We start from the raw sequence: 57,671 nt of genomic DNA, 5'->3' as shown, positions 1-57,671 counted from the left end.
TGATATTTTTGACTCTGCTAATTCCTTAAGTGCAGCTGTTTTCTCAGTTCTTGCTCTTTCCTCACGAGCATCCCCAGACGTATCTCTAGGCTGCCCCATATTGAACAAATAATCATCCAACAACTGTCTCCAATCTGCCTGAATATCTATTCTATCGCCCTTGAGTTTCTTTCTTATTTTTCTCTCAATCTCATGGTCAAACTCTTCATAACGAGTTAGCTTATAATACTTGCTTCCATCTGTCTGTGTTTTGGCAATGATTGCATCTGTAATTTCATCCTCAATTACCGCTATATGGTCAGCAGTAACTCCACACTCTGGTTGCAAAGGTATCTCCTGCATTTTGTCAATCAAATGATTAACCGGCAGAATTGTATTCCCCAAATCTGCTGCCTGTTCCAAAGCATATACAGCCAAAGCCCTTACTCGTCTAACATCATTATCGGACTTAAGTGCAGTTGGTGCTTCAAGAGGATATTGCTCTCTTACAGATTCAACCGGAAATACCGCACGGTCTATTCTCTTTACCGAAATAGCCAATTCATCTCTTTTAAGTCTTGTGCATTCATACAAAATGTATGGATTTTTGATAATGTCTGCATCAGAAAACTTAATATCTTCTTTTAATCGCAAATTTTCCTGATATAAAGTTTCCGCCTGTGTAATAGACAAATCAAACCTTGAGAGCAACTTAAATAATGTTTTTCTTTCTTCAGGCATTTTAGCCCACACTTTACTAGTAAACTCGTCAATGCCATCTGCCAAAGTCTTACTTAAATACTTTGCTGGATTCTCAAAAACAGCATCTAATGTATCCCAAATATCATCCTCTTCACCAAGCTTGTCATAGACTTCTTTCGCAACAAGAATTCCATGTGGAACCTTAATTGCACACAGCATAGAACCTAGTCCGGGAAATGCACCTCTTTCATCCCAGACTTCATTTAGTCTTTCATCTAACCACTGAAGGACATTTGAATAATCTTCATCCAAAATTTCATTAATAATTCTGAAAGACTTTATACATGACAATAATACTTCAATCACTGCATCATAACTAACATGCTCCGTAGCGTAAGAGAATTCTGCAAATGCATCATCTGGAGCAAAAACAAATATCGACTTAACGTCAAATTCCGGATGATCAGCTGCATACTCCATTACCTTTTCATAAGGAATCAAAAAGCCATCTTGATGGTCTTCCCTTATTGAATGACTTATATGAGTTTCCCATAGCATTGAACGTAAAGAACCTGCGTTTGTATGCTTATGCTCTTTTACTTTAGAAATATTCTTTACATGACCAATACCAATAATTACTCTACCTGCATCTTCGACAAAAGGAACCTGCTTTGCATAAACAAGGCAAAGTGACTTATCAACCACAACATCTTTATAGAAATAGTTAAACACCGCCTCTTGACTTTCACCGAACTGAAGCCAATTCTTTCCTCTTGGCCATTCGCGTTCAGCATCTTCATCTATCTCAAGATTGTATTTCACATTCAAGTCGTGCATCGAGCTTTTTAACAGCCATCCAAAAGGTCTCGCACATAACGAGAACGGAGGATAAACATTTTCTGTAGGTAAAAAATGCTGATACTCTTCATATCCATAATCAACATAAGGATGCTTAACAACAGATACAAACTGTGTTGGAGACATAAATGCTGCTCCTTCACTAAGACAAGGTACATCATCTTCATGTCCTGATAAACACTTGCCGCATATACCGACTTCAATATCTTCTTTTTTTCCTTCTAGTATTCCATTCAGTTTTAAACATGCTGTATTACCACATGGATCCTGACATACTGTACCATCCCATCCATGGTCATGCCATGGAACACGTATTGATAAATGTTGAACCATTATATCACTCTCTCTTCCACACCAAATACTGTCTTTTCTATCGTTTCATGCGTTGTATCCATTTCTCTTTTCTCAATACGGAACATTTTTCCACCAAATGGAGAAAAGTCATCTCGCATAGGTTGTCCTACCAAGATATCTCTATCAGCAAGGAATAAAACTCTCTTAACCTTTTTTGATTTCAAGAGTCTCCATATTATCTGAAATGCAACTAAGGTTTTTCCTGTTCCTGTTGCAAGTACAACTAGCATTCGCTTATCACCACGAGCAATTGCTGCCAATACTCTGTTAATAGCAATCCACTGATAATAGCGTGGCTCATGGTCTCCTTCGTGATAATAATATGGAACAGAGAGCATAGTTTCTTCTTCATCAGTGAATCCACTCTCTTTTCTATATTTCTTCCATAACTCATCTGGTGAAGGGAAATCATCCAATGCAATATCTGTAGTCTCTTCTCCAGTGATTCTATCATGCATAGTAAAAGAATCACCATTTGAAGCAAACGCAAAAGGAACCTCCATAGCAATAGCATATTTTATAGCCTGTGGAAGTCCACCTAATGGCGAATGATTATTGTCTTTTGCTTCAACAATTGCTATTGGAAAATTGTTACTCATGTCCCCATAGTAAAGCAAATAATCCGCCTTATTAGCCTCACCACGAACTGCTTTCTTTCCATCAATGGTAATACGACCACTTGTAAAATAGTACTCCATACGAATGCTTGTCTTCGACCATTTTTCAAGTATAGCTGGGGTGATATAGTTTAATTTGATTTCTTCTTCAGTCATCTGACTTTTATCTATCATTGATTGTCACCCTCCTTTTCTTCCACATACTCCATGATGTCGCCAAAATCAGAATGTAATACATGACATATCCTGCCAAGGACATCTAGTGAAACTTCTTCATTCTTTCGAATACGTGTCATTGTATTTGGTGCTATATCAGCCGCCTTTCTAAGTTCAACCATAGTCACATTCTTATCTTCAAGAACCTTATATAATCTGTTATATGATACAGCCATCTCTTAAAACCTCTCACAATAAAACGATACAATTCGTTACATTACAACACTGTAATAATCATATCATCAAAAGCAAAAATTCGCAACATATTGCGACCCATATGCTGCGAATTCAAAACATCATATTATGTAATTACAGAGCCTTTTTGCCTTTTGCCATTTCGAACATAGACCTTCTCATATTATCTCGCCATTCTTTATTTGCGATGCACATTCCACCATAACAATGGTCTCGAAACATGCAAGTTTCACATATAATCTGGTCTATACTTTGCATTAACAACTCATCATCAGATGGGAGTTCATACGACTCTATTTTCTTGATGTTGTCCGGATTTCGAAGTCCAAAATCTATCATCTTACCATTGCTAGTCTTTAGATACCTGTAAACTTCTGCAAAGAAGCTAAAGCAATCTCCAACTTGGCAATCTCCAAACCCTTCCTTCGACATCCATACATGGTCTTCTTTGCCATCAAAGCATTCTCCATCCATAAACATACCGCAGACATATATTCGCTTGAAACAAATATTATCTTTATTGATTTTCTCAACCTGTCCAGCAAATTCTAAAGCTGTTTCAAAATAGCACATTTCAAACCAACCTCGCACATTTTTACCAGACCTCATAAGAATATCGAGATACTCATCATAGGTTAGTTTGTCTCCACCTACTACATCCCCCATAGAATCGGGATCAAAATCAATAGTCCCATACTCTGATTGCACACAGGTTTTTGTGCCATAAAACTCTTTCTTAAGTTTCTGCCACTTTGAATCTTTTTGTTTGTTACTCATTCTTCTACCTCCAAAAATTAGTAAGTGCTACCACTTGGCAGCCTAACATGCTAATCATGGTAGATATAAAATGCTAACATTCTTATCTACTCAACCACTAATAACACTCTTGTCTACACAACCTATTCCAAGCAATCTCATCAGCAGGCGTTTTACTATTTTTCTACGCTCATCTAAGCCATCACTCTCAGCAAGTCAAAATCTTCCGAAACCCTTTATTTCAAGCCTTTTCGAGCATATCTACAATTTCTATTTCTGTACTTTACTTAACAAACAGACACTCTCCACATGCACCGTATGAGCGAATTGGTCTACAGGCTGAACACGAGCTATCTCGTAACCGTTAGCAGCAAGATATTTCAGGTCGCGTGCAAGTGTTGCCGAGTCACAGCTCACATACACAATCCGCTTAGGATTCATTTTTACAATCGTATCAAGAAGTGTCTCATCGCAGCCCTTTCTAGGCGGATCAACAACCACAACATCAGGATTTATCCTCATTACAGACTCAAAGGAGGCAGAATCGGACAATCCAGAACTTTCTTTTGAATCAACCGGCTCATTTTCCGCTTTTTTCATATCTTCATCATAAATACGCGGCACAACCTCTTCTGCCTTGCCGACAAAAAATTCAGCATTATTAAGAGAATTGCGGAGTGCGTTATTTTTTGCATCCTCTATCGCCTGTGGAACAATCTCGACACCGTATACCTTTCGTGCCTTTGTTGCCATAAGAAGCGATATTGTTCCTATTCCGCAATACAAATCCCAGACCGTCTCATTTCCCGTAAGTTCTGCATATTCAAGAGCTTTACTATAAAGCTTTTCCGTCTGCACAGGATTGACCTGAAAAAATGAGAGCGGTGAAATTCTGAACATAATCCCGCAGATACTGTCCTCGATATAGGAATTCCCCCATATTACTGAACATTCACTGCCAAGAATAACATTAGTTCTTTCCTTATTAATGTTAATCATAATTGATGACATTCCGCTGATATCTTTTAAACAATCTACCAGCTTGTCAGCATGCGGAAGCGTTTTACCGTTTATAATAAGACAGACCATAATCTGACCGGTATGTTTTCCTGTTCTTATCAGAATATGACGGATAAGCCCCTTGTGGGACTGCTCATCATAAACGCTTATATTGTTTTCATTGATAAATGTACGGATTTTCTCAAGAATCTGTGCATTTTCAGGTGCACCGATTGCACACTTCGTATAATCTACAATACTGTGTGTTCTTCCTGCGTAAAAACCTATTACAACTTTTCCGTCCTTATTTCTTCCGACCGGATACTGTGCTTTGTTGCGGTAATTAAACGGATTCTCCATTCCTATTACAGGAAGAACTTCACAATCTGTTATTCCACCGATTCTTGCCAGATTGTCACGGACAAGCTTCTGTTTATATTTAAGCTGTGCTGAGTACGACATCTGCTGAATCTGACATCCGCCACACTGCCTTGCAACAGGGCATACAGGTTCTACCCTGTCTTTAGAAGGTGTTATTATCTCCATGAGCCTTGCATATCCGTATGTCTTTTTTGCCTTAATAACTTTGGCTTTTATAATATCACCTATAACCGCATCTTTTACAAAAAGTGTATAACCATCGGCTTTGCCTATTCCCGCACCGTCTGTTCCTATATCTTCTATTTCAATCGTAACCTGATCGTCTTTTTTTAACATAAATTCTCCTATAAGATGAATTCTTATCTACACAATTGTTCTCTTGATATTAGCATCAATCCATCTGTTGTATCCAAGCCAGTCATTTGTATCTTTCGCCTCAAGTGCCTCACGCATTGTCTCCATTTTTGCATCACAGTCATCTGCAAATGCAAGAGCAAGTGCCTCCGCTATTGCCGGTTTTTTCGGCGAACCATACTCTAGTTCACGATGATGTGCAAGTATACAATGACCTATTTCCGCTTTCAATGTTTCAGGAAATCCTTCTATCTGATTCATTTTCTGAGTAACCATCTCGTATCCCATTACAATATGTCCGAGGAAATTCCCCTCATCCGTATAATCATTTTTAGGAAATTCTGCAAGTTCCCTTACCTTACCGCAGTCGTGAAGCATTCCACAGGCAACCAGCAGATCCCTGTTAAGAAAATCATAATTTGATGCAATTTTATCACACATTCTTGTCACACTAAGGCTGTGCTCAAGAAGTCCGCCTGCAAATCCGTGATGAACAGACTTTCCGGCTGCAACTGACTTGAATTTTCTGATAAAGTCCGCATCATCCACAAAAAATGCTTTTAAGAGTGATGAAATATATGTATTTTTAATACTTCCCGCAAACTGAAGAAGCTCTTTATACATATCATCAATATTAAAACGGCTGCTTGGAATATAATCAGATTCAATATATTCACCCTCGTCAGCCTTTCTGATTCTGTCAATCTTTAACTGTAATGCTCCATTGAAACTTGTAACCTGTCCTGTAACCGCAACATAATCAAGTGCATCGAAGTCACTTATTCCGCCTGAATTAGGGTCCCAGATTTTAGAATCAAGCTGACCTGTCTTATCCATAAGCATAACATTTTCATACTCTTTACCCGCTTTTGTTGTCGCAGTCGATTTTGACTTGCAAAGATATACCTCACTTATTCTTTCACCATCTTTTAAAGTCTCAATATAACGCATTTTCTTTTACCTATTCCTTCTTTAAAATATTTACTCATTATTTTCACAAAAATCCACCGGAACATACCGTTATCTCACAGAAAGCACAACGGAAAAATTAAGTTCCCTGTACTCATCGCGTCCGGCTCTTTTGACTGTCAGTGTGATATTCTCACCATTCACACACCGATATAGTTTCTCACTAAATGACTGAATTGTCAAAACACTATTTCCATTCAAAGCAGTAATAATATCACCGCATTGAAGTCCTGCCTCAAAAGCCGGCGAGTCCATAATCACATCTGTAATATAGACTCCCAGCGGAAGCTTATATCTTTCAGCTGTAACTGATGTCACATTAGTGCTTTTTATTCCAAGATATATAATCTCAGGGCTTGCTGAAAGTGTCTCAATAAGAGGTTTTAAATCAGATAATCCAACCGCCTGAAATTTCATCATATCACCTGATGGTCTTGCAATTCCTACAACATTGCCGCCTTTGTTAAATATATAACAATAGTCGCCATATGATGGAATAATATCAATACTCATCATCTCAAATGTATTATCGACACTGCTCTCATCTGTAATCTGTGTAATATTTCCAAATTTTGTCTGTCCTGTACTTCCATTTATGCGTCCTATTGCAATAACAGGGTCATTTTCCTTCATCTTATACGAATTGCCAAGCACAGCCACCTGTATATCAGCATCTGAAGCTGCTTTAATTGAATCTTTCTGTACTGACAACAATGAAACTTTACTGTATGAATCACTGCCGATAAGCTTTGCCTCTCCATATGCACCGCCATTAAATCCTGCTTTGACAGCCATATCATAATTATTCAAAACACATGAATCAGCTATTATAATATATGCATTATTTATATCACCTATTATAAGACCTACTGAATCATTCATTCCTGTATTCTGGCTGCCATCATTTTCAAATATCACCATGCACTTTGATGCTTCTTCATTAATCTGTGCCGTCGATTTTATCTCCAGTCTGTCAGTATCTGCCTGATCCTGGCGTACATTGTTAAGACTGCCGTCAACGGAATCATCTATATATTGGTCTTTTTTTAACTCAAGTGAAACAGCTGGCTCATTGTTTCCATTTACCTTTTTATCAAAATATGGATACAATAATACAATTACGGCACATGCAATTACTCCGAATATAACTGCACCGCCAAGAAACTTCAAAAAACTGAACAGCTTTTTATACTTAACTTTAGGATTAATAATTATTCTTTCCGTATATAAAGGAAACTCTTCCTGTGCTTCCTTCTCATCTCTTCCATTATAATCCATACGAAACAAAACTCCGTTCTAAAGTATTTTCCTAACTATGAGAAACACGCTCACAATTCCAAACTTATTTTATTATAATAAATAAATATGAACATTCTATGACATACTTGTAAATTAATATTACCAGAGTACCTGACACAACAATGCTTATAGCTTTTTTTAGCTGAATGATGTAAAATAATTATATTAAACAGATTTTGAATGGAGAATTTAAATAATGGATTACAAGTCACTTAAAACACTTGAATATCATAAAATTATAGAAAAATTATCATCTTATGCCGGCAGTGAAGCTGCCAGAAAAATGTGTGCTGATTTAAAGCCCATGACTGATATTAACTCAATTAACGACGCACTTACACAGACAAGCGATGCACTCTCCAGAATATATGCAAAAGGCAGTGTATCATTTTCGGGAGTTACTAATATTATTGACAGCATTAAGCGTCTTGAGGTCGGAAGCACGTTAAATACACACGAACTTCTGAATATAAGTGCAGTTCTTACTACTGCCGCAGCTGCAAAATCGCATTACGAGGAAACTAACGATTCACTCACAGATTATTTCAACTCACTTGAACCTCTTACACCACTCAATACACAGATTAAAAACTGTATTATTTCCGAGGAAGAAATAAGCGATGACGCAAGCGGCACTCTGCGTGACATCCGCCGCCAGATGCGTATTTCGGCAGACCGTATTCACACTGAACTTAATAAAATTCTCAATTCACCGTCAACAAGATCGTGTCTGCAGGATTATGTCATAACCATGCGTCAGGGCAGATATTGCCTTCCCGTAAAGGCCGAATACAAATCACAGATTGCCGGAATGATTCATGACCAGTCTGCAACCGGCTCAACAATTTTTATTGAACCGGCAGCTGTCGTTAAGTTAAATAATGACATTCGTGAGCTTGAACTTAAAGAACAGGCCGAAATCGAGCGTATTCTTGCAGCACTCAGTGCTGAAGCATCCGCATATACAGATGAATTGCAATCGGATTACACTATCCTTGTCACACTTGACTTTATATTTGCAAAAGCACAGCTGTCTAAGTTTTACAAATGCAGCTGTCCTATAATGAACACTGATAAATACATTAATATCAAAAAAGGCAGACACCCTCTTATTCCGGCAAAAACTGTCGTTCCAATTGACATTTATCTGGGAAAAGATTTTAACCTGCTTATCGTAACAGGTCCTAACACAGGCGGTAAGACTGTTTCTTTAAAAACAGTCGGACTTCTCACTCTCATGGCACAATCAGGACTTCATATTCCTGCCATGGACCACTCACAGATTGCCGTATTTGATAATATTTTTGCAGATATTGGTGATGAACAAAGTATTGAACAGAGCCTTTCTACATTTTCATCACATATGACTAACACTGTAAGCATTTTAAAGGAAGCTGACGAAAACAGCCTTATACTTTTTGATGAAATTGGTGCCGGTACTGACCCGACAGAAGGTGCAGCACTCGCAATTGCAATTTTATCCGACCTTCACAACAAAGATATAACAACGATGGCTACTACACATTACAGTGAAATAAAGGTATTTGCACTTACAACGGAAGGCGTGGAAAATGCAAGCTGTGAATTCGATGTTGCAACGCTTTCACCTACTTACAGACTTTTAATTGGTGTTCCGGGAAAAAGTAATGCATTTGCAATTTCAAGAAAACTCGGTCTTCCATCTTATATAATTGATGATGCATCAAGCCGTATTGACGCAAACGATATTCACTTTGAAGATCTGCTCACAGACCTTGAAAACAGCCGTATAACAATAGAAAAAGAGCAGGCTGAGATAAAAGAATACAAAGACCAGATACGCAGACTCAAAGCAGAAGCTGCTGCCAAATCAAAGCGTCTCGATGAAAGAACAGATAAGATTATCCGTAAAGCCAATGAAGAAGCTGCAGAAATCCTGCGTGAAGCAAAAGAATATGCCGACGAGACAATAAAGACTATGAACAAACACGGCATGAGCGTAAAAGAGCTTGAAAAGCAAAGAAGTGCTGTCCGTGACAAAATGAATAAAAGACAGGAAAAACTCGCAGTTAAGACTACTGCACCAAAGTCGCACAAGCCTGTATCTGCCGCAGAATTAAAAGAGGGCATGCATGTACGCGTACTCAGCATGAATGTAATCGGCACAATTCTTTCTGCACCGAATCCAAAAGGTGAAGTAACAGTTGGTGTTGGAAGTCTTACAACCAAGACCAAAGTAAACAATCTGGAAATTGTAACAGGATACAAAGACCCCGAAGAAAAGACTACAATAAAAACAGGCGGCTCAAGCCGCATAAAGATGTCAAAATCAGCTTCAATCTCACCGGAAATCAACCTTTTAGGACTTACCGTTGACGAAGCTGTTGCAAAACTTGACAAATATCTTGATGATGCATACATTGCAAAAATCGCACAGGTACGTATTGTCCACGGAAAAGGAACAGGTGCATTAAGAAATGGTGTTGCAAGCTACTTAAAAGGTGTTCCATATGTAAAATCATTCCGTCTTGGCGAAGTCGGTGAAGGTGATGCCGGCGTTACAATCGTAGAATTCAAATAAAAAGCAAATAATAAAGGAGGCTTTAGCATGGCAGTTAAACAAAAAATACTCATTGTTGATGATGATGAAAATATTGCGGAACTTATATCTTTGTATCTTACAAAAGAATGTTTTGAGACAAAGATAGTATATGACGGCGAATCTGCACTGGAACAGGTTAATATATTCAAACCGGATCTGATACTTCTCGATCTTATGCTTCCCGGCATTGACGGTTATCAGGTATGCCGTGAAATCAGAAAAACAAACAATATTCCTATAATCATGCTCTCAGCAAAGGGTGAGACATTCGATAAAGTTCTCGGTCTTGAACTTGGTGCTGACGATTACATGATAAAACCATTTGAGACAAAAGAGCTTGTCGCACGTGTTAAAGCCGTACTCCGACGTTACCAGCAGCCGGCAGCCACATCCGTCCCAGAAAAGCCATCACAGGTTGTTGAATATCCTGACCTTACAATCAATCTTGGCAATTATTCTGTGCTTTATTATGGCAAAAACGTTGAAATGCCTCCAAAAGAACTTGAACTGCTCTACTTTCTCGCCTCATCTCCTAATCAGGTATTTACGAGAGAGCAGCTTCTTGACAATATATGGGGATATGAATATATCGGTGATACAAGAACAGTAGATGTACATATCAAGCGTATCCGTGAAAAAATCAAAGACCATGCACATTGGGCAATAGATACAGTATGGGGCATCGGCTACAAATTTGTTACAAAATAATGGAGTATATCATATGAAATTTAATCTATTAACCAAATATATTCTCATATATGTTTCCGTTGCAATTATAGGTTTTGTAGGTGTAACTGTCATATCATACAAAATAGATTACAATCGTGTATATTCAGAACAGACTGAAAACATGTACCGGCAGGCAGTATCAATAGCTGCCGAATTTGCCCCGGACTACTTCAGCAATGACAAATTGAAGATCATACAGCTTGAACTTCATACAATAACCGAACTTGACCATTCAAGAATCATGTTTGTTGACATGGATGGCAATGTAATACTTGACACACAATACAACAATATGAATGAAGAAGTTGACGAAAATGGTATCCTGTATACAATCAACAATTTTGATGTAAGTAAGCTTGGTACCAATCACTCAATGAATGGTAACTTCTATGGTGTATTTACAGAAAAAAATGTTTCCGTATTCGCACCTATTACAAATAAATTTGTCATGAAAGGCTATGTCGTTGTACATATGCCGGAATCTGTTATAACAGACCGTGTGTATACAACATTCAACACTAACTATATAACACTTCTCATAATACTTGTTTTAAACTCAGCTTTTATCATACTGTATATTATACATATACATAATCCTCTGAAAGACATTACCAATGCCATCAAAGAATATGGCCGCGGTAATCTTTCATATAAAGTTGCTGTCGGACATAATGACGAGATTGGACAGCTCTCTGCTTCGCTTAATTACATGGCAACACAGATTAATGAGATGGACCAGTTCCAGCAGAAGTTCCTTTCAAATATTTCACACGACTTCCGCTCACCGCTCACATCAATCAAGGGTTATCTCGAAGCGATTGCTGACGGAACTATTCCACCGGAAATGATTAATAAATATATCAATATTGTGCTGTTTGAAACTGACCGCCTTACAAAACTTACAAGTAATATCCTTACGTTAAACGAACTTGACCCCAAATCAGTTCGTCTCGACATAAGCAGCTTTGATATTAATGCTCTTATAAAACATACAATAGAAACATTTGAGGGAACCTGCAAAAAGAAAAAAATCCAGTTCCAGCTTACTTTTTCCGCAGAAAAAGAACTGGTCAGTGCTGATAAAGTAAAAATCGGACAGGTTATTTACAATCTTGTAGATAATTCTATCAAATTCAGTTCAGAAAACTCAAATATATTTATTTCAGTTAAAGAAAAAGGTGAAAAAGCCTATATTTCAGTAAAAGATTCCGGTGCCGGTATTTCCAAAGAAAATATTGACAGAATCTGGGACAGATTTTACAAGTCAGATTCATCCCGCGGACGTGATAAAAAAGGTTCTGGTCTTGGTCTGTCAATCGTAAAAGAGACACTTCTGGCACATAATGAAAATATTGACGTAATCAGTACAGTCGGCGTCGGAACAGAATTCATATTCTCACTGCCAATTGCAAAATCAGCTGAAAACACTTAAAAACAGTCTGAAACAACAAAAAGCAGTCAAAATCAGCCGTGGTTGTGATAACTAACACACTCCACGGCTGTAATTTTACTCATCATGCCACTCAAGTCGGTGCAGATGACCTTCCTGATTCATATGATCAAAATTATTCTGTCTTAAAGCCTCATACAAAACAATGGCAACAGAATTGGAAAGATTAAGTGAACGGATATCTCCAATCATTGGAATCCTTACACAGGTATCTTCATGATCCACAAGAATTTCCTCAGGAATTCCGGCACTTTCTTTACCAAACATTATATAGCAGTCCGGCTCATAAGAAACCTCGGTATATGTCTTATGTGCTTTTGTTGTAGCCATATAAATCTTAGCTCCCGGATTTCTCTCACAGAAATCATTAAAATCATCATAAACTGTCACATCAAGTTTATCCCAATAATCAAGACCGGCTCTTTTTACCATCTTATCATTGATACTGAATCCCAAAGGCTCTATAAGATGCAGCCTTGCACCTGCTGCAACGCATGTTCTTCCTATATTTCCTGTATTTGCAGGCATTTCAGGTTCGTGTAATACAATATTAAGCATTTATGTGCCTCTTTTCTATCAGGCCTTGACAGCAACGTCAAGTTCAATTGTTATATCGCCGCCGCTTAAAGGTACACATATATTCTGTGCAAATGACTGTGCAATGGTAAGATTACCACGACAGACCGTAGGCGGTGTAATATCTATAAGTATTCCTTTTGTTGAAAATATTGTCGCAGCATTACCCATAATCATATTACCAAGTTCACTGATTGCACTAATAGACATTTCATCAAGTTTTTCAACCGGCATCCCCATCATCATCTTAGATGCAATTTCAAGTGCCTTTGTATATGAAAGAACAATCATAACCTGACCACGCATCTCTCCCGTAATACCAATCATAATAATAACTGAATCATCCGCAAACGCTGTCTCCTTTACATAAGGTTTGCCAATCTTCATTTCAATCTGACATATATCTTTAATAATCCCCGTTGCCGCCATTAAGAACGGATTAATATAATCAACATTTATTCCAGTCATTGTTTTTTTCTCCTACAAGTTCTTTATAAAATTTTCTATCCTCTCAAGTCCTGCTTTCAGTTTCTCAACAGAATAAGCATACGAAATTCTGACAAAACCCTCACCCGAAGCTCCGAATGCAGTTCCCGGCACAACGGCAAGCTTCTGCTCAAACAACAGTCTGTTAGCAAACTCATCAGATGTCATGCCAAACTTTTTAATTGATGGAAATACGTAAAATGCACCATATGGCTCAAAACATTCTATTCCCATTTCCTTAAATGCATTAAGTAGAAATCTTCTTCTCTGGTCGTATGCCTCAACCATCTTTCCGACTTCATCATCACAGTTACGCATCGCTTCAACCGCAGCAAACTGGCTGTTTGTGGGAGCACACATTATCGCAAACTGATGAAGCTTTATCATCTGCGTCATAATATTTTTCGGTGCACAGGCATACCCAAGTCTCCATCCTGTCATTGCAAATGCTTTTGAAAATCCATTTATGACTACAGTTCTTTCCTTCATTCCCGGAAATGATGCTATAGAGCAATGCCTGCTGCCATATGTAAGTTCTGAATAAATCTCATCAGAAATAACATACAAATCATTGTCAATTATAACAGGTACAAGCTCTGCAAGCTCCTCCTTTGTCATAATAGCACCTGTCGGGTTATTAGGATATGCAAGTATAAGTATCTTAGTCTTATCTGTTATTGATGCTATAAGTTCTTCTTTTGTAAGCTTGAATTCATTCTCGGCTTTTAACTCAATAGCCACCGGCTTTGCATCTGCCATAACCGCACATGGGACATAAGATACATAACATGGCTGCGGAATCAGTACTTCATCCCCCGGATCAACCATGCAACGAAGTGCAACATCTATCGCTTCGCTTCCTCCTACTGTGACCATTATCTCATCTTCGGCACTATAATTCAAATTATATTTTCTTGCAATATAACGGCTTATCTCATCCCTTAACTCTTTTAAACCGGCATTTGACGTATAAAATGTGCGGCCTTTTTCAAGCGAATAAATGCCCTCTTCCCTTACACGATAAGGGGTGTCAAAATCAGGTTCCCCGACACCAAGCGATATTGCATCAGGCATTTCACTTACTATATCGAAAAATTTACGTATTCCAGAAGGCTCAATATCAACAATTTTTTTAGATAAAGCATCTCTCATGGTGTCACCAGCATCCTTTCGTCTTTCTCAGGTTCACCAAGAACTTTTCCATAATCTTTATATTTTTTCAATACAAAATGTGTTGAAGTGCTTAATACCGAATCAAGTGGTGCAAGCTTATTGGCGACAAACTGTGCTACAGATTTCATTGTCTTTCCCTCAATAATAACCGTAAAATCAAATCCGCCTGACATAAGATATACAGAAGTTATCTCATCATACTGGTATATTCTTTCAGCAATGCTGTCAAATCCAAGCCCTCTCTGTGGCGTAACCTTAACCTCAATAAGTGCCGTAACCTTTTCTTCACTCGTCTTATCCCAGTCAATTATCGTATTATATCCGCATATAATGTGCTCTTTTTCCATATCAGCGATTTCATTGGCTACCTCCGGCTCGCTTATCCCCAGCATAACAGCCATATCTTTTATATCTATTCTTGAATTTTTTTCAAGCATATTTAAAATCTTTTCTCTCATATCATAATCCTTTCACTGTACATGCAGTCTCATTCTGCTGTTGTTTCACTCTGCATCTCCTGCAGTCTGTAAATTTCGTCCTGTACCGGTTTATCAAGGAAACGAACCTCATCAAGATTATTGATTATCTTATCATTGCCATCCGTAACTTTTCCTATAACACATGCGTCAATTCCCTCTTCTGCAAGTGCTTTTATAATACGCTCCGAATCGGATGATGTTATCAAAAGACTTCCACAAGAATTTAATTCATATGGATTAATGTCAAATATTTCACATATCTCTATTATTTCCTGTCTGACAGCTATTGCCCTGAAATCCACCAGAAGTCCTGTTCCTGATGCTTCAGCCATATCCCATAACGCTGCATATACACCACCCTGTGACATATCGTGCAAAGATACAGCACCATTTTCTATCGCTATACAGGCTTCTTTTGCAATTGACAAATCACTTCTATTGCCATATGCACGTTTTACTACATCTTCAACATACTTTTCAAGTATTTTTTCTCTGTTATTATTTATAATATACTGTACTCCACCTATGCCGATACATTTTGTCATTATAATATCGTCTCCCGGCTTCGCCATATTGCTTCCGACAGCATGTGGTTCTTTCACATTTTCTGTAAATCCAACTGCTGTAACCGCTACAACAGCTCTTGTATTTCCTGCCTCAACCTGTGTATGTCCACCTGAAACAACAAGCCCAAGCTGTGCACAATCCGCAGAAATCTTTTGCATTATCTCTTTTAGACGTATCTCACGCATATCCTGTGCAAGATTGACGCAGCACTGGATATACTGCGGTCTTCCACCTCTTGCATAAATATTGTTAGATGCTGTATAGACAGGTTCAAATCCACTGTCTGATGCAATTACAATACCATTTTCAAGAACTGAAGCATCTGCACCAATTGACGGCTTGACAGCAAGGCTGTTCTTTGCAGGTTTTATATTTTTTAACACAGAACGACTGATAACTGAATTTGTTATTTTTCCTGTTTTCATATTCTCCTCCGGTTCGCATTTAATATTCTCTATATAACATATTGAAAAAAAAAGCGATTTAATATATCATTTCATTAATAAATTATTTAACGAAATGAAAGCAGTGCAGAGGCAACCATCGGTACAACCATCGCGACTACAAGAAAAATAATTATAACCGCTGTCAATATTTTCTTATTTTTTTTGTTATTAAAATTAATCATATTTCCTCTTTTCCGCACTGTTTTCCATAGATTGGAGATTCAAATGCATTTAATACTGCCCTATTTTATAATAATACTTATCTTAATGCAAATATATTTTAAAAGAAGCAACAACAAAACCGCTGGCTCAAATGAAGATTTTTTCAAACGTGAAAGTGAAGCCAACCAGAGCCGGAGACGCGATATTTCAAATCTTAATTACATTACAATACCTGATAATCTGCCATTTATAAAAACCGACATTGCCGAAATAAGCAATGCCGAACAGAATATTATGAATCTTAAAGATAAAAAAATCCTGAACCTTACCGGCAAGACTAACACAGATTTAAAACTGGAATACGGTGTTGCCAATCTTTCAGAACTTACAATATATGAAAATAATTTCCATACGCTGTGTCGTGAAATTATTAACCTTGCAAAAGCACTAATTGATAACGGATATGAAAAAGAGGCTGTCAGCTTCCTTGAATTCGGAATCCGCAGCCGCTCAGATTTATCTGCCAATTATGTAATGCTTGCAGAAATCTATTCTAAAAACGGCGAAAATGAAAAAATTAATCACCTTAAAAAATATGCAGAAACTCTTAATACTATAACAAAAGATTACATAATCAAAAAAATCGACGCATACCTTTTATAACAGATTATCTGCCATAGCAATTATTTTCCATAATTAGATATAATATTATCAATAAGCTTTGATGCACGGCTCTTCGTCAGTGCATCAATGTCTTCAACCGGCTCAAGCCCATGCTTTTCGGTAAGTGCTATAAGATATCTTCTTTGTGCCGCAGTAATCGGAGAATCCTTCTTTGCTGAATAATTAAGCTCTATAAGCTCATCAAATCCTGTATCATCAGGTTTAATTTGATGGAGCTTCTCATACAGTTTCATTGCACTCAATGCATCATCATATGCCCTGTGCGAATTTCCTGCATCAATCCCAAAATATCCACACAGATATTCAAGTGTTTTATGCGGTACTTCGGGAAGAAGCCTTCTTGACAGCTTCAACGTATCAATTCCACTCTTTTTAAAATCAAGTCCCGAATTAACAGCCGCCTTTTTAATAAAACTGTAATCAAATATTACATTATGTCCAAGGATTGGCATATCTTTTGTAAAATCAACTATGTCACTTATTATCTCTGTTATCGCCGGCTTTCCTTCAACCATATCATCTGTAATACCTGTTATCATGGTGATACGTTCGCTGATTTTTATTCCCGGATTAACAAGTGTTGAATAACTGTCAACAATTTCTCCATCGGATATTTTGGCCATTCCTATTTCTATTATCTTATCTTCTGCCGGATTAAGACCTGTCGTCTCAATATCAAGGGCAACAAATGTATTAATCATTGTATAATCCATTTCCAAATATATTACCAAGTATTGCAAGATATACTATATCCATCTCACTCCACTTGCTCATCTGCCTGTTTCTGTTAAATGAAACAATAACATCACTTTTATCACTGACATTAACTATAATCTGGACAGCCTGGTTAATTCCCATATTAATAAATGCCTTAACCGTATTTTTTGCACGTCTTTCAAAAAAATTGATATTATCGATAACTTCAATACCATCTTCCGTAAAATCAGCTATATATGCCTTATCGCTAAGATAATCATTATCTTCAACAATATCCTTGTCACCTATTATAATCTTTCTCTCCCAGGACTCTCCTGTATGGTGATACATAAATATGCTGTCTAATGCAAAAGCCCTCTTTATTTTACCAGCTGACTCCATAATACTGTCTTTTCCATTTTTTCTATAAGCATTAACTATATTATTAATAACCCCGATTTTTTTGTACTTGTAGAACATGAATGCCTCTGAATTGGGCATTCCTTTGCCCTTTACATAATCCTCATGCAAATCCGGGAGATATATTATATATCTGTCCCTGCCTTTCTCTTTTGCAAGATAAAGCATCTTATCAGCTATATTAAAAAGTTCTTCATATGTCTGTCCGTCACATGGATATGTAGACGAACCGATAGAACATGTGACATGCGGCTTATCAGGCTGGTTATTATACATAAATGAGACGTTATTGCGGATTGTACGAAGCACATTTCTTATCTCATCATTGCTCTCAAGCCCCTCAACAACGATAAACATCTCATCTCCGCCAATTCTTCCGGCTACACCCTTTCCTTCAACAGACTCTTTAATAACATCTGCAACATTGCATATTACCTCATCTCCAAACATATGACCGAACTCATCATTAATCGTCTTAAAATTATCGATATCTATAATTGCAATTGTAACAGGACCTTCCGGTTTTGATTCAATAAGCCTCTTTGTATATTCCGTAATCGCACGCTTATTAAGAATATCCGTTCCTACATCAAGTGAATCTGAATTAAGATATACATGCTCTTCATCATTGACAGGACTTATCTTTGACATTGTGGCAATTACATGCTTTTTGCCACTAAAATCTATGATAGTCTTACCTTTGACAAGACACCATTCCATCCCCTGTGAATTCTCAAATATCTTCATCTTAAATTCACGTTCAAATATCTCTGTTCCATTGGCAAAATCATCACAAAAAGAATCAAATATATTGCGTGTAACGCCATACACATTGCCATTGGCAAGCATTGTTCTACGCCAGTCAGCTAAGGTTCCCCGGTAAAAATCTACCTGCTGATGGCTCTCCATCATAAAAATTCTCAATCTGTCAGTGGATACGTCATATGAGAACATAAGATACTCCATAAGACTGAAATATTCCATATATGTGTTATCAGCCTTTGTATCTGTATGTTTAAAAAATACTCTTATATCAAAAATCGATATACTGCATATTCTGCTTTTACAAACATTATCCGCAGGTTCAGCTACATCTATAATATAAACAAACCATCTGTATCTTCCTGTATTATCTACCATTCTGAGTGCCGTAACAAATCCCGATTCACCCTGGGCATTCTTTACAGCTGCCTCAAGCTGGTTTATATCACTTGGATGTATGAGTCGTGCAAATGTAGTATTAACGAGAGTGTCTCCTAAAAAATCTTTAAGCTCATCATCTACTGACAAAATATTAAACTGTTCATCTATTATAGCTTTACCTTTAAAAAACACGTTATTATCCATTTTACCACCATTTCAAAAATCATTGTCTAATTATAATAATATAATTAATATTGATATACAAGTACCAATTTTTCTCTATATTAATTTAATAAATCTACATTTTTCCGTTTTATTTTTAATAATTTTAAAAGGTAAAAATTTAATTGCAATATTTTTTTATATAAAAACAAAGACACCCCACAAGAAATGTCTGAAAACACCATTGTAAGCTGCCATTTTAATAAAAACGAAATAAATAATCAGTTAAAAATGCCTAGAGCCGGAATCGAACCAGCGACACGAGGATTTTCAGTCCTCTGCTCTACCGACTGAGCTATCTAGGCTCAAATTTTCTATAAAATTATAGCATCAAAAAAGCAGAGTGTCAAGTACCACTCTGCTTTCTGCAATATTCTTCATATAAATCCGGTCTGTATTTTTTTGTTCTTTCAATTGACTTTTCGAGTCTCCATTTTTCAACATTTGCATGGTGTCCTGAAAGAAGAACATCCGGAACTTTTTTCCCTTCAAACACTTCCGGTCTTGTATACTGTGGATATTCAAGAAGTCCATTTTCAAAGCTCTCTGTCTCTGCCGATTCTGAATTATGAAGTACGCCCGGAACGAGTCTTGATACTGTATCTATAACAACCATAGCAGGAAGCTCGCCGCCTGTAAGCACATAATCACCTATCGATACGTAATCAGTCACGATTCTTTCCAACGCTCTCTCGTCTATGCCCTCATAATGTCCGCATAAAATAACCAGATCGTCTTCTTTGGCAAAATCCTGTGCCATTTTCTGGTTAAATGTATATCCCTGCGGCGTCATATAGACAACTCTGGGCTTTTTTCCTATCTTTTGTACAAGACTGTCATACGCGGCACACACAGGGGCAGCCTGCATGACAAGCCCTGCCCCTCCACCGTATGGATAATCATCAACCTTCATATGTTTATTATTGGCATAGTCCCTTATGTTTACCGCTTCTACACTAAGACAGCCATTTTTAATTGCCCTGCCGGTAATACTTGTATTAAGCCCGTCTATTATCATATCAGGAAACAGTGTCAATACATGAAAATTCATTACTCTCCTCCAGACGCCTCAGCAATTATTTGAATGCCTTGGCAATGTTATTTAAAAGGAATGGATAATATCCGCTATTAAGATTACATCCGTTACCTGTGCAGTCTCCTTTAAGATATCCGCTCTCATCCTTATATGAATTAGCAATATCAATATATGTCACATTCATTGAGGCTGCTTTACTCTCAAGCTGTGTATTTATCGTATCAAGCACACCCTGTTCTACACTTGAACGTCCTTCAAATGCATAAGTAACCGGAAGCACTGATACTACATAAATCTTTGCAGATGGACACTTTGACTTAACTGATGATACAACCTCGCTTATATTATCACCGATAGCTTCGCCGCTCATTGTTCCATAGTTCGCATCATTTAAACCAAGCATAATTACGACTTTCTTAGGATTTGCAGATGCTACAGAATCAATATAGTCAGCAGCTTTACGTGTTGTCATATTATCATCTGATACAACCTGTGAATCTGACAGATATCCATAATAGGACATACCACCTGCAATAAAATCACCGAGCACAACTGTGTCTGCATATGAATCCTTAGCTGTAAAATCTTCCTGACCAGCCGTGCCTTCAACTTTATATACATTACCAGAACTGCCCTGTGCAGCCTGTGTTGTCTGAGGCTGTGTCTGAGCCGGTGCTGCTGTAGTTGCCTGTGTTGTTGTCTCATTCGTGCTATCATTACTTGTAACATCAGCCTGCGTTGTCTGCTTTGTCACTGTTGGTTTAGTATCGTTTTTCTTTTTTCCTGAACAACCTTTAAATATAATTGCAAGAACAATAAGGACAATTACAATTACAACTCCTGTAATAAAATAATTGCGGTATTTGTTCCACATTCTCATTTTTCGGTTAAGTTTAATTTCGCTTTTTGTTTCGTCACCTGTATTCTTAGGCATAACAAAATCGCCCCTTTCTTCATTTTCTGTTATGAATTAAATCTGATTATTCAATTTTTTAAGAACAACTGCTGACTTTGCCCTGAGACCAATATCAAGCCAGCCGCCACTTAACGTATATCCGAGCCTTGCCGTACTGTAACCATTTTCATATGTCACAAATATCTGCTCAACATCGCTGTTATACGGAAGTCCTGCTTCCCACACAGGAACCTTTGTCCTGCGTTCTTCCGGTGAATTATTGATAATAACTATAACAGCATCATCACGGTTAAATCTTGCATATGAAATCAGATTATATTCTGATAAAAGCTGCTTATACGAACCGCTCATTAATACTTCGCACGATTTGTGCATCTTAATGACATCACGGTGGAAATCTATAAGCTCTTTATCTTCCCTGCCCCATGGATAAGTTCTTCTGTTGTCAGGGTCAGTCCAGCCACACACTCCGGCTTCATCTCCATAGTATATTGTCGGTGCTCCCGGCCATGTCATCTGTATAACTACAGCCTCCATAAAGACTGCTTTATCTATGTTTTCACCTGCTGCCTCAGGTCCTGCATTTGCAAGCCTTGCAACGCGGTGGTTTGTTCTTGTTAAAAATCTTGAATGATCATGATTTGACAGCTCATTCATTGAAATACTAACAGGCTGTCCACCCATTCTTGACATATTATGATGCATAGCACCAAAAAAATTATCTGCGTTGCCGAGCATATCCTCACGGTACTGGTCACTGTGTTTTTCCATTCCGGTAAGAAACCATGTGACAGGCTCCATAAATGCATCATAATTCATAACCGTGTCCCACTCTCCGCCTGAGAGCCAGTCATATGAATCGCCATAATGCTCCGCCAGAATAACAGCTTGTGGATTGGCATCCTTAACTGACTTTCTGAACTTTTTCCAGAATTCATGGTTATACTCGGGACTATATCCCAAATCTGCCGCCACGTCAAGTCTCCATCCGTCAACATTGTATGGTTCAGACACCCATTTCTTTCCAATGTCCAGAATATATTCTTCAAGTTTCTTTGAACCTTCATAATTAAGCTTAGGAAGTGTATCATGTCCCCACCAGCCGTCATATGAACCATTATCAGGCCACTGGTCACTGTAAAACTTAAAAAAGCTGTGATACGGGCTTTCAAAACGCTCATATGCTCCCGACTCATACTGATCGCGGCTTCTGCTGTAAATATGTTCCCTGTCCAGCCATTTATTAAAAGAACCGCAGTGGTTAAATACGCCATCTATAATAACTTTCATCCCACGCTTGTGAATCTCTTCAACAAGCTGTGCAAAATAAATATTGCTTGCCTCAAGATTGCGTCTGTTTGTAACTCTGTCAATATATCTTGTCGCATGAGTATTGTCATGGTCACCCGGTGCAAGAACTTCTCCTTCATCAGAAACTATCATTGCAATATGTGGATCTATATAATCATAATCCTGTATATCATATTTATGATTAGAAGGAGATACAAACAAAGGATTAAAGTAAATAACATCTACTCCGAGATTTTCAAGATAATCCAGCTTATCCCATACGCCTTGCAGATCTCCACCGTAGAATTCCCTGACACCCATAGGTTCAGGATACTTATACCAATCCTTTACTTCATTGACATGCTCTCCTATATAATTATATTCATCATCAAGTACATTGTTTTGTGGTCTTCCATTAGCAAATCTATCCACAAATATCTGGTACATGACAGCACCCTTAGCCCACGACGGAACCTTGTATCCCGGTATTATACGAAAATTATAATACTGGTTAAGCTCCCTTGATGCGCCAATCTGATTGTAATAACAGACTGCACCATGTGCTGTCTCAACTTTAAAATAATAAGACAGAATCTTTTCGCTTACTGTAACCGAAGCCTCGTAATAATCAAACAAATTATCCGAGTCCACACGTTCCATGCGGTATTCCCCATTATCAGTACAAAGATATGCCTTATTAACATTATATTTTCCTGTTCTGAGACGAAGAGCTACGCTGTCGCCCGGGTCACATTCCGGAGGATTTCTGTAATCCTTTGTTGCATCAGAAAATAAAGCCCTCATTTTTAAAACAGGACGTGCATTACACATATAAAGAAGTTTCTTCTCGTTTTTCTCTAAAGTTTCAGTTGACTTAACAAGTCTCATATTCAAACACTCCTTACTGTGAATGGTTCAATATAATTTTATAACGAAACGCCTTATAAAGCAAGTAAAAAGGACAGCCGGGGTAGGCTGTCCTTTTTGGAGAAGGTATTTCACTTATTATGGGGTGTAGCAAAAAATATAATGTATTGGGGGGTTTTTACATTAATTATAGTATCACATTGCCGTCCATAAGTGTTGCTAAACTTTCACGTAATATATTACGTTTTTTTGTGCATTTTATACAATCTGTCTATTCTACACTCTGTACAACTTCATTCTCTTTATTTTCTTCTTCAAAAAGAGCCTCAAATTCTTCTCTTGAAATCTTTTCTTTATCAAGGAGAAGTGATGCACTCTTATCAAGAATATCCCTGTTCTCAGAGATAATTGTCTTTGCCCGTGAATAGCACTCATCAATTATATTCTTAACTTCCGCATCTATCTGTCCAGCAATATTTTCACCATATGGTCTTGTATGTGCAAGGTCTCTTCCGATAAAGACCTCGTCATTGTCTGTGTCATAATTAATAAGTCCAAGTTTTGATGAAAATCCGTACTTTGTAACCATATCTCTTGCCGTCTGTGTTGCCTGTCGTATATCCTGTGAAGCACCTGTTGTAATATCATCAAATACAAGTTCCTCAGCAACACGTCCGCCGAGACTTACAATTATATTCTGAAGCATCTTGCCTCTTGTATTAAACATCTCGTCCTTTTCAGGAAGCGGCATTGTATATCCTGCTGCACCCATTCCTGTTGGAATTATTGATACCGAATGAACAGGTCCGACATCAGGAAGTACATGGAATAATATTGCATGTCCTGACTCATGGTATGCTGTAATCTTTTTCTCTTTTTCTGAAATAATCTTGCTTCTCTTTTCAACACCGATACCAACTTTAACAAATGCATAATTGACATCTTCATTTTTGATAAACTTGCGTCCGTGCTTGGCAGCATTGATTGCCGCCTCATTGAGAAGATTTTCAAGGTCTGCACCTGTAAATCCGGCTGTAGTTCTTGAAAGGCTGTCAAGATCAACATCATCACCAAGAGGCTTCTTTGCCGCATGGACATTAAGAATTGCAAGTCTTCCTGCAACATCAGGTCTTCCAACAACTACTTTTCTGTCAAATCTGCCAGGTCTTAAAATAGCTGGATCAAGAATATCAATTCTGTTTGTGGCTGCCATTACAATGATGCCCTGATTTACACCAAATCCATCCATCTCAACAAGCATCTGGTTAAGTGTCTGCTCACGTTCATCATGGCCGCCACCCATACCTGTTCCTCGTCTTCTAGCAACAGCATCAATCTCATCTATAAATACAATACAAGGTGCATTCTTTTTAGCTTCTTCAAAAAGGTCTCTTACTCTTGAAGCACCCACGCCGACAAACATTTCTACAAAGTCAGAACCTGATATACTAAAAAACGGTACTCCGGCTTCACCTGCAATTGCCTTTGCAAGAAGTGTTTTACCTGTTCCCGGAGGGCCTGTAAGAATTACACCCTTTGGAATTCTTGCACCGAGCATTGTATATTTCACCGGATTTTTAAGGAAATCTACAATCTCCGCAAGTTCTTCTTTTTCTTCATCAAGACCTGCAACATCATTAAATGTCACATGATTCTGGTCATTGGTCATAAGCTTCGCACGGCTCTTGCCAAAATTCATCATCTTGGCATTGCCTCCGCCTCCACCCTGCCTTGTCATCATTGCAAATAAAAATATTATAACAAACAGACTTATTCCGATAGGAAGCACCGTCGTTATCCACACGCTCTGTCTTGAAACGTCTCTCAGATCATAAGAAATATTTTTCTTTGTGAGCATGCTCTGTATATCATTGACATCAGACACATTGAGCATTTTTTGTTCTTTGCTGCCTGAAAATGATACATATAAAACACCTGTTGGAACTTCTGCATTCTGCTTTATTACAACGCTTGTAACGCTTCCGCTGTCAACGTCTTTAACAAATGCATCATACGTATAATCGCTTGTCTGACTGCCAAAGCGTGACATGAGCAGATACAGGACCGCAATAATCACAACCGCAACGGCATATATTCCAAAGCCGCTGGCCTTTCCCTTGTTATTCATATATTCCTCCTACAAATTTATTACTCCGACATATGGGAGATTTCTATAATTCTGGTCATAATCAAGACCATATCCAACAACGAATTTATCAGGAATATTAAACCCGTTATAATCAACTTTAACATCGACTTCTCTTCTTTCCGGCTTATCAAGAAGAGTACATACCTTTAACGACTTAGGATTTCTTTCCTGAAGCATAGGAACAAGTCGTGAAAGAGTATTGCCCGAATCAATGATATCTTCGACAATAATTACATTATCACCTTCAATAGGCTCATCAAGTTCCTTTTTAACTTTCAGCGTTCCACTTGAAACAGTCTGGCTTCCATAACTTGAAACCTGCATAAAATCAAGGATTACAGGCACTGTAATTCTCTTTGCAAGCTCACATGTAAAAAATACGCTTCCCTTGAGAATACATATTAACTTAACTGATTCTCCCTCATAATCTTTGCTTATCTGGGCTGCAAGCTCACGAACTCTCTTCTGTACCTCTTCTTCTGATATCAGAACACTAATATTGTGTTTTTCCATCGCAATTATTCCTCCTGAAAATTTAATGTCATTTCTAAAATATGTTTTGTTGTATCATCAATCAGATACGACTGACAACGCCTGATTCCGGCAGCCCACAAAACTTCCGAATTCTGTGCCACAATAAGCACTTTATCCCTGTTTTGCGGTTCGACTTTTCGGTCTATCAGCTCATTTTTCAATTTTTTTCTACCGCCATCAGATGAAAATATAAAATAATCTCCATTCTGCCTGAAACGAATATGAATCGTATTCTCTATTTTATCATAATCAAAATATTTAGTATAGTCATTCCCACTAAATTTTCCATTAAGATTATTAACCATTTGGAAATTTATACTATTTAAATATACATTTTTTCCATTCAGATATATATTCTTTCCAACAGGATATTCTTTTTTGACACCACTGTAATCAATCTCATTTTTATTTATTTTAATCAAAAAATCATCTGTAGCTGCATCGTAGCTGTTTTTCCGTTCAAATATAAGTCTGTCATATATTTTTTTCACGCACAAAGACCACGGCATATCATGTACTTTACCAGTATCACCGCACGCTATGCCGTCAACCGCCTCGATATTTACCCTGTATATATTTTTGTGTTTTCCCGAAAGTCTGAATAACACGTTTCTGTATACACGTTCACGTATGCATATATCAAGCTTTAAAAACTCTTCAAGATGTTCAATTACCGCATCTTCTTTTCCATAAACCACATATTCATCAATTGCCTGGCAAGTCTCTTTTTCTATATGCGACTCTATCTTTGCTGCATCCAAAGATGCTGCACACAGCGATTGTGTCACGTTTGGATTAATAATATCTTTCATAAGAGGAATGAGAATATTTCTCACTTTATTTCTCGTATAATCATCATCAAGATTTGTCGAATCAGTTATAAAACCCTGTCCTTCTTTTTCAAGAAAATCTTCTATATCCTGTCTTGTAACACAAAGAAGCGGCCGGATTATATCGCCATTAACCGGATTCATTCCAACAAGCCCGGCAAGTCCGGTTCCACGCATAAGATGCATAAGCACAGTCTCCGCCTGGTCGTCCATATGATGTGCAACCGCAATTTTTGCATCAGGATAACACTTTGCTTCTTCTCTGAAAATCCTGTATCTTTCCTGCCTTCCCGCTTCTTCCTCACTCATATTGCCATTTTTTGCAATCATAGGTATATTTACATGATATGATTGAAATTCAAGTCCGTTTGCCTGTGCAAATTCTTTGGCAAATTTCTCGTCACGTTCTGCTTCTTCCCCTCTTATTCCATGATTTACATGAACTGTCACAATATTTATACCCAGTCTGTGGATTTCAATTATTCTTTTTAAAACCATAACAAGACATACGGAATCTGCACCGCCTGAAAGTCCTGCCACAATCGTTTTTGTATTATCAGACATTCCTGTCTTTTTCATATAGTCATATACTTTTTCAATCATATCCAGTCCGTTCTTTTGTCACTATAACAAATATAACTTTATATTATACCAGAAATTATATTATTATTTGTCATAAGTGTCAAACAGTCCGAGTACAAGAACTGTCATATCATCAGATGGCTTTCCACCATTATATTTTAATGATTTACGCATTATCTCTTCTGCCATTGCATCCGGCTTTTTAACAGATATTGTATTTATAATATCTGCAAATATTTTTTCTTTATCAACATTGGGAATATTATCTAACAGCCCGTCACTTACCATAATAACATAGTCACCATTATAAAGCTTTTTATTAACACGCTCATAATCAACCTTTTCAAGCACGCCAAGTGGCAGTGTTGTCGATTTTATAACTTCCACTGATGAATCACGCTTTATAAATGTAGCCGCCGCCCCCATTTTAATACATGACATTATTCCTGTGTTACAGTCAATCACGCTCATGTCCATAGTTACAGGATTGACACTCTTAGAACCGCCTGCAATATACGCCGCATTTATAAGGTCCAATGCAGCATGTTCATCAAATCCTGCATCTATGCAGTTTTCCATAAGTTCAATAACCATGCGGCTCTCTATAAAAGCCCTCTTCCCGCTTCCCATTCCGTCAGCTATCGCCGCGGTTGTTTTTCCACAATCAAGTCTTGAAATAAGAAAATTATCCCCATTAAATTTACTGCATCCTTTGCCGCGGCGTGCAACTCCCGTAAGCATGCGGAATCTGCTCTCCTGTATAAATATAAACTGCTCAAATTGTTCATGAATAGTTGTCCTGTCTGAACCCGGAAGATAATAGCCAAGCCCGAATACTTCGGATATGATTGGCAGAATCTTTTTTACCGAAACACATCCCCTGCCGACAGTCCTTGCCTGCATCACAAGCTCAGCCGCCCCATGATGGTTTCTGATTGTCGATAAATTCTTTATTCTCACACCGGAAAGAAAACATTTTCTGAAAAGTTCCTTTGCAATATCTTTAGGGATTTCTTCTGAATACAGATGCGTTGTCACACATTCATCCAGCACATCAGCAACAAGAAGGAGCTGTCTTGATATTCCTGGGTCCGCTGTCTTGAACTCTGCCGCATTTTCATATACTTCCCCTAATCTTCTGAATGTCTTAGCCGTCTCTTCAAGCTTGTTAAAAGAATATGTAGTTACATAACCACGAACACTCTCACTCATAATCATACCTCCCTGTCTGTGATTCTCTGCTTTTGTATATTATAACCATATGTTCTGTCATTTTTTGTCATAATGTAGTGATGACAACAAAAAAAGAGGCTGATACGCTGAAAATATCAGGAGGTTCCCCTCACTATGCGTATCAGTCTCTTTTATGTATGTATCTGTCAATCATCCGGTTTTATAAGAATCTCATCCGGATAAAGAAGTCCAAACTTATTCTTTGCAACTTCTTCTACAAATTTCTTTGTCTTAACGTACTTTTTATATTCTTCAAGTTCTTTCTGCCGCTGCTGCTGCTCATTTATCTGCTGTGTAAGGGATTCACTCTGTTCCTCGTAAATCCTGTTTTTCTTTTCCAGCGTCCTTTTTCCATTCCACATGGCAACACCAAGCAGAAGTACAAGTATCACGGCTGTTATCATTCCGGCAACACTTGAACGTTTCTGTCTTTTTAGACGCTGCTGTTTTTCCCATCTGGATTCAAACTGCATTTTTTCCTCTTTTCCCTGGATGCTCTACTGCTTTTGACATGGACATCCAGCTCATGTACTTTTATTTTAATCAATAAGAACAGTTTTTTCAATGGTTTCAAAATAAATATCAATAATCCGGTCATATATTTCACAAATAATTTTCCAAATGCATACCTGTAAATCAATGCACCAAATATCTGCGATATTACAATAAAGCCCCTGATAATGCCATTATTTCTTTCATAAAGGCAGGTAAAAACACGTATGCTTACATAAAACCAGAACAGTATATCCTCAACCGCCATTGTATACACATGTTTATGCTTAAACACCCGCCGGAATACACGAATACAGTCATATATAAACGCAAACATCATTCCCATGAATAATGCTGCAAAAAATGTACTTTGTTCCCAGATAATAAGACTGCTCACTTTACCCAATCAGCTTTTTGCCACCCGGCAGGCATGTCTAACGCATAAGCCTGCTAAAGAATGACTCTCCCTTCTTGCCAAAGCTGGAAACTTCCGAATATTCCAATGACTGTATGCTGCCATCTATGTCAAGTTCACCTTTCTCTACAGACAGCCTGTTCACATGAAGATTGTCACCTTTTACAGTTACAACACCGTAATCTGTCTCAAGCAGAATCTTATTTAAATCGAACGAGATAACATCACTTATTCCCGTCATCTCAAGGCGTTTACGGTCTTCCATGTTAAGTCTGTGCGAACGCCTCTGTTTTATTTTTTCTTCCATAATACCCGCCTCCCATACATAAAAAATTGTATCTTGTTTAATGTATGTCTTAACAGGCGTTTATATTCGGAAATAATCATGACTTTTAAATATATTCAAACATGTCCGCCGCTTCTTCTTTTTTCACAGTATCTTTTACATCAAGAACACGGACTTTTACACTTCTGTTACCAAATTCAATCTCTATAACATCACCTTCCTTTACATCAACTGATGCCTTGGCAACTTTCCCATTTATTGTAACCCTTCCTGCATCGCATGCATCATTGGCAACTGTCCTTCTTTTGATAAGTCTTGATACTTTTAAATATTTATCTAATCTCATAAGCTGTCTCCTTATATTATAACCTGTATCAGTATTTCTGACCTGTATCAGCCTTTTATACACATAAACTATGAGAAACACGCTCTGCGAGTTTCTCAAGTTATCGCGGCAGTCGCCAAGGTCTCGTGCAAGCACGGACTTTGGCTCGTTACACGCGTAAATCTGAAAACAGGAAGCCCACCAGTCTTTCGACACGGTGCACTTCCTGTTCAAAAATTACATTTTTACAAATCCTAAATTAAATTATGCATTAACTGCATCTTTTAAAGCCTTACCAGCCTTGAACTTAGGAGCCTTGCAGGCAGCAATCTTAATCTCTGCACCAGTCTGTGGGTTCTTGCCTGTTCTTGCAGCTCTCTCTGATACTTCAAATGTACCAAAACCAACTAACTGAACTTTTTCACCCTTCTTTAATTCTTCTGCAACAACATCGATAAGAGCCTTTAAAGCCTTCTCGCTGTCCTTCTTTGTTAATTCTGTCTTTTCTGAAATTGCTGCTACTAACTCTGTTTTATTCATTGTAAATCTCTCCTCAACAGGTATATTTTATTGGTCTACCCAATAAAATCATTTATAAACTCTTTTAATCCATTTGTCAATATAAGCCATTTATTTTAGTCATTTTCACAGTTTTCAAGCGGTTTTGAGGCTTTTTAGCCACCAATTCTTGTTAAAAATGCCAATCTTTACTTATATCATTACTCCAGACCTATGTTTGCTCTTCTCAATCTTTTCATTCAGTTTTCTGCATGGTATAGCAAATAAAAGCCCAATCAGAAGCGATATTATCACATAAACACAAAGATATCCAAGATATTTCCAGTAATTAAGCTGGTATGAACCACCTACACATTCTCTCATTGCATTCATCGCGTGAGTAAATGGAAGGAATTCGTATATTTTCTGGTAAACCTTTGGAAGCACCTCTATCGGGAATGTACCACCGGCTCCTGCTACCTGAATAACCATTATAACTACAGCCAGTGCCTCACCGACATTGCCCATTGCAACTGTGAGTGAATACATAAATATTGTAAATACAAAGCTTGTAACCGATGCAGCAAACCAGAATTTAAACGGGCTTACGCACTGGATCCCTATATAATACAAATCGCCAAGCGTAACAAGAAGTGCCTGTGCCTGCCCTATAAGGAAAAATGTTATATATCTTCCGAAATAAGCCTGATATGGTTTAACATCTGGATGCTCTTTCTGTGGTTTTACTCCCACATGTATAATTGCAACAAGAATAAGTCCGCCTACCCATATTGCAAGAACTGTGTAAAACGGAGACATCGCAGAACCATATGTCGCTATAGGATATATTGCCTCTGTCTCAATCTCGACAGGTGATGCAACAAATGAACCGAAACTGTCCGCATCAAGTCCCAACACTTTCAAAAGCATATCATAGCTTCCGCTATCCTTTATATTATTAAGTTTTTCTATTGTTGAACTTAAATCCGTTTTGAGACTGCCAAGCATCTCTTTCGTATCTTTAAGATTCACACCTGCCGTCGAAATAGATGATGCAAAACTGTCTATATTGCCATCCGCTTTTGAATATATATTGATAACACTATCCATTATCTGTGAAATCTGTCCAAGACCGGCCGCAAGCTGGCTGGAAACACTTGAATCAAGTATATTTCCCTTTGATGCTATCTTCATAAGAGAATCTACTTTCTGCTGCTCAGCGATGATTTTTTTTGACATATCAGGTGAAATCTGTCCCGCTGCATTCATAGCAGACGATGCCGAATCTGTGACACTTATCAATGCCGTAAGTATCGTGTCATATGAATCAAGCTGTGTATTAAGCTGCTGCATTTTTGACAAAAGGATGTCAAGAACTGTCTGTCCTGATGTCATATTTTCCTGATTTGCCGATGTATCAACTCCATCTGCCGCCTTTACAAATGTCTGTGCAATTGTACTTATAAATGTTGAGTTGACCTGCTGCTGAACTGCCGTCTTTGCCTTATCTGTAATCTTTGGTGCAATCGCATTCTTTTTCTGGTTTGTATAATAATCTATCTCAGGGTGCGTAACACTGTCTGTAAGAAAACTTACCATTTTCTTTGAAAAATCTTCCGGCATTACAAGTGCCGCATAATAATCGCCAGCGTAAACACCGTCTATAGCATCCTTTGTGCTGTCTGTAAATACCCAGCCAATTGTAGTATTAGATTCAAGTGCCTCAATAATAGTATCACCCATATTAAATTGCAGACTATCCATAACAATTCCCTTATCATCAGATGCAACCGCTACTTTTATCCTTGAAGTTGACTCTTCTCCATATGGGTCCCAGTTTGAAAGAATATTAAACCATGCATACAATGACGGCAGTATTATAAGTCCCATCACAACTACAACCGCAACTACGTTTTTACTTATTCTTTTCCAGTCTGAAATAAAAACTTTGTATATATTTTTCATAGTCCAATCCTTTCTTTGAGATTTTCAATATCCTGTCCTATTACTTTCGGTCCGATAATTGCCTCTTTCTTTTTGTGTGATGTCACACCAAGTTCTTTCATACGCTCCTGCAGATTATAATCCATATACTCTACTGCAATAAGATATGTACAAAGTGCAAAAAGTGAAATTATCCAGAATACCAGATATACAATCTTTGAACTGTTCATTGTAAACATAAGCATAAGGAATATCAGAGGAATCACAATCATACATATCATGCCGACCCTGATTCTTTTTTTATTCTTCCTGTGTGATTCCGTATAATATTCCAGCATTTTATTAAATATAAGCTGTTCTTCCTCAACCGCTTCCTCATATTCATCTATATAAAAATCATTTGTTACTGCATCTTCTTCAGTTTCACCGCCTATTATATATGAATCCACTTGTTTTTCTGACGCTTTTGTTATTTTATTATCCTGTTTTATATCATGTTGTGCTTTATCATCTTTTTCCTGCATGGCACGTTCGACTTCATTTCGTACCGCACTCTGTATAATATTATAAAGCTGACTGTACAATTCTTCGTCTTTAATGTCTTTACTCAAAGTATGCCTCCATATTAATGTCTGTGTTTGCTATATAAATTATGTATACATCCTTACATCATATCTGTATCATGCATACGTTCATGCATATAATGATTAAGCCTCATAAACGGTTTTCTTATAAATAATCCAAGTGCAAGTGAACCGGCGACAAATATAAGAAGTTCTCCTATATATATCGCATAATCTGCCGAATACATGCCGCTTATTGTCTCTCTCATAGCATTAATCGCATATGGGAACGGGAAGTAAATATATACTTTCTGGAAAAATACAGGAAGAAGTTCTATCGGATATGTTCCGCTTGAACCGGCTATCTGTATTACTACCATTACTACCGCAAGTGCTTTTCCTATATCACCAAATGACACTGTAAGTGTATATATAAGAAGTGTAAATACAAAACTTACGAAGCATGCTGCCAGCATAAACAATCCTTTATGCAGACACTGTATTTTCAAAAGATACAAATCTCCCAAAACCGTTATTACTGCCTGCACCTGACCAAGCACGAAGAATAACAGATATCTTCCAAAGAACAGCTCATGGCTTTTAGCCCCGTTTGTCAGTTCATCTTTATCAGGGTGGACTTTGATAAGTGCTGTGAGAAGAAGTCCTCCAACCCACAATGCAAGTGTTGTATAAAATGGTGCGACAGCTGAGCCATAATTGGCTGTTTCATAAACCTGATGTGTTGATACTTTAACAGGTGAAGATAAGAATTCTCCATATGTAACAGGGTCCTGTGACAATGCCTTTGCAAGCATTTCAAATTTTTCATCACCATTAAGGCTGTCAAGCTTCTGCGTAAGGGTTGTTATTTTTTCTGTCATCCCTTTTATGATTATTCCTGTCTGGTCAAGCCCTATGTTCATTCCGTCAACAGTTGTCATAAGGCTTCCCATCATTGCAGATAAGCCGCTCATCTGCTGCGACATTTCCGTGAGTGATGTTCCTATTGAACTTATTGTTGTACCTATAACCGCACGCAGCGAATCAACACTCTTCCGGAGTGAATCCTGATATAATTTATCAAGTTCATCAATCTTTGTCTCACACTGTCCAAGAATTATCTTTAAAAGTTCCAATTTTGCATTTGTCATTTCTGCCGAATTGGAAACAAGAACTTTTGCCTGTTCAAGAAGTGCTTTTGTGACATTTTCAAGCTGTGTTATTGAGGCTACTGCTGCATTGATAACTTCATCATCCACAACACCTCCAAGCTGCTGTGAAATCTCCTGAAGCTGTCCTGCAAGCGTGTCATTTTGTGCCATAAGTGCATCAAGCAGATTTTGTGCACTGTTAATTCCTGCTATAATCTCATCGGTACCTGCATTATTCTGTACCGAATCAATCAGTTTATGTATCTGCTCTGACAGCTCCTTTGAAGTCTGTCTTATAAGCGATGACAACTCATCAATCTTCTGTATATACTCATCAGCCGCAGCAGATGTCTGCTCATGTATTTTCTGTGTTGTATCCGAACCATCAAGAAGTGCCTGCTGTACCTGCGGTATCTCATTTTTAACCTGATTAAGCGTACCCTGAAGTGCATTATTACTATTTACAAATGCTGTTATTGTTGTATTGTAACCCGAAAGATTGGAATTTAACTTTTTGAGGCTTTCCGTCACACCTGATAATATGTCTTTATCCTCAGATAAAATCCCATCTGTGCTACCCATTGCTGTCTGGACTACAGTATCAACAAACTGTGTGTTAATATTTTCCTGAAGTGTTGATTTTCCGGACTGCGTAATCTTACTCGCAACTGCATTTTTCTTTTCATTTTCATAATATGTAACTGACGGATGCACAAGTCCGTTATCAATAAAATCAAACATATTCTTGCTGAAATCTTCACCAAGAACAATAGCTGCATAATATTTACCGCTCTTAACTCCATCAATTGCCTCATCATATGTTCCAAGTATCTGCCAGCCAAGACCCTTATTCTTTCTTAATGTATCAAGAACCTCTTCGCCCATATTTACATTTTTTCCGTCAGAATTTTTATATCCTGCGTCCTGCGATACAACTGCTACTTTAATTGACGACGTATTGGCATACGGATCCCAGTTTGAATATATATTAAACCATGCATAAAGTGATGGAATTATGCACAAACCAACCGCTATAATAAGTGCAAATATATTCCTGGATAAGCCAACTAAATCATGCACAAATATTTTCAATACTCTTTTCATACATTCTCCATTTCAAATATTCTATTCTTTCTTAATAATCTTAATATGTTTCAGATTATACATCACAAAAATTTGTGCCGCAAGACATTGGTCAAAAAAAGCCATGCGGTACGTCGTGTATTCCACAACCAACATACTACACAGCTTCTTCATTTTTTTCTTAAATTTCCGGAAATCTATGATTCCATATGATGTCCAAGAAAATCTGATGCTACCATTACCATCTGTTTTTCCTGCTCACCAAATTTCTTTTTTCCATCTTTTGAAAGCATAATAACTGCACCGAGAACATCTCCATGACAGATTATCGGACTTATAATCTGCGAATTATATTCATTTTCAATTTCATCTGAAATATTGATATAATTTCTTTTATCGTCGTCAGACATGAAATTTTCCCTGTCATGCATTATCTGCTCAAGCTTGTCACTTACCGGTTTTTCTACAAGTTCTTTTTTTACTGTACCGGACATCGCTATTATCTGCTCTCTGTCAGATATACACACAACGTTGCCGGTTGTTCTTGCCAGCGACTCCGAATATTCCTTTGCACATTCCGCAAGTTCACCGAGCGGAGAATATTTTTTGAGAACTATCTCGCCCTCTTTATCCGTAAATATCTCCATAGGATCTGTTTCCCTGATTCTCAATGTCCTTCTTATCTCTTTCGGTATGACAATTCTTCCAAGCTCATCTATACGGCGAACAATCCCTGTTGCTTTCATCTAGATATTCCCTCCAATTTCCTCTTAACATGGAGTTAGTATGTGGAAAATGTGGGGAATTATTCAAATCAACTATAAATTCATCAGCCTTTTTTTATCATTGTCTACTCTTTGCAGATTCATTTCAAAATCCTGTCTGTTTTTTTGGACAATCGTCTGAAGCTGCATTCCTGCAAAAAATGACTGTATTGCGGCAATCATCGTAAACCCACAGACTATAAGAGTCGGAAAATCCGGAACAAGGCCTGTGATAACATATTCTCTCATAACAGGTATAAAGAAAACCGCTGATATTATTGCAAGAATTGCAGCTATTATTCCAAAAAATCCCATTGGATTATAGGTTCTGTATAATCTCAATATAGTCTTTAAAACTTTCATTCCATCTGAATATGTATTCAGTTTTGAAACACTTCCAGCTGGTCTGTCCCTATAATCAATCACCACATTTTCAACATACATATTCTTGTCTACAGCATGAATACTCATTTCTGTCTCAATCTCAAATCCCTTTGATAATATTGGAAATGTTTTGACAAATTCATAGCTGAATGCCCTGTATCCTGTCATTATATCTTTAATATCATTATGAAAAAGAATATTAATACATTTTCTTACTACAGAATTTCCAATGTTATGAAAAGGTCTTTTATTTTCACTGAAATATGTTGATGACAGTCTGTCACCCACAACCATATCAGCATTTTTGTTAAGCACAAAATCAATCATTTTCCTTGCACTTTCCACAGGATATGTGTCATCACCATCCGTAATTATATAGCATCTTGCATCTATATCCCTAAACATTCTCCTTATAACATTGCCTTTTCCCTGCATGTATTCATTTCTTACAACAGCACCTGCTTTAGCTGCAAGCATAGCCGTATTGTCAGTCGAATTATTGTTATAAACATAAATTACTGCCTCTGGCAGCTCTCTTTTAAAATCGCTTACAACTTTCTCTATAGTTTTTTCCTCATTATAACATGGAATTAGTACCGCAATTTCATCCATTTGTCTTATCCTTTTCTAATGCAACATATTTATCTTTCTCATTTTCCGGATTAATATCCACAAGCGTACATGTCAGTGCAAATAATCCGGCAAATGCAGTCATTGCCCATTCTCTGTATGTAAATTCACAATGTATATAAGAATGATTTCTTGTACCTAAATACCATACCAGTGGAAGCAGCAGTGGCACTGCATACATCTTAACATAATTCCAGAATATCTTCATCGATTTGTTTTTGTATATTTTTTTGATATTGAAAACTATGTATGCAAATATAATTATAATAACCGGATTAAGTGCAAATACACCAGCATTTCTGATTAATACCATGATATATGAACATTTTATACCTTCATCAGTACTTCCGGCACTTCTATATAACAAAGAATAGATTACATCGCCCATATTGAAACCAGAAGCTGCAATGCTTGAAATTCCCCATTTCATAGCCCACATACCAACATATCCGATTCCCCAATATATAAGATATTGTATACATTTTTTCCATGTCTTTGAAACACTGTCATTCTTGTCTGTCAAAATAGCCATAACCATCGGAATTCCATATGTCACAAGCGGAAATGTCAATAAATCCAGATAACTGGTACATATTCCAGTAATCAGGAAAAAGTATATATATTTATCAGTATCTTTCCATCTGTCTGAATTTAGCAGTATTATTATACAACCTATAAGCGTAATATAATAAACCGCTGAAAACTGCAGGCACCATCCAATTGCAATTGGTGTGAGTGTCACAACTGATAATACGAATGGCACTATAAATTTTTTGAGACTTTTCTTATATAAAAGCCACACAATCCAGCCGCATAATAATATCTGAACTATGGTATTAACTATTCTTATCGCATCATATGTCATAAATGATAATAATGGTCTTAAAAAGACTATATAACCATGCCAGTATTTTGCATATGATGTGACTTCCATATCCTGTTTTCCATCTTCAAAATACGAAACAATAGAAAATTCCGGCTCCATGTTAATATTTTCATACTTATAATCCATCAGTGCTTTATCCTGAAGTCTCTCGTCTCCCTCATACATAGCAGATAAAAGCATAACCGAATCCGTATATGTATCAAGCATGCTGAATGTCCATGGAACAAGATTTGGGTATCTTCCCTGTTCTTTTATAGTATTAATAGATTTGCCGACATTTTCCTGTGCATATTGTCCAGGTATCATAAAAGCGCCTAATAATAATGCAAAGCCAGCTATTCCCGCTATAATTAATATAGCAAGTGTATTTATGAATTTCTTTAAAATCCCAATCACACGATTACTACTCATTGTTCTTTCCTATTCACTATAATTCTTACTTACATATTCCTTAATTGCCTCGCTGTCCTCAGGCATACGGCATCCGACAATATACTCACCATCATTGTTTGAACATCTGATTACACAGCCTTCAAGCGGCTTATCACCTATAACTGCAAAATCTTCAACTTCTGCTGTGATGTTTTTATTTTTCATGCTCTCAAATATATTATCATTAACTACAAATGCAAATCCATTTGCACTTATATTAACCATATGTCCATTGTATGAGTCTGCTCTTCCGTCAATTCTTATAACACATTTGTTATCAAATGGCATTCTTGGATATTTTCTTCTGTTATATACCTCAGGATTTGTCTGGATATTAAGCCTGTACTGACCCTTTTCTGCCGGCTTTGAATTGCGTACCGCAATGTCTTTCCAACAGTATAATACATTTTCAACAACAATCTGGAGTCTGCAAAGCTGAGGCTTTCCAACGTCGTCCTGAACTATCCGGACATCTTTATCAAGCGTTACAAATATATCATTGTTCTTACATTCAACAACTTCACCGGTATATTCTTTTCCTCCGCTTATGTCTGTATTCAAAACAAGCGAAATCTTCATGCCGCTCTTTACATCCTGAACACCCATAAATCCGCCAACACCAAGTTCCTCCATAAGTTCGCCGACAACACTTTCAATATCCAATGCACTTTTAGCACTTAATTCATATTTGCTGAGCATTGTTTTTGTTGTCTGTTCAGCCTCATTAATACTCTGTGTCATAATATGCATAACTTCGCCAACATGATTCATATTTTCAGTAAGCGTTTTATTAGAGGATTCTACTTCTTTGACAGCACTGTCAACAATCTTAATATTTTCACCAAGCGTAGATGCGTCGTTGGTAATATCTGTCACACTCTTATTTACATATGCCATCTTATCAATATTAAGCTGTATTAACTTTACAGTTTCTGTTATTGACTCCATCATCTTCTCTGATGTTTCTTCAAGATGCGAAAGTGCTTCCATAATACTGTTAGATGACTCTTTTGTTCCACTGCTCAGATTTCTTATCTCATCAGCTACAACAGCAAAACCCTTTCCGGCTTCACCTGCTCTTGCTGCCTCAATTGAGGCATTGAGTGCAAGAAGGTTTGTCTGGCTTGAAATGCTTTCAATAGTACCTGTCTCTTCTTTTACACTGTTGAAATCCGCCTTGAAATCTTTAAGTATTTTTTCAACATCTTTTGAGAGAACTGCCATTTTATTGGTTACTTCAACAACTTCTTTTAATTCATTCTCACTTGTATTAGCATGCTCAACAGAAGCCCCGATAAGTGTGACAACTTCATTCATAAGGTCAGCAACATCCTTAACCTATGTGTCAATAACCTTAGTCATCTCCACTGATGAAATTGTCTTATCATTAAGAATTTCATTATTTGAGGCAAGTGTTTTCATGTCTTTTACAACATTATCCGCACCTTCTTTATTCTCATCCGCAAGTTCTCTTACGACAGTAACACCGTCAACTATGGAATTGCTTGCATCCTTAACCTGTTCAACCGTCTTTACAACTCTTGCAAGATTTGCCTTAATCGAAGCCGTAAGTGCACCATCCGATTCAATAAGATGCTTAATAGAACTGTCAGTACAGAAAAAGCAGCACAGAATCATCGCAAACTGCAATGCACACTCCGCACTTGACACAAAATCCATCATGCCTTTTGCAAAACCGTTATACATATTGCTAGATATAAGAACAAACAAAGTCATCCACATCATAGACTTTATATACTTCGGATCTTTGTAAAGAATCATCATTGAAATCAAAGGCATTACGAACACAAATGTTATCTGACTAAGAGAAGTCCATGTTATAACGGCATAAAACAACAGATATCCTACTCCCAGGAACCACTTATACTTATTGCTGTCATTACCTCTTATAATCAGATATACCGCACCGCTTATATAAAGCAGCCATCCTGTTATTGTAAATGCAAGAAACCTGCTAAGTTCCACATCACCTGACGGAATCTTCACACCATAATAAACTGTTATAATCACTAATAAAATAAGCCATGTCAATCTGGCTCTCTTGTTTGCTTTAGCCCTGAAAAAGGACTCGTCGTACTCCTGCATACATTATCCTCCTGTTTCTCCGGTAAAATACCCCGTTTATTTAATTTCCATGTACAATAAAATTAAAAACCTCCAATATTCTCTCACACAAATATATTCATTATATTAACACATATATTGGATTATGTAAAACAAAAGCACTCTTTTTGCAAGATGTTTTTCAAAAGTCATTTTTGAATTCATAAATCATTCAAGAATTTTTCCATCTGTTGAAATAGTCACAACCTGCCATGGAATAAATTTTCCACTGTTTTTTAAAGCCATTTTTGCTGCATATTCAAGTCCGCCACAGCATGGAACTTCCATTCTCACAACTGTCACACTTGCAATATTGTTATTTGCAATAATCTCTGTCAGTTTTTCACTATAATCAACTGCATCAAGCTTAGGACAGCCTATAAGAGTAATCCTTCCACTCATAAAATCGCTGTGCATATTAGCATAAGCATAAGCCGTGCAATCAGCTGCAATCAGAAGATTTGCATTATTAAAATATGGCGCACGAACAGGAACGAGCTTTATCTGACAAGGCCACTGTCCAAGCTGCGACTGTGATATGCCTGAACTACAACATGCATTTTCACAGTTATCAGATACTTCTTTCTGCTCTTTTTCTTTTTGTGCTTTATTGGCAATAACTGCCTGCTCATCATATGCAGCCGCTTCTCTTTGCACAAATGTTATAGCTCCTGTCGGACATTCAGGCAGACAATCTCCTAGTCCGTCACAGTAATCATCCCGTAAAAGTTTTGCCTTGCCATCGACAAGACCTATCGCACCTTCATGACATGCATTGACACATGCACCACATCCGTTACATTTATCTTCATCAATATGAATAATTTTTCTAATCATGATATATTTCCTTCTTTCTTGTTTTTGTGAATTAAGCATACTATAATGGCTATAATAATTACGTTGTTATAACCACATTTGAAAAATAAAAGGAGTTTTTATGCAAATACCATCATTGCCTCTGTTTGCAAATATCAATGAAAACGAATGGAATTATCTTAGAGAACATAATATGTTAAAATTATCATCATATGCAAAAAATAACATAATTTTTCATATGGATGAACTTATAGATGAAATAGGAATAGTTATCTCAGGAATTGTAACAATTGAGAGTATTGACCTGTGGGGAAATAAATCCATTCTCAGCAATATTGCTTGTGGTCACGTTTTTGCAGAAACTTACTGCTTCTGTCGTGAACCACTTCAGGTCGAAGTTATCTCTGCCAGCAATACCGAGATTCTTTTCCTTAATATCAGCAGACTGTTTACACAATCAGATAACAACAACATTGCAAAAACACTCTCACAAAAAATCACAGGTAATATGCTCACCATTTCCATGCACAAAAACCTTATTTTATCAAACCGCATTTTTTGTACATCTCCCAAAACAGTCAGAAGCCGCCTGCTCATTTTTTTATCAAATGAATCAAGAAGAGTCGGCAGATCTGATTTTACAATACATTATGACCGCCAACAGCTCGCCGATTATCTTAATGTTGACCGCACTGCACTCTCCAAAGAACTTAGTAAAATGCGTGACGATGGTCTGATTTCATTTAAGAAAAATCAATTTTCAATAAAATCGCCGCTTCATGAATAGCATCTATTCCATTAACACTTTACTAATATATAATGATATACCAGGCTCAAATCTTGTTCCCTCCATGTACTTTATATCACTAATAATCTTTTCCGGTGTTTCACCCCTCATAACATGCCTGTCTGCATAATCTGCCACCGACAGGATTCTTGCAAGCACCGGTATTTCATTACCTTTAAGTCCTTCCACAAAGCCGGTTCCATCAAAACATTCACGGTGATACTTTACCGCCTGTGCAACATTAATTGTATCTTCAACCTGAAGCGTACTTAAAATCTCATATCCTTTTGTAACATATGTCTGATATACTGTATATTCATCATCCGTAAGGCTGTCTTTACGTATCAGTCTGTCCGGTATTCCCACCATGCCTATCTCATGCAGCAATCCTGCACTATATGCATATTCGCACATCTTTTCATCAAGCTTCTTCATCTGTGCAATCTGCCTGCAATACCCGGCAACCCTCACACAATGTTCCTTTTCTCCCGAAATCTTTGCATCAAGAGCATTAGTCATAGTATCCATAATTCTCATAGACATTGCATGAAGATGTTTATTTTCTTCTTCTATACGGATTTGCAGAATCTGCTTTCTTCTTCTTTTATCAACCCAGTACTTCTGAATAGCATACATAAGACAATATGAAATCAATATAATACACACATAAATATATGGAAACCTCAATGTAACATTATCACCATATATATGTCTTATTGACATCTTCCCATATGTCCTTGAACATATAAGAATGATTACCGAACATATTATATTGATAAAAAAACTATTACGTATTCCAAGTATAAATACCGCCACCGATGAAAAAAACAGTGGAAAAAATACGCTGAAATATCCGATACACGCATGGTAATATACAAAGAATACCGGGATGGCAATTATAATAAAAGCAGCAACATCAACCCATGTCCGGTAATTCTTACGTGAGACTGCAATATTTAATAAAAGCATTAAAATAATAGAAAATAATGCCATAATATAATCCGTGTCCACTCCATATATCAGCCCATTAGGAATACTTATAATCCATATAAAACAGAATACTATCTTCATCCATAATGCAAGATGTTCATCCTCATACCGGCACATTAATATATCAATAAAACCTGTACGTGTGTCTGTAAATTTTGCTTTGGTATCTCCCATATATTACAATATTATCCTGCCTTCCTTTATCAATCCGACAACAACCTGTGCAACATCTGCATCAAACTGTGTACCTGCCCCTTTTTCAAACTCACTGATTATATAATCTTTATCGCAATGTCTTCTGTAACATCTGTTGGAACTCATAGCATCTAATGAATCCGCAGCACTGATTATCCTTACAATATCCGGAATCTTATCACCTTTAATTCCATACGGATATCCTTTTCCATCAAATCTCTCATGATGATAAGCTGCTCCCATATCAGCCTGTGGAAGAAATTCAAGTCCTGCCAAAATCTCTTTACCCCATATCGTATGTTTCTTCATAAGCTCGTACTCTCCATCTGTCAACCTTGAAGGCTTGTTAAGCACTGCATCAGGAACCGCTATCTTTCCTATATCATGAAGAAGAGCACTCCTGTATATAATATCAATCTCTTCTTTTGTATAAGTCCTGCTCTTCATATTTTGTGCAATAAGTTCCGAATACTGTGCCACCCTCTTTGAATGCTGCTGTGTATACCCATCCTTTTCATCAAGCATACGGCTGATTGCCGTAACAGAATTAATCATCAGGACTTTCGTTCCCGCTACAGCTGACTGAACTTCTTTTTCAAGCTCATGCTCGTCATCAGCCTGTCTCATCTGATAATTCTTGTAGAATATATCCACGGTAATTACAACCAGACAGAATCCCCAGTAAAAAACAGGATAGAAAAAACGGTAATCCCTGCCATAATCATAATTAAATATATTGCCAAGCGGCGTCCAGAACGAAATTGTAATATATAGTCCATATATAACACACACAGGAACACCAAACTTCATTCCCAGTAAAATAAGTGTAATAACAGGAAGCAAAAGATACCATAATAAAGAAAATCCATCATTGGCTCCCATGAATATAATTGGCACAGCAAGAACCAGCAGAATAACTGCCGCAATCCTGCATACTCTGTATACATTCTTAAAATAATCTAATGCCCATACTGCCACCAGCGACACAGCTGCCACAAAAAATGTAGCTGCACCTATAATATACTTGCCGAGTCTTATATTCTCGACATCAATAAGAATCATGACAATTGCAAATACTGCCATAATCTTCTGAAGTGTTGCCGTATCAGCCTTTACGGACTTCTCATAGGCATATACGCGTTTTACTGTATCAAACGCTTCTGATAGTAATTTCATTAAACTTCACCCTGTCATCTTGTAAGTTAAACTTGTAATCCAATTCTATAAGTATTATATCATATGTATATTTTAATGTAAACAATTTATTTGCAACATATAGTTCGACATTTTTCAACATTTTATACAAATTTGTTGAAAATATTAGTTAGAACCCTTATAATTATAGTGCATATGATTTATGAATTTATTTTATCTAATAGGAGTATTTTATATGGATTATGATGAAAAATTATTTAAAGCGAAGGCCAATATAAAAGCCCAGAGAATATGGCTCGTATTCGCCCTTCTCCTCACTGCTAACTATGGTTCCGATGTATCTTCCGGTCTTTATCCGGTAAATAATTATATTATTTTTGTTATTTTGTGCTGGATACCTTTCTTTATTGGCGAAATTCTTCTTCGCATAAAAGGTAAAGATACAGATGCATATAAGTATAATCTGGTAATCGGATATGGCATTTTTTATACATTTTTATTATGTACTACTGAATCACCAATCGCTTTTACTTACATACTTCCTGTTACAAGCCTTCTTGTTTTATACAAGCAGCGTAAATTCATGGTTTACTGTGGAATAGCCAATACAGCCAGCATAATATTCAGTGCAGTCTACAGAGCCATGTTACTTGGATGCACAAGTGCTTCAGACATAAAAAACTACCAGCTTCAAGTATCATGTATTGTTTTGTGTTATATATGTTATGTAATGTCAATCAAACATCTCAACGAATCGGATGGTGCATTGACAGACAGCATTAAAGCTGATTTACAGCGGGTTGTAACAACTGTAGAAAAAGTAAAAACAGCAAGTAACACTATCATGGACGGCATCACTGTTGTACGCGAACTTGCTTCAGAAAATAAACATGGTTCAGATCTCGTACTTGATGGTCTCAACGAACTTACCGACAACAACAAACAGCTCCAGAACCACGCCTCATCTTCACTTGATATGACTACTGACATTAATTCCCAGGTTGAAAATGTTGCGGGACTCATCAATGAGATGGTATCTCTTACAGCTGAATCAGGTTCCCATGCCCAGACAAGTTCAACCGACCTTGAAAGTCTCGTAAAGACATCAAAAACAATGTCAGAATTATCAAACGATGTTGAAAATATTCTCACTGAATTTAAGAATGAATTTGAGACAGTTAAAGAAGAAACAAGCACTATCGATAATATTTCAAGCCAGACCAACCTTCTTGCTCTCAACGCTTCAATAGAAGCCGCGAGAGCAGGTGAAGCCGGCAAAGGATTTGCCGTTGTCGCTGAACAGATTCGTACTCTCAGTACAGAAACCAAATCATCTTCAGGGCAGATACAGGACGCACTTACACGTCTCTCAGAAATATCTGACAAGATGATGACTTCAATAGAACAGACAATCAAACTTATACAGGTTACTCTTGAAAAAGTTACTCTTACCGGTCAGAATGTTAATAAAATCAACGAAGATTCCGGCAAACTCGGTGAACATATCTCTGTAATCAATACAGCTATGAAAGAAGTTGAATCTTCAAATCATCAGCTTGTCGATAACATGGAAAAAGTATATAACATTGTCGATACAATGACAGGCTTCATCAATGAATCTGATGAAACAAGCAAGCGAATGGTAAGCAAATACGAAGAAAGTGCTTCAAATATCGATAACATCGAAGAAATAATTCAGGGACTTATGTGCGAACTTGGCATCGGCGGATTCATGGGAATTGACGATATCAAGCCCGGCATGAAACTGAGCCTATTTATTGATTCCGAAAATGGTAACATCAATGAATATCACGGCGAACTCCTTGAACAGAACAGTAACAGCATAAAGGTACGCCTTGATAATTCAATTAATGTAGCAAAAAATACACCTTGTAAAGTACAGGTAACTGTTGGTAATGTTCTTTACTGCTGGGATAAAGCTGCAATTAATCCTACATCAGGATTAATTGACGCCAGCAATTCAACTAATATATTAACAATAATAATAACTACACGTCCTAGTATTGTAAACAGACGTAAATATCCTCGTCTTGATATATCTAACAGATGTACTATTACAGTTAAAAAGACCGGTAAGACTTACTCCGGAAAGCTTGACAACATCAGTGCTAACGGATTTGCTTTCCTTTCTGATAATTCATTCTTTGCAGACAGCAAGGGTTCTGAAATCTCTGTACAGATTGAAAACTTCGACCTTCCTGGCAACTCAGTTCTTGAAGGTAAAATCATTCGTTCATCAGACAATGAAGGCATGTATATCGTAGGCTGCCAGATGCCTGCTGACAATTTAGCAATTAAAGATTACGTTGAAAAACACTTAAAATAAAATCTTGTTTAAAAAGAACAAATCCTGCTTTTACAGGCAGTGATTTGTTCTTTTTTTGTAAAAACTATTACGTTTGTTATTTTTCTAACAATTTTATTCAATTTTTCATTATTATGAGAAAATTTTTCACATCTTTTACAAAATTTTGTCCAATTATATTTGACAAGTTAAATATTTATTTATAAAATCAAATCATGTGGGATTTTCACAGTGCGTAGCCGCCCCACATTATTAAATTCAGATTGGAGAAGAATATGGGAATATTTACTGGTAAAACAGCCATCATTACAGGTGGCGGAAAAGCAAAATCAATCGGATATGGCATCGCTACAGCATATGCCAAAGAAGGTGCAAATCTTGTTCTTACAGGACGTAACGAACAAAAACTTATCGACGCAAAGGAAGAGCTTGAAAAACTCTATGGTGTTAATGTCCTTGCTGTTCAGGCAGATGTCAACTCAAATCAGGAATCAGAACAATCAGTAAAAAATGTTGTTGCAAAAGCAGTCAAAGAATTCGGAAGAATTGATGTTCTTATTAATAATGCTCAGGCTTCCGCATCAGGTGTGCCTCTTGCAGAACATACGCTTGAACAGTTTAATCTGGCTATATATTCGGGATTATATGCCGCATTTCTTTATATGCGTGAGTGCTATCCTTATCTTAAAGAAACGAAGGGGTCTGTAATCAATTTTGCATCAGGTGCCGGACTTTTCGGCAATGCCGGACAGGCTTCATACGCTGCCGCAAAAGAAGGTATCAGAGGACTTTCAAGAGTTGCCGCTACGGAATGGGGTAAAGACGGAATTAATGTTAATATCGTATGCCCTCTCGCTTTCACGGCACAGCTTGAGAATTTTAAAGCAGCTTATCCTGAGGCTTACGAAAAGAACTTAAAAGCTGTTCCTGCCGGTCGTTTCGGTGATCCTGAACAGGACATCGGACGCGTATGCGTACATCTTGGTTCACCTGATTTCAAATATATGTCAGGCGAAACTATCACGCTTGAAGGCGGACTCGGTCAGAGACCTTAATAACAGTAACAATAACCGTAATTAATCATAATAATAACCGGTTAAATCGAAAAACACCGTACCACATACTTGTGATACGGTGTTTTTCACATTTCAAATAATTACAAAATACATTTTTGTATTATTTTACTTATCTTCTTTTTTCTTCTTTGAAGAAACTGCAACATATACGATACCTGCAACGGCAATTACCATAACGACAATTAAAGGAACAAGAACTTTCATTACTCTGTCACCTGTATCAGGTGTTGTAATTGATGTGTCACTTCCTGCCGGTATATCTGTTCCGTTATCAGCAGCATTTGTATATTTAAGGAAGTTGCCTAAGTTGATTGAACCATCTTCATTTCTCTGAACTGCTTCAATTCCACCAAGGAGATAATCCTTGAATTCAGCGAGGCTTACAAAGTTAGCTGCTGTAAGTTCAACACCATCAGCATTAACAGATTTACCTGTTTCTTTGTCATATAAGAAATTGCTTGATGATTTAATCATATTCATAATATCAGCTTCTGCATCTTTTTCTGTTGATGTAAGAGCTGCAAGTGTTTCCTCATTTTCCCATGAGTTATCTGCAAATGACTTGAAGTTTTCAACTACAAACTGTGCAGTTGCACCTGTATATGTGTGAAGTTCAAGGTTTGAACCTCCGTTGTTGTAACCTGTACAGTTAATGTACTCGCCCATTGGGTCACTGTTGTTTGTGAAACCGTTAGCTGCATTACCAAATGAGTAGCTGTTGTAAATCTTATGATTTACGGCGATACCGCTGCCGCCCATCTTGAAGCCGTTACCGTCACCCTTTGTCTTAACGAGCTTGCCATCTTCAATTACATAACCATTAGCATAACATACTGAATCATAGATTTCTACTTCACCGATTGCACCAGTACCGCTCTTTGAGAATAAATCCCAACCATCATCTGCGTTATATGCAGCTACGCAGTACTTAAATACGTTACCAACACCACATGTAAGCTTTGCAGCAAATCCATCGGCATTATTGTCTGACTTATCTCTGTTGTTGTAAGCATTACAGCTTATAATCTGGTTGTATGAAGGCCAGTCTTTCTGTTCTGTAGCACCATCAGTTCTTGAAATTGAAAGACCTGAATTAGTATGTCCTGCAAAATCACAGTTCTTTAATATATTATGATTACCACCGACTCTTACGCCGCCGCCGTTAAGGAATTTAATTCCCTCAACATACCAGTAATCACCAGAAACATCAAATGTATTTCCTGTAGCTTTACCATCATTACCTGCAAAATCAAATACTACATCTTCTGTATTATCAGGGTCAGCCACAAGCATCTTCATATCTTTAGATGTACCATTGTTATATTTCTTAATAGCTACAGATGATGAAAGGTTATATGTGCCACCCTTTACATATATAGCCTGACCTGCCTGACAGAATGTAAGAGCTGTCTGAATATCAAGTGGATTCTCGACTGTACCATTACCTGACTTGCTGCCGCCAGCAGCGACATAAAGCGGTGTTTCTACTGCTGCATATATTTTTCTTACTACTGTATTGTTCTGTGTAATAGTATCCTTAGGATTAATATTCTGGGTTGCATCAGGCTCAAACTGAATCTGGAACTTGTTATTGCCTACTGTAAGTTTTGTAGGATATGAATATGTACCAGCTTCAACTACCTGCTGGCTTGCAAGTGTCTTTCCATCCTGCTTTACAGTAAGAAGACCCTTTGTATTAACTGTCACTTTGTATTCATAATCTTCATCTGCTGTCTCTCTTAATGAAGCCTGTGTTACAGTAGGTTTTGTTGCATTTACAGGTGCAAATGTCTGTGGTGCATCAGCCGCACTTGATGTAATCTTAACATCAATATCATTTGAATTAACTTCAATCTTAGCTCCACGGGATGCCATAAAACCTAAGTACATCTTATTGCCTTCAATCTTTTCAAATGTGTCAGCAGGAAGATACCATGTCTTACTTCCGTCAATTTTGTTTACTGCATTTCCGGCTTCATCTAACATTGTAGCATATACGCCTGTATTATCTTTTTTAAGTGTAAGTGTAAATGTCTTAGGAGCAGCTTCTGTTACTTTCTCAGATTTACCCTTATTTACAAGTGTATAATTTACTTTTCCGCTTGCATCGTCTGCTGAAGCAACGCCGTATCTTCCGAATACATTAAACGCACCATAATATCCGCCGACTGACATTGCATTAGAACAGTAAATTGATGAATCTCCGTCAGGTCCGATAGAATCTCTTACCATAATACCGAAACCTTCCTGATTATCAGTTGATTTCTTTGTTATAAAGTAATCAACTTTTATCTTTGCTTTAATTTCAAAATTATCTTTTGTAGGGTCAAGTACTGTATAATAATATGATATACCATCCTGTCCATCATCGGTACACTTACCTACGCCCTCTTTAGCTTCTACAGTAATTGTCTTTGAACCATCTTCATTGTCCGTTACAGTTGCTTTTTCTGCATTTGCTGTAGACTGTCCGAATGTTACCGCATTCCACTCAAGGTCATTATATTTGTAATCAATCTTATCTCTTACAGCTGCTGTAAATTCTGTAGAAAGTGCTTTGCCATCAACTTCAGCACTTACAACAATCTTATATTCGCCTGCTTCGTCTTTGTTAAATGCTGATGAATCTACCTTAGGTGATTCAACTTTAACTTTTTCTTCGCTGTCATATACAGCATATACCTGAAGACCGTCAGCTGAGAAATCCTCACCCTTTAAATATGTTGTCTTATCAGGAATCTTTGTAACTTCAAGTGACTGAACTGTTCTCTCTATAACTTCAAGCGTATACTCGGCTGTCTTTCCACCATATGTAACTACATATGTATACTTACCTGTCTTTGTTGTATCAAGAGCATCACCCTTTGCCTCAACAGCAAATCCTGCTGACAATACTTTTGATGAACCGTCAGAATATTCTGCTGTTACCAAAACACCGTCTCTGTAAGCATCAACATCATAAACAACATCTTTATAAAATGTTGTTCTGTTTGGACCAGCAAGTTCAATCTTAGTAACCTTTGCATCAGAAACATTTACATCAAATTTATATTCTTTTGTAACATCTCCGTGTGTATGTGCGATTGTTACCTGTGTCTTGCCTGCCTTAGAAAAATCATAAGAAACAGTTGTATCTGCATCACCTGCGGCAATCAGATCCTGTAATTTCTTAGTCACACCACTGTTATATACAACATTTCCTTCAAGACCTGTAAGGTCAATACTCTCATCTAAGAGATAATCTGTCTTGATTGGATTGTAATCAACTTTAATATCTGTAACTACTTCTTTTATTACTTTTACAGGAATTTCAATCTTTGTACCAAAGTAATCAAGCACAATCTTACCGCTATCTGTTATCTCTGAAAAATCAGGTACTTCTATACGGCAGTCTTTTGCTGTGATTGTCTTTTCAACACCACCGAGTGTTACATTTGCCGAAAATCCTGCAAGGTCAATATCATTGTATGTATTTTCCTGGATATACTCCTGTTTTGAAGGCTTAGTAACATCTTTTACAACTACATCTGAATTAGTATCTGTAACTGTAAGTGTTGTATCCTTAAATGTTGCCTTAGCCAATCTTGATGTAAATACACCAACATACATTGCGTCGCCTGTGAATATCTCAGAAGCTTTTCCTTCTTTGTATACAACTCCATCCTTTGAAAGGATTAAGCTGTCACCGATTTTCTGGATTGCAAGGTCATATGTCTTGCTGGTTTCAACTTTTGATTCACTAAGAGAACCAACATTACCTGTACCTGTATGCCATGTTCCGGCACATTGGGTATTTACCTTGTTTATTGATGCTGTAACTTCACCTATTGTTGCATTAACGAGTGGAGCAGCATCACCTGTATTTTCATGTTCGCCAACAGCAGCTCTTGCCATAAGACCCATACCCTGCTGATTTGTAACAGCAAATGAATCTACTGTCATCTTTGTTGTGATAGTAAAATCTTTGCCATTCTCAATTTTGTAATAAAGAAAATCAATTCCTTCATGGTCTTTTGCTATCTTACCCTTGTTTCCTGATGATTCAAGTGTAACACTGCCATCTGAATTCTCTTTAATTGTATTATTTGCAACGGCTGTACTGTTACCAAAAACAGACCATGTCCAGCCCTTCCATGTTCCGTCAGCCACTTCTTTGCCGCCTTCAAAAGCTGTTGCGGCGTTTGCTTTCTGAATAAGCATGCTTGTAGGCATAACAGAAAGCACCATGAGTGCTGCAAGAACTAAAGACAATACTTTCTTGCCTTTCTTGAACTTCATAACTCTTTCCTCCTTTTTATACATTCCCCAAAAAAATGCAATAACGCACTCAATTGTACATGATGCACAACTTTCATGCGTATGACTATTATTTCAAGAAATATTGTGCATAGATTGTACTATATAATCTGATATCAGACCACTCATTTTTTTATTCCAAACCTCTAAAGTACAGTTTTTTTATCCTTTTACAAAAATCTTTTGCAAATTATCTATTTCTTTTTGTTATTTCTATATTAAAAATGCTTCCCGAACACAACAAAAAATGATGCACACGCTTTACCCCTAAGCATGTGCATCATTTTTAATTTTCACGTTCTAAACAAACCCACAATACGTATTTTCAATTTCAAGAATTTAACTTCTCTTTCTTGAACGAGCCTGTGCAAATAATACATACGCTGCACCAAGCATTGCTGCTGCCATTAATGACATCATCATTACAACTGCCATCATACCCATATCACCTGTATTTGGTGATGAACCTTCTGCAGCTGGTTTTTCTGCTTCAGGTGCTGCTGGCTGATTATTATCTGTGTTGCCAGGTGTTACAACTGTTTTAGCTGCATCTTCATATACAATTGCATATGTTGAGAACTTATCAGTCTTGAATGTAATTAAACCTGTCTCTTCATCAAATACACAGTTCTCTTTATCAATAACAGTAACTTCACCATCATGAACTCTTATAATTTTGTATGTTCTTGTCTTAGAATCATCTTTGTTAATAAGTTCTTCCGGTACCTGAACCTTTAATGTTATTTCTGAATTAAATTCAGCCTTAACTGCTGCATTACTGCCAACCTGTTTTTCAATTGTGATATCAAATACTTTTCCAACAACACCATTATTAACAAGTGAAGAAATCTTTGTATCTATAAGCTCCTTATCTCCCGCCTTAACTTCATCTTTTACAACAATATTAAATTTAATATCAGCACCGGCTTTAACAGCTTCTTTTTCTTCATCTGTAAGCTTAACTGATGATGCGATTTCCTTTACAGTATCTGCATCATTTTTAATTGCTGGTGCATCACCCTTAACTTCAACATCTGCGTTTGGCTTATCAGGTGTTGGTTCTGGGTCTGGTGTTGGAGGTGTAAGCTTATCAATAACAGCTTCTTCCATTACATGTCCGCAGACTGTACATTCTTTGTGCTTGCTTCCTGCTTCTTCTTCTGTTGCTTCCTTGTCTACTATCCACTCACCTGCTGTATGTAATGCCTTAATATCAATTTTTGCAGCGTCTTCTGCTGTAAGAATTGTAACGCCTTCTGCTCTTGCTGATGTATCAACTGCTGTTCCATCAGGTGTATGTGTATTATATTCATAATAATGAGCATCTTTTACTTTTGCATTCATATCTTTGTAAGCAACAGGATCAATCATATTTGCAGACTCAACTTCTGTGTTAAGCCATGTAACTGTTCCTGCTCCCCATGCACGTGCAAGAATATTCTTTGACGTAGCTTTGAGACCGGTTGATGATGTTGTAACAATCTTACAATTGTTAAATATATATCCATGCTTACCCTTTGCCTTAGAAGCAACAATGTAACTTGCTACTGCTTCCATATCGCTGTAGCTGTACATGCTTAATGTACATTCGTCAAATACAGGATTACCGTCACCACAGATATAATCAGTAGTTCCCTCAATTACACAGTTTTTAAAATATGAAACTTCCTGTGCATCACCTGTATAAACAGTATCCTGACTGCTAAGGAACTTACAATCCTTATATTCTGTATCGTCAGCCTGGATATAGATAACTGCTGCTCTCTCTTTAGCTGCTTTAGAACGAACATCAATATTTTCTGTTGTTCTGGCCGTACATGCAGGAGCTACATTCTTATCTGCACCATCTGCAAGTTCTTCCTGTGTGAGATATCTGTTAAGAGAATTTTCAAATGTAATATTCTCAGCTTTGAATCCCTTTGCATTTGCAAAAAGATTTACCGTTGAACCCCAATGTCCCGGATTCTGCTCAACTGCTGTCTTATAATATTTATCAACTGCCCATGCTTCATCATAATATGAACCATTTTTTCCATCAGTTGTTTTCTTTGCACTATAATAAGAGAATCCAACGCCATAATACCATGTGATTGTTGAACCACTCTCTTTTGCACTCTTAATTGTTATATTAGGAGTATCTACTATTACCTGCTCTCTGTATAAATCATCAGTAAGGACAACTGTTACTCTCTCATCCTTACTTCTTTCCATTCTTGCAATATACTTAACTGCATCTGCAATCTTTTCAAACTTCTGACCTGCACCTACCTTAACTTCTGCTTCATAAGCAACTGCTGATGTATCTTCAGGTGCATTAAGATATACGTCATTAGACACTGCTGTATTACCAACACTTACATGATCATATGCTGTATATCCTTCACATTCAACAGATGTCTCATATTCACCTGCACGAAGCTTTACACTATATGATTTTCCTGAAACATCAAAAGTATATGTGTAATCAGGAGTATCCATATTCTTAAATGTTATCTTTGTCACATTAGCATTCTTCTTATCAGAAGTAACAAATGAACCTTTAACATCAACAACCGGCTTCTTTGATGCATTAATTGCAACATCTGAATATTTGCCTTCGGCCTTATTAATTTTTTCTGTTACTTCATAATCATCTGCATTTTTAATTACAACTGCATAATCCTTATCAGGAACAATATATTCCTGTGCATATGTATAATTACCATCAGCTGTCTTTGTAAGTGATAATGTTACTGTATCAAGGGATGTATCATCAGGTACTAATTCTACAGCAACATCACCTTTTAATGCAGCATCAGGCACTCCTGTAAATGTACCTGCTACTGTGGCTACCGGTGCTTCAACAGCTTTAAGATTAACTTCTGCAGCCGCTGAATTACCTGTAAGGGTAAATTTATTAGCATCATTTGTATCATCAACTTTAGAGCCTGCCTTTGTAATTACTGCAACATAATTAGTATTACCGGCTATTCTCTTTAATACTGCTGTATACTTTCCTGAAGCATCAATATCAGCAATAACAACTGCTGCTTTATCATTATCAAGATTCTTGAACTTAATGCTCTTAACTCCTCTTTGTACAGCATTTTCAACTGTACCGCTTACTGTGACAGAATTAATCGGATTATATTCATCAATTGTAATAGTCTTTGCTTTAATATCACCATTAGAAACTAATGCAAGATATTTCTTTCCTTCAACTGTTCTGATATAATCGTCAATATCGTCAACTGTAACAGTTGTACCCTTTGATGACATTGCAACATTATATGTAGTATCTTTAGTATTATCACCAAAAATTACAAGTCTGTCCGGCTTATCACCATTACAAGTCATTGTAACAGTGGCCTTTGTTGTATCATCCTTAATCGGAAAATATAATACATTTCCGTTACGGAATCTTAATGTTCCATCATTACTTACTCCTGAACCTGCTGTCTTTCCTAAAATAATTCCATAATTATCCGGAAGAACTGCTCCTACAGTTGCAACATTACTCCACTTTCCTGACTTAGTGAAGTCATACGTAGTTGTTGTCTTTGTAATCTCAGGTTCTGCAGCTTTTACACTTAAAAGCCCTGTCAGACCTGAAGGCATTGCTGTCACAGCAAGCAATGCTGTAAGAACAACAGCCATAACTCTTTTTAATGAACGAAATTTCATTAATAAAGCCCTCGCTTTCCCTTTTTTTACATAGCTTTTACAAAGCTTTTGTAATGACAAGGCTATCACACTTATACCAAGTGTTCTACCTATTTTTAGAGGAAGTTAGTATTGATTACAGTTTTTTTTAGGTTTATAATATAATATATTACAAAGCAACAAAAAAAGCTGTTGTATAATTTAGTCATTTTTAACAAAACAATTAAGATCACTCTGTGCAATTTTTCAAATTCAGCACATCAGCCGCATTTACATTTATAAAATAAAAGGAGGACTTATGGCTTCACCAAACAGATTTGAAATATCAGAACAGACACATAGTGCTAATTTTGCAATGTATAACTTTCATTCCCATTCATGGTATGAAATTTTTTATCTGCAATCCGGACAATGCACATTTTATATACAGGACAAGACATATCTGATGAAAGAAGGCGATATTGCAGTTATCCCTCCTGATATCCCTCACAAAACAGCATATCTTGCAGAAGTAAATAAAAGATTATGCATAGAATTTTCCGCAAACTACATACAGCCTGTTATTTCCATGTTCGGAAATGAAACTCTTGACAGCCGGCTCTTTACAGTTCTTCATAATAGCACAGAAAACACGGCTTTTCTTGATTCGCTTATCCTTAATATGATAAATGAACATAAACAGCGTGATTATATAAGCCCTGCATTTTTAAATGTTTATTTTCAGGAATTTATACTGCGTCTCATGCGTGGAAGTATCCCACTTGACGGACGCACGATTGATTTTAACAACTCAAGCAATACAATGCAGCTTGCCGTTGATTATATTAATGAGAATTTTCAGAGCCGGCTCACACTCTCAGATATTGCAGAATGTTTTCATCTGAATCCGTCATATTTTTCAAAGAGATTTAAGACGGTAATCGGAACCGGCTTTAAAGAATACATCAATAATCTGCGTATAACAAAATCAGAAAAAATGCTGCTTGAGACTAATAAAAATATTACAGAAATTGCGTTTGAATGTGGATTTGAAAACAGTAATTATTATGGAGATGCATTTAAACAAAAAAATGGCGTTTCACCTACCGAGTACCGGAAACTTAAAGGAAATATCAAATAAAAATATACAATTTTATTCTTGACACATTACTTCTGCAATGATAATATTTTACAAAACATGGTTCTTGAATAATATTTTTTGAACCGTATATAATTAAATATGACTGTTATTTTATTATCAATATCAGGGAGTAGTCCACATCTTAACTAATATAGATGTTGTGCCGTTCGTCATCCCGCTGCTTACAGCCGGTCGGCACACTTATGGTGACAAGACTTTTATTGCATATGTATATATGATGTATAACTATTGTATACATCTATGTATTTGTGCAATAAAAGTCTTTTTTTATACTCTTTTTTGATATGTAATAAAAATGTAACTTGCAGCCATAGCCGCAAAGAAAGGAGTTTTATGAAAA

Annotated in this window: 49 protein-coding genes and 1 tRNA gene (2 of these 50 cut by a window edge); 9 read left to right on the top strand and 41 right to left on the bottom strand. The window is 37.0% G+C overall.

Going from position 1 to position 57,671, the window contains the following annotated elements:
• The 7 genes from WMO38_RS09045 to WMO38_RS09015 form a co-directional block, all read right to left on the bottom strand.
• Window positions 1-1,872 carry the 5' portion of an AAA family ATPase gene (locus tag WMO38_RS09045; RefSeq protein ID WP_349162328.1) on the bottom strand. The gene continues 1,839 nt to the left of window position 1, outside the view, so only the first 1,872 of its 3,711 coding nucleotides appear in the window; it begins with the start codon at window positions 1,870-1,872; the stop codon falls past the left edge of the window.
• Window positions 1,872-2,684 (bottom strand): DEAD/DEAH box helicase family protein, encoded by an 813-nt coding sequence (locus WMO38_RS09040; RefSeq protein WP_349162326.1) that lies wholly within the window; start codon window positions 2,682-2,684, stop codon window positions 1,872-1,874. The genes WMO38_RS09045 and WMO38_RS09040 overlap by 1 nt, the downstream gene beginning before the upstream one ends.
• Window positions 2,681-2,902 (bottom strand): helix-turn-helix domain-containing protein, encoded by a 222-nt coding sequence (locus tag WMO38_RS09035; RefSeq protein ID WP_349162324.1) that lies wholly within the window; start codon window positions 2,900-2,902, stop codon window positions 2,681-2,683. The genes WMO38_RS09040 and WMO38_RS09035 overlap by 4 nt, the downstream gene beginning before the upstream one ends.
• Window positions 2,903-3,035: 133 nt before the next feature.
• Complete coding sequence (locus WMO38_RS09030; protein ID WP_349162323.1) at window positions 3,036-3,698, bottom strand: hypothetical protein; 663 nt, start codon at window positions 3,696-3,698, stop codon at window positions 3,036-3,038.
• A 249-nt stretch (window positions 3,699-3,947) separates the two neighbouring features.
• Window positions 3,948-5,393, bottom strand: a complete 1,446-nt coding sequence (rlmD, locus tag WMO38_RS09025) for a 23S rRNA (uracil(1939)-C(5))-methyltransferase RlmD (protein ID WP_349162322.1) — start codon at window positions 5,391-5,393, stop codon at window positions 3,948-3,950.
• Window positions 5,394-5,420: 27 nt separating this feature from the next.
• A complete protein-coding gene (locus tag WMO38_RS09020; protein WP_021865195.1) occupies window positions 5,421-6,362 on the bottom strand; it encodes a 3'-5' exoribonuclease YhaM family protein in 942 nt (313 codons plus the stop codon).
• 69 nt (window positions 6,363-6,431) lie between these two features.
• On the bottom strand, window positions 6,432-7,658 hold the full coding sequence (locus WMO38_RS09015; protein ID WP_349162321.1) for a S1C family serine protease: 1,227 nt from the start codon (window positions 7,656-7,658) through the stop codon (window positions 6,432-6,434).
• A 217-nt stretch (window positions 7,659-7,875) separates the two neighbouring features.
• Between WMO38_RS09015 and WMO38_RS09010 the strand changes: the two genes are divergently transcribed.
• Genes WMO38_RS09010 through WMO38_RS09000 form a run of 3 tightly spaced genes read left to right on the top strand, consistent with a single transcriptional unit; the run spans window position 7,876 to window position 12,421 of the window.
• The gene (locus WMO38_RS09010) at window positions 7,876-10,239 is read left to right on the top strand and encodes an endonuclease MutS2 (protein WP_349162319.1); all 2,364 of its coding nucleotides are present in this window, start codon (window positions 7,876-7,878) and stop codon (window positions 10,237-10,239) included.
• 27 nt (window positions 10,240-10,266) lie between these two features.
• On the top strand, window positions 10,267-10,968 hold the full coding sequence (locus tag WMO38_RS09005) for a response regulator (protein WP_021865198.1): 702 nt from the start codon (window positions 10,267-10,269) through the stop codon (window positions 10,966-10,968).
• 13 nt (window positions 10,969-10,981) lie between these two features.
• Window positions 10,982-12,421 carry an ATP-binding protein gene (locus tag WMO38_RS09000; RefSeq protein ID WP_349162316.1) on the top strand — a complete coding sequence of 480 codons (1,440 nt, stop codon included), beginning with the start codon at window positions 10,982-10,984 and terminating at the stop codon, window positions 12,419-12,421.
• Window positions 12,422-12,496: 75 nt separating this feature from the next.
• Here the strand turns inward: WMO38_RS09000 and WMO38_RS08995 are convergent, their stop codons facing one another.
• The 6 genes from WMO38_RS08995 to WMO38_RS08970 all read right to left on the bottom strand — a co-directional run bounded on the left by WMO38_RS08995 (window position 12,497) and on the right by WMO38_RS08970 (window position 16,348).
• Window positions 12,497-12,997 (bottom strand): tRNA (cytidine(34)-2'-O)-methyltransferase, encoded by a 501-nt coding sequence (locus WMO38_RS08995; RefSeq protein ID WP_021865200.1) that lies wholly within the window; start codon window positions 12,995-12,997, stop codon window positions 12,497-12,499.
• An 18-nt stretch (window positions 12,998-13,015) separates the two neighbouring features.
• A complete protein-coding gene (locus WMO38_RS08990; RefSeq protein ID WP_021865201.1) occupies window positions 13,016-13,483 on the bottom strand; it encodes a chemotaxis protein CheX in 468 nt (155 codons plus the stop codon).
• A 12-nt stretch (window positions 13,484-13,495) separates the two neighbouring features.
• Complete coding sequence (locus WMO38_RS08985) at window positions 13,496-14,653, bottom strand: pyridoxal phosphate-dependent aminotransferase (RefSeq protein ID WP_186836006.1); 1,158 nt, start codon at window positions 14,651-14,653, stop codon at window positions 13,496-13,498.
• The gene (locus tag WMO38_RS08980) at window positions 14,650-15,132 is read right to left on the bottom strand and encodes an Lrp/AsnC family transcriptional regulator (protein ID WP_349162314.1); all 483 of its coding nucleotides are present in this window, start codon (window positions 15,130-15,132) and stop codon (window positions 14,650-14,652) included. The genes WMO38_RS08985 and WMO38_RS08980 overlap by 4 nt, the downstream gene beginning before the upstream one ends.
• Window positions 15,133-15,161: 29 nt before the next feature.
• Window positions 15,162-16,145 carry an AIR synthase-related protein gene (locus WMO38_RS08975; protein ID WP_186836008.1) on the bottom strand — a complete coding sequence of 328 codons (984 nt, stop codon included), beginning with the start codon at window positions 16,143-16,145 and terminating at the stop codon, window positions 15,162-15,164.
• Window positions 16,146-16,231: 86 nt separating this feature from the next.
• A complete protein-coding gene (locus tag WMO38_RS08970) occupies window positions 16,232-16,348 on the bottom strand; it encodes a hypothetical protein (protein WP_021865205.1) in 117 nt (38 codons plus the stop codon).
• 43 nt (window positions 16,349-16,391) lie between these two features.
• Between WMO38_RS08970 and WMO38_RS08965 the strand changes: the two genes are divergently transcribed.
• Window positions 16,392-16,991 (top strand): tetratricopeptide repeat protein, encoded by a 600-nt coding sequence (locus WMO38_RS08965; RefSeq protein ID WP_349162312.1) that lies wholly within the window; start codon window positions 16,392-16,394, stop codon window positions 16,989-16,991.
• 20 nt (window positions 16,992-17,011) lie between these two features.
• On the opposite strand, the gene WMO38_RS08960 is transcribed toward WMO38_RS08965, so the two are convergent.
• The 24 genes from WMO38_RS08960 to WMO38_RS08845 form a co-directional block, all read right to left on the bottom strand.
• Window positions 17,012-17,713, bottom strand: a complete 702-nt coding sequence (locus tag WMO38_RS08960) for an exonuclease domain-containing protein (protein WP_349162311.1) — start codon at window positions 17,711-17,713, stop codon at window positions 17,012-17,014.
• Entirely contained in the window at window positions 17,706-19,475 is a 1,770-nt protein-coding gene (locus tag WMO38_RS08955; RefSeq protein WP_349162310.1) for a GGDEF domain-containing protein, read from the bottom strand. Before WMO38_RS08955 ends, WMO38_RS08960 begins: the two co-directional genes overlap by 8 nt.
• A gap of 250 nt (window positions 19,476-19,725) precedes the next feature.
• Window positions 19,726-19,798: transfer RNA gene (locus WMO38_RS08950), tRNA-Phe, on the bottom strand.
• A 41-nt stretch (window positions 19,799-19,839) separates the two neighbouring features.
• On the bottom strand, window positions 19,840-20,544 hold the full coding sequence (gene trmD / locus WMO38_RS08945) for a tRNA (guanosine(37)-N1)-methyltransferase TrmD (RefSeq protein WP_021865209.1): 705 nt from the start codon (window positions 20,542-20,544) through the stop codon (window positions 19,840-19,842).
• A 25-nt stretch (window positions 20,545-20,569) separates the two neighbouring features.
• Window positions 20,570-21,463 carry a GDSL-type esterase/lipase family protein gene (locus tag WMO38_RS08940; protein WP_349162309.1) on the bottom strand — a complete coding sequence of 298 codons (894 nt, stop codon included), beginning with the start codon at window positions 21,461-21,463 and terminating at the stop codon, window positions 20,570-20,572.
• A gap of 36 nt (window positions 21,464-21,499) precedes the next feature.
• Window positions 21,500-23,623, bottom strand: coding sequence for a glycoside hydrolase family 13 protein (locus WMO38_RS08935; protein ID WP_435391009.1), 2,124 nt, complete (start codon window positions 23,621-23,623; stop codon window positions 21,500-21,502).
• A 250-nt stretch (window positions 23,624-23,873) separates the two neighbouring features.
• Window positions 23,874-25,730 carry an ATP-dependent zinc metalloprotease FtsH gene (gene ftsH, locus WMO38_RS08930; protein ID WP_349162307.1) on the bottom strand — a complete coding sequence of 619 codons (1,857 nt, stop codon included), beginning with the start codon at window positions 25,728-25,730 and terminating at the stop codon, window positions 23,874-23,876.
• 9 nt (window positions 25,731-25,739) lie between these two features.
• Complete coding sequence (gene hpt / locus WMO38_RS08925) at window positions 25,740-26,264, bottom strand: hypoxanthine phosphoribosyltransferase (RefSeq protein WP_021865212.1); 525 nt, start codon at window positions 26,262-26,264, stop codon at window positions 25,740-25,742.
• Between the two features lie 5 nt (window positions 26,265-26,269).
• Entirely contained in the window at window positions 26,270-27,718 is a 1,449-nt protein-coding gene (gene tilS / locus WMO38_RS08920) for a tRNA lysidine(34) synthetase TilS (protein WP_349162306.1), read from the bottom strand.
• A 63-nt stretch (window positions 27,719-27,781) separates the two neighbouring features.
• The gene (locus WMO38_RS08915; RefSeq protein ID WP_349162304.1) at window positions 27,782-28,909 is read right to left on the bottom strand and encodes a SpoIIE family protein phosphatase; all 1,128 of its coding nucleotides are present in this window, start codon (window positions 28,907-28,909) and stop codon (window positions 27,782-27,784) included.
• A gap of 167 nt (window positions 28,910-29,076) precedes the next feature.
• Window positions 29,077-29,403, bottom strand: a complete 327-nt coding sequence (locus WMO38_RS08910; protein WP_021865215.1) for a septum formation initiator family protein — start codon at window positions 29,401-29,403, stop codon at window positions 29,077-29,079.
• Complete coding sequence (gene yabQ / locus WMO38_RS08905) at window positions 29,364-29,819, bottom strand: spore cortex biosynthesis protein YabQ (RefSeq protein ID WP_349162360.1); 456 nt, start codon at window positions 29,817-29,819, stop codon at window positions 29,364-29,366. The genes WMO38_RS08910 and yabQ overlap by 40 nt, the downstream gene beginning before the upstream one ends.
• Before the next feature lie 37 nt (window positions 29,820-29,856).
• Window positions 29,857-30,144, bottom strand: coding sequence for a sporulation protein YabP (gene yabP, locus WMO38_RS08900; RefSeq protein ID WP_186836016.1), 288 nt, complete (start codon window positions 30,142-30,144; stop codon window positions 29,857-29,859).
• Window positions 30,145-30,229: 85 nt separating this feature from the next.
• On the bottom strand, window positions 30,230-30,469 hold the full coding sequence (locus tag WMO38_RS08895) for an RNA-binding S4 domain-containing protein (protein WP_021865217.1): 240 nt from the start codon (window positions 30,467-30,469) through the stop codon (window positions 30,230-30,232).
• 243 nt (window positions 30,470-30,712) lie between these two features.
• Window positions 30,713-30,988, bottom strand: coding sequence for a non-specific DNA-binding protein Hbs (gene hbs, locus WMO38_RS08890; RefSeq protein ID WP_021865218.1), 276 nt, complete (start codon window positions 30,986-30,988; stop codon window positions 30,713-30,715).
• Between the two features lie 171 nt (window positions 30,989-31,159).
• On the bottom strand, window positions 31,160-32,911 hold the full coding sequence (locus WMO38_RS08885) for a YhgE/Pip family protein (protein ID WP_349162302.1): 1,752 nt from the start codon (window positions 32,909-32,911) through the stop codon (window positions 31,160-31,162).
• Entirely contained in the window at window positions 32,908-33,501 is a 594-nt protein-coding gene (locus WMO38_RS08880; RefSeq protein ID WP_349162300.1) for a hypothetical protein, read from the bottom strand. Before WMO38_RS08880 ends, WMO38_RS08885 begins: the two co-directional genes overlap by 4 nt.
• A gap of 53 nt (window positions 33,502-33,554) precedes the next feature.
• A complete protein-coding gene (locus tag WMO38_RS08875; RefSeq protein ID WP_349162298.1) occupies window positions 33,555-35,708 on the bottom strand; it encodes a YhgE/Pip family protein in 2,154 nt (717 codons plus the stop codon).
• A gap of 176 nt (window positions 35,709-35,884) precedes the next feature.
• The gene (gene spoVT, locus WMO38_RS08870; protein WP_349162296.1) at window positions 35,885-36,433 is read right to left on the bottom strand and encodes a stage V sporulation protein T; all 549 of its coding nucleotides are present in this window, start codon (window positions 36,431-36,433) and stop codon (window positions 35,885-35,887) included.
• Between the two features lie 72 nt (window positions 36,434-36,505).
• Entirely contained in the window at window positions 36,506-37,447 is a 942-nt protein-coding gene (locus tag WMO38_RS08865) for a glycosyltransferase family 2 protein (protein WP_349162295.1), read from the bottom strand.
• A complete protein-coding gene (locus WMO38_RS08860) occupies window positions 37,440-38,762 on the bottom strand; it encodes a hypothetical protein (RefSeq protein ID WP_349162294.1) in 1,323 nt (440 codons plus the stop codon). Before WMO38_RS08860 ends, WMO38_RS08865 begins: the two co-directional genes overlap by 8 nt.
• 9 nt (window positions 38,763-38,771) lie before the next feature.
• On the bottom strand, window positions 38,772-40,100 hold the full coding sequence (locus tag WMO38_RS08855) for a methyl-accepting chemotaxis protein (protein WP_349162293.1): 1,329 nt from the start codon (window positions 40,098-40,100) through the stop codon (window positions 38,772-38,774).
• A 21-nt stretch (window positions 40,101-40,121) separates the two neighbouring features.
• The gene (locus WMO38_RS08850) at window positions 40,122-40,889 is read right to left on the bottom strand and encodes a hypothetical protein (RefSeq protein WP_349162292.1); all 768 of its coding nucleotides are present in this window, start codon (window positions 40,887-40,889) and stop codon (window positions 40,122-40,124) included.
• A gap of 186 nt (window positions 40,890-41,075) precedes the next feature.
• A complete protein-coding gene (locus WMO38_RS08845) occupies window positions 41,076-41,744 on the bottom strand; it encodes an ATP-binding protein (protein WP_186836022.1) in 669 nt (222 codons plus the stop codon).
• A gap of 100 nt (window positions 41,745-41,844) precedes the next feature.
• Here WMO38_RS08845 and WMO38_RS08840 point away from each other — a divergent pair, with 100 nt between their 5' ends.
• Window positions 41,845-42,510 carry a Crp/Fnr family transcriptional regulator gene (locus tag WMO38_RS08840; RefSeq protein ID WP_349162290.1) on the top strand — a complete coding sequence of 222 codons (666 nt, stop codon included), beginning with the start codon at window positions 41,845-41,847 and terminating at the stop codon, window positions 42,508-42,510.
• A 3-nt stretch (window positions 42,511-42,513) separates the two neighbouring features.
• Here WMO38_RS08840 and WMO38_RS08835 read toward each other — a convergent pair whose 3' ends face one another.
• On the bottom strand, window positions 42,514-43,674 hold the full coding sequence (locus WMO38_RS08835; RefSeq protein ID WP_349162289.1) for an HD-GYP domain-containing protein: 1,161 nt from the start codon (window positions 43,672-43,674) through the stop codon (window positions 42,514-42,516).
• 3 nt (window positions 43,675-43,677) lie between these two features.
• Window positions 43,678-44,871: an HD-GYP domain-containing protein gene (locus WMO38_RS08830; protein ID WP_349162288.1), complete on the bottom strand. Its 1,194-nt coding sequence runs from the start codon at window positions 44,869-44,871 to the stop codon at window positions 43,678-43,680.
• 214 nt (window positions 44,872-45,085) lie between these two features.
• Here WMO38_RS08830 and WMO38_RS08825 point away from each other — a divergent pair, with 214 nt between their 5' ends.
• Together WMO38_RS08825 and WMO38_RS08820 are read left to right on the top strand one after the other, a co-directional pair.
• Window positions 45,086-47,197, top strand: coding sequence for a methyl-accepting chemotaxis protein (locus WMO38_RS08825; protein WP_349162287.1), 2,112 nt, complete (start codon window positions 45,086-45,088; stop codon window positions 47,195-47,197).
• 254 nt (window positions 47,198-47,451) lie between these two features.
• Window positions 47,452-48,231 (top strand): SDR family NAD(P)-dependent oxidoreductase, encoded by a 780-nt coding sequence (locus WMO38_RS08820; RefSeq protein ID WP_349162286.1) that lies wholly within the window; start codon window positions 47,452-47,454, stop codon window positions 48,229-48,231.
• Between the two features lie 126 nt (window positions 48,232-48,357).
• Here WMO38_RS08820 and WMO38_RS08815 read toward each other — a convergent pair whose 3' ends face one another.
• Window positions 48,358-52,530, bottom strand: coding sequence for a right-handed parallel beta-helix repeat-containing protein (locus WMO38_RS08815; protein ID WP_349162285.1), 4,173 nt, complete (start codon window positions 52,528-52,530; stop codon window positions 48,358-48,360).
• Between the two features lie 357 nt (window positions 52,531-52,887).
• On the bottom strand, window positions 52,888-56,211 hold the full coding sequence (locus WMO38_RS08810; RefSeq protein WP_349162284.1) for a pectinesterase family protein: 3,324 nt from the start codon (window positions 56,209-56,211) through the stop codon (window positions 52,888-52,890).
• A 277-nt stretch (window positions 56,212-56,488) separates the two neighbouring features.
• Between WMO38_RS08810 and WMO38_RS08805 the strand changes: the two genes are divergently transcribed.
• Both WMO38_RS08805 and WMO38_RS08800 read left to right on the top strand, forming a co-directional pair.
• Entirely contained in the window at window positions 56,489-57,310 is an 822-nt protein-coding gene (locus WMO38_RS08805) for an AraC family transcriptional regulator (RefSeq protein ID WP_349162283.1), read from the top strand.
• A 354-nt stretch (window positions 57,311-57,664) separates the two neighbouring features.
• On the top strand, window positions 57,665-57,671 hold the 5' end (the start) of the coding sequence (locus WMO38_RS08800; RefSeq protein WP_349162281.1) for a cation-translocating P-type ATPase. 2,654 nt of this gene lie beyond the right edge of the window; the window shows 7 of its 2,661 coding nt (coding positions 1-7); the start codon lies at window positions 57,665-57,667; the stop codon falls past the right edge of the window.

It is taken from the genome of Lachnospira hominis (ex Hitch et al. 2025) (assembly GCF_040096395.1).
GTDB lineage: Bacteria > Bacillota > Clostridia > Lachnospirales > Lachnospiraceae > Lachnospira > Lachnospira hominis.
The sequence above is the reverse complement of the archived record's forward strand: the minus strand, read 5'-3'. Positions and strand labels throughout refer to the sequence as shown.

Excerpts from the sequence above, each read along its gene's own strand:
- WMO38_RS09015 (WP_349162321.1), bottom strand. The coding sequence starts at position 7,658 with ATGGATTATAATGGAAGAGATGAGAAGGAAGCACAGGAAGAGTTTCCT.
- WMO38_RS08835 (WP_349162289.1), bottom strand. The coding sequence starts at position 43,674 with ATGGGAGATACCAAAGCAAAATTTACAGACACACGTACAGGTTTTATT.
- WMO38_RS08895 (WP_021865217.1), bottom strand. The coding sequence starts at position 30,469 with ATGAGATTAGATAAATATTTAAAAGTATCAAGACTTATCAAAAGAAGG.
- WMO38_RS08980 (WP_349162314.1), bottom strand. The coding sequence starts at position 15,132 with ATGAGAGAAAAGATTTTAAATATGCTTGAAAAAAATTCAAGAATAGAT.
- WMO38_RS08875 (WP_349162298.1), bottom strand. The coding sequence starts at position 35,708 with ATGAAAAGAGTATTGAAAATATTTGTGCATGATTTAGTTGGCTTATCC.
- WMO38_RS09005 (WP_021865198.1), top strand. The coding sequence starts at position 10,267 with ATGGCAGTTAAACAAAAAATACTCATTGTTGATGATGATGAAAATATT.
- WMO38_RS08960 (WP_349162311.1), bottom strand. The coding sequence starts at position 17,713 with ATGATTAATACATTTGTTGCCCTTGATATTGAGACGACAGGTCTTAAT.
- WMO38_RS08940 (WP_349162309.1), bottom strand. The coding sequence starts at position 21,463 with ATGCCTAAGAATACAGGTGACGAAACAAAAAGCGAAATTAAACTTAAC.
- WMO38_RS08975 (WP_186836008.1), bottom strand. The coding sequence starts at position 16,145 with ATGAAAACAGGAAAAATAACAAATTCAGTTATCAGTCGTTCTGTGTTA.
- hpt (WP_021865212.1), bottom strand. The coding sequence starts at position 26,264 with ATGGAAAAACACAATATTAGTGTTCTGATATCAGAAGAAGAGGTACAG.
- WMO38_RS08830 (WP_349162288.1), bottom strand. The coding sequence starts at position 44,871 with ATGAAATTACTATCAGAAGCGTTTGATACAGTAAAACGCGTATATGCC.
- WMO38_RS08915 (WP_349162304.1), bottom strand. The coding sequence starts at position 28,909 with ATGAGTGAGAGTGTTCGTGGTTATGTAACTACATATTCTTTTAACAAG.
- WMO38_RS08820 (WP_349162286.1), top strand. The coding sequence starts at position 47,452 with ATGGGAATATTTACTGGTAAAACAGCCATCATTACAGGTGGCGGAAAA.
- WMO38_RS08860 (WP_349162294.1), bottom strand. The coding sequence starts at position 38,762 with ATGAGTAGTAATCGTGTGATTGGGATTTTAAAGAAATTCATAAATACA.
- WMO38_RS08955 (WP_349162310.1), bottom strand. The coding sequence starts at position 19,475 with ATGGATAATAACGTGTTTTTTAAAGGTAAAGCTATAATAGATGAACAG.
- WMO38_RS08885 (WP_349162302.1), bottom strand. The coding sequence starts at position 32,911 with ATGAAAAATATATACAAAGTTTTTATTTCAGACTGGAAAAGAATAAGT.
- tilS (WP_349162306.1), bottom strand. The coding sequence starts at position 27,718 with ATGATTGAAAAAGTATATGACTATATGAAAAAGACAGGAATGTCTGAT.
- WMO38_RS08985 (WP_186836006.1), bottom strand. The coding sequence starts at position 14,653 with ATGAGAGATGCTTTATCTAAAAAAATTGTTGATATTGAGCCTTCTGGA.
- WMO38_RS08815 (WP_349162285.1), bottom strand. The coding sequence starts at position 52,530 with ATGAAGTTCAAGAAAGGCAAGAAAGTATTGTCTTTAGTTCTTGCAGCA.
- WMO38_RS09010 (WP_349162319.1), top strand. The coding sequence starts at position 7,876 with ATGGATTACAAGTCACTTAAAACACTTGAATATCATAAAATTATAGAA.
- WMO38_RS08910 (WP_021865215.1), bottom strand. The coding sequence starts at position 29,403 with ATGCAGTTTGAATCCAGATGGGAAAAACAGCAGCGTCTAAAAAGACAG.
- WMO38_RS08970 (WP_021865205.1), bottom strand. The coding sequence starts at position 16,348 with ATGATTAATTTTAATAACAAAAAAAATAAGAAAATATTGACAGCGGTT.
- WMO38_RS09000 (WP_349162316.1), top strand. The coding sequence starts at position 10,982 with ATGAAATTTAATCTATTAACCAAATATATTCTCATATATGTTTCCGTT.
- WMO38_RS08840 (WP_349162290.1), top strand. The coding sequence starts at position 41,845 with ATGCAAATACCATCATTGCCTCTGTTTGCAAATATCAATGAAAACGAA.
- WMO38_RS08825 (WP_349162287.1), top strand. The coding sequence starts at position 45,086 with ATGGATTATGATGAAAAATTATTTAAAGCGAAGGCCAATATAAAAGCC.
- WMO38_RS09030 (WP_349162323.1), bottom strand. The coding sequence starts at position 3,698 with ATGAGTAACAAACAAAAAGATTCAAAGTGGCAGAAACTTAAGAAAGAG.
- WMO38_RS08850 (WP_349162292.1), bottom strand. The coding sequence starts at position 40,889 with ATGCAGGAGTACGACGAGTCCTTTTTCAGGGCTAAAGCAAACAAGAGA.
- spoVT (WP_349162296.1), bottom strand. The coding sequence starts at position 36,433 with ATGAAAGCAACAGGGATTGTTCGCCGTATAGATGAGCTTGGAAGAATT.
- WMO38_RS08845 (WP_186836022.1), bottom strand. The coding sequence starts at position 41,744 with ATGATTAGAAAAATTATTCATATTGATGAAGATAAATGTAACGGATGT.
- yabP (WP_186836016.1), bottom strand. The coding sequence starts at position 30,144 with ATGGAAGAAAAAATAAAACAGAGGCGTTCGCACAGACTTAACATGGAA.
- WMO38_RS08810 (WP_349162284.1), bottom strand. The coding sequence starts at position 56,211 with ATGAAATTTCGTTCATTAAAAAGAGTTATGGCTGTTGTTCTTACAGCA.
- trmD (WP_021865209.1), bottom strand. The coding sequence starts at position 20,544 with ATGAATTTTCATGTATTGACACTGTTTCCTGATATGATAATAGACGGG.
- rlmD (WP_349162322.1), bottom strand. The coding sequence starts at position 5,393 with ATGTTAAAAAAAGACGATCAGGTTACGATTGAAATAGAAGATATAGGA.
- WMO38_RS08855 (WP_349162293.1), bottom strand. The coding sequence starts at position 40,100 with ATGAATGAAGTTGTCACACTTATCGGGGCTTCTGTTGAGCATGCTAAT.
- WMO38_RS08990 (WP_021865201.1), bottom strand. The coding sequence starts at position 13,483 with ATGACTGGAATAAATGTTGATTATATTAATCCGTTCTTAATGGCGGCA.
- hbs (WP_021865218.1), bottom strand. The coding sequence starts at position 30,988 with ATGAATAAAACAGAGTTAGTAGCAGCAATTTCAGAAAAGACAGAATTA.
- WMO38_RS08865 (WP_349162295.1), bottom strand. The coding sequence starts at position 37,447 with ATGGATGAAATTGCGGTACTAATTCCATGTTATAATGAGGAAAAAACT.
- WMO38_RS09040 (WP_349162326.1), bottom strand. The coding sequence starts at position 2,684 with ATGATAGATAAAAGTCAGATGACTGAAGAAGAAATCAAATTAAACTAT.
- WMO38_RS09035 (WP_349162324.1), bottom strand. The coding sequence starts at position 2,902 with ATGGCTGTATCATATAACAGATTATATAAGGTTCTTGAAGATAAGAAT.
- ftsH (WP_349162307.1), bottom strand. The coding sequence starts at position 25,730 with ATGAATAACAAGGGAAAGGCCAGCGGCTTTGGAATATATGCCGTTGCG.
- WMO38_RS08965 (WP_349162312.1), top strand. The coding sequence starts at position 16,392 with ATGCATTTAATACTGCCCTATTTTATAATAATACTTATCTTAATGCAA.
- WMO38_RS08805 (WP_349162283.1), top strand. The coding sequence starts at position 56,489 with ATGGCTTCACCAAACAGATTTGAAATATCAGAACAGACACATAGTGCT.
- WMO38_RS09020 (WP_021865195.1), bottom strand. The coding sequence starts at position 6,362 with ATGCGTTATATTGAGACTTTAAAAGATGGTGAAAGAATAAGTGAGGTA.
- WMO38_RS08995 (WP_021865200.1), bottom strand. The coding sequence starts at position 12,997 with ATGCTTAATATTGTATTACACGAACCTGAAATGCCTGCAAATACAGGA.
- WMO38_RS08935 (WP_435391009.1), bottom strand. The coding sequence starts at position 23,623 with ATGAGACTTGTTAAGTCAACTGAAACTTTAGAGAAAAACGAGAAGAAA.